Here is a 55,968-nt window from a genome sequence, read left to right as displayed (position 1 = left end):
ACGGAGGCGACGCAGTGCGAGCAGGTCATGCCCGTGACGGAGAGCTCCACGGTGCGATCGATGGCCATGATGTGTGTCCTTCTGTGGGGAGATGGTGGGTGGGACGACGGGGAGGACGTCAGGACTTCACCAGCCGGGCGATGGCGTGAGTGGCCTCCTGGACCTTCTCGCGCCCCTCCTCGTCGGAGCGTTTCGCCGCGTCGACGACGCAGTGGTTGATGTGGTCCTCGAGCAGGCAGAGCGCCACGGAGTCCAGCGCGCTCTGGATCGCCGAGATCTGGGTGAGGACGTCGATGCAGTAGGTGTCCTCGGAGATCATGCGCTGGACGCCGCGGACCTGCCCCTCGATGCGGCGGAGCCGCGTGAGGTACTGATCGGTGGATCCGTGGTATCCCGCCATTGACCGCCTCCTGGTCGGTGTCGAAGACCGGGGCGGCGCCCCGGTCAGGACCACCACGAATATACCCATGGGGGGTATTCGAGTCAAACGCTGGGCCAGAGGGCACCAGGGCTCGGGCCCGATCGCCTGGACCCGCCCCCTGTCGTGGGCCGGGCGGCGCGCGGATACGCTGGGAGGCGTCGGCGCAGCGGGCCCGAGCACGGGGAGGAGGACCATGACACGCTCCTGGTACTACGGCCCCCGTCGCGTCCCCCAGGCCTTCCCCCCTCCTATGTCCGGCTGCGCGTCCTGCCGCTGGTGCCGCCGATGCTCGCCAACGCCGCGATGACGCTGATCGCCGAGGCGCCTGTCCTGCCCGAGGACCTGCGGGAGCAAGCCCGGAGGCGCTCCGAGTCCGCCGGCGCTCGGATCCTGGAGGACTCCCAGCGCCTCTTCTTCGACGAGCCGGGCCTGGACACGCTGCTCATCCGCTCGGTGTCCTCGTTGTCCCGGCGCGTCACGCAGGCGGGCCGGGCCTATCTGGGGGCCCGCGTCGGCCTGGGCCTCGATCGGGACGGCCGTGCGGCGGCCATGCTCCGCCTGGTGCCGACGCGCGGATACGACGCGCTGATGACCTCGGCGCTGGCCATCGGCACCGCGCTGGGGCATTTCCGGGGCGGCGCGGTGCACGCGCAGGCCTTCTTCGACTCGATCGCCGCCGGGGGCCCGGCGTCGGCGGCTCCCGGCCCGAACCTGCCGTTGCCCGCGGGGCATCCCGTGCCCGCGGTGCGTCGCTTCGGGGCGCCGCGCTCGCTGGGCGACATGGCCGCCGATATCGACGACCTCTACTTCGCGATGGCTTACGGACAGGCGGTCAAGGTGACGCGCGTGGGCCCCTCGGGCCGCGACGCCCCCCGGGCCGGACGAGGGCGGCGCTGGCTGGTCTCGATCACCGGCACGGACCACTGGGACCTGGACTCCACGCCGAACCCCTCTGACCTCGAGTCGAACATCCGCGAGGTTCTCAACGCGCCCTCGGCCGCGAGGGTCGGCGTCGTGCGCGCCCTCCACGAGGCGATGCGCGCCGACGGCGTGCCCGCCGACCAGTGGTCGGCCGAACCGGTCCTGGCCGTCGGACACTCGCAGGGCGGAATGGTGGCGACAGCGCTTGCGGCGGCGGATCCCTCGGACGCCGGGGTCAAGATGGTCGGCGTGCTCACGATGGGCACGCCGAGCCGCCGGCTGCGCATCCGCGACGACGTCGCGATGCTGGCGGTCGCCCACGACCAGGACGTGGTCCCCGCGATCGACGGGACGCCGGCGCGCGCCCCCGACCGCCGTGTCATGGTGGGGCGCCGGCTCGTCAGGCCGCGTCAGGGGCCGCTGTACTACGCGCACTCCTCGGCGACCTACACGGAGACGGTCCGCCACATCGAACGCCGCTCGCAGGTGGCGCCGTGGGGCCGGGTCGACCGGACGGTGGAGGAGCTCCGCTCCCATCTGCCCCGCGGCGATGAGCCGACGCGCGTCCTGCTCTTCGACGTATGGCAGGATCTGCTCGAGCCGCGCCGCGGCAGCACCTGGCGGACCTACGTCGAACTGGATCGGCCCGAGTGGCAGCCGGCGGAGTTCGCGGAGGACTGGTCGCCGAATCCACTGGTGCCCAGGCCTCTGCCGAGGGTCCCCTCCGTCATCGAGGAGCTCCACGGGGCCGTGACCGGGGCCGTCGGGGCGGTCGCCGGGGTCTCCCAGCGCGTCCCGTCGCGCGGGGAAGGCGCCGGGAGCGGGGGCGAGGGCGCCGCGGCGGACGGGACGGCGCCCGACGGGCGCGACGACGGCCATGACGACCAGGGGCGGGGCGCGGACGCCCTGCTCGGTGAGGAGCGATGATGGCGGCACACGGTGGGAGGGGGCGCTCCGGCGCCTCGGGCGAGGGAATCCGCTCGATCCTGCGGGCGATGAGGTCGTCCATGCCGGTGAACAAGGGAGCCGCTGGAGCGCCGGTCGGGCGGCGCCTCCCGCAGATCGACAACCCGGTGATCGTCGGCGCCGTCGGCCTGGGATTGCTCGGGGCGGGGGCGGCTGTGCGGACGCTGCGGCCCCGGGGCCGGCGCGGGCGCGAGGAGAGGTTCCGCCAGCGCATCGCCGAGGCTCTGGCTCGCGGGCGGGGCGTCCCGGAGGGCGGCGGAGACGCGGGCGGGCCCGGCGCGGAGCTTGGCCTCTCCCCGGAGGACCTGGAGGTCCGGGTCGAGGAGTCCTTCGGCAAGCCGACGCTGGTCAGCGTCGATGTGCGGGTGGACCGCGAGAGGCTCGCCCGGGCGGCAGACGGCAGCGCGGCTACCCCGGCGGACGCCATTCTGCTCGACCTGCTGGATCGGATCGCGCGCGCCGCCTGGGACAATCCGGAGGTCGCACCCGTCGCGGTGCGCGGGCGGATCACGCTGAACGTCGCGGGCGAGGGCGAGGGCGATGCGGTCGTGGCGCCGGGCGCGGACGGACCGTCGGCGCCGGGCGCGCCCGCCGGGGGAGGCCCCCGCGTCCTGGCCGACATGACGGCGCTGGGCTTCCCCGATGAGATCGCCCGGCCCGGCGACCTCTACGATCGCTACGGCGCTCCCGCCTCCGACCCGGCCTGGAGGCCCTGACTCCTCCGACCGCGCGCCCCCCATCCCCGGCCATCTTCTTGACGCCTTAGTTTGTCCGTGATTAGATCGATGTAATAGACGGTATAACTACGCGGCTCCGTCTCCCGTCCGGATGACGTCGGCAACGGCTGAACCTGGGGGGCGTTCGACGGCGCGCGCGGAAGGGGATCGACAGCAGTGACAGGAACACCGCCGGATCAGGAGTGGTGGCAGGACTCCGTCGTCTACCAGGTCTATCTGCGGTCATTCAGAGATGGGTCCGGCGACGGGATCGGCGACCTGCGCGGCCTCCGACAGGGACTCTCCGCCATCGCGGATCTCGGGTGCGACGCGATCTGGCTCAATCCGTGCTACGTCTCCCCTCAGAGGGACCACGGCTATGACATCGCGGACTACCGCTCCATCGATCCCGTGTACGGGACGTCGGAGGAATTCGACGCCCTGGTCAGCGACGCCCACCGCCTGGGACTGCGCGTCGTGATGGACATGGTCGCGAACCACTGCTCGGCCGACCACCCCTGGTTCCGCGAGGCGCTCGCAGCTGGGCCCGGGAGCCCGCAGAGACGGCGCTTCCTCTTCCGCGACGGACGCGGGAACGACGGCGAGGAGCCTCCGAACAACTGGGAGAGCGTCTTCGGGGGCTCCGCATGGACGCGGGTGAACGAACGAGGAGGGCGGCCTGGCCAGTGGTACCTGCACTCCTTCGATCCCTCGCAGCCGGACCTCAACTGGCGAGACCCGTCGGTCGTCGACGACTTCGACGACATCCTGAGGTTCTGGTTCGACCGGGGCGTCGACGGATTCAGAGTCGACGTCGCCCATGGGATGGTCAAGGAGCAGGGGCTTCCCGACTTCCCCCGATCACCGGACACCGGGAGGTACGACACCTCCGCGATGTGGGACCAGCCCGAGGTGCACGACATCTACCGGCGCTGGCGGTCGATCGGGGACTCCTACGCCCCCAGACGGTATTTCGTGGGCGAGGTGTGGGTCTCGTCGGACTCCGGTCTGGAGGAGTACCTGCGTCCTGACGAACTCCATCAGGCCTTCGTCTTCGACCTGCTCGTCCAGCCGTGGGACGGGAGGCGGCTGAGGGAGGCCATCGACGCCGGGCTGAGCCGCCCGCCCGCCGGGGGGACCCCGGCCTGGACCCTGGAGAACCATGACGTCCACCGGGCGGTCACGCGATACGGCCAGGAACAGGCGCACGAGCGACCCGACCCGTCGGACATGATCGCGGCCGCGCGGCGCGAGGGACCGGTCGATCTGCGGCTCGGCACCCGTCGGGCGCGAGCGGCCGCGGGCCTCCTTCTCGCGCTGCCCGGGGCCGTCTACCTGTACCAGGGAGAGGAACTGGGGCTGCCGGAAGTGCTCGACCTGCCCGATGAGTGCAGGACAGATCCGATCTGGCGGCGGTCGGGCGGTGCGCAACGGGGACGCGACGGCTGCCGGGTGCCTCTGCCGTGGACGGGGGAACCGGGCGCCTACGGGTTCAGCACCGGGCCCGGCGTCGAGGCGTGGCTTCCCCAGCCCGCGGCGTTCGCCCCGCTGGCGCGGGCGCGCCAGGAGGACGACCCGCGTTCGATGCTCGCCCTCCATCGGCAGCTGTCCAGGCTCCGGTCGGAGTGGCTCGCGGGAGCGCCGTGGCGGGGCTGGGCGACGGAGGCAGGGGGTCTGGTCGCGTTCCGTCGCGGGCCGATCATCTGCGCGGTGAACACGAGCGACTCCGCGGCCGTCATCCCCTCGTCCTGGGACATCCGCGCCTGCCTCGTCAACACGGCGGACGCTCCCGACACGCAGACGATCGCCCCCGACAGCACGAGCTGGCTGGTCCCCGGCGACACGGACATCACGGCCTGCGGGGGATCACCCCGCCGCAGGCCCCATCGAAACACAGACACAGAGGAACACCACCAAGGAGGGAAACCATGAGCAACATGCGCACAAGGATGACGGCGGCGGCGTCGCTGTCCATCGTGGCGGGCCTGGGCCTGGCCGGGTGCGGCGGAACGGGCGCCTCGGAGTCGGGCTCCCAGTCGGATGCGGCCCCGGACGGAGGGACGACGGAGATCACCGTCATGCACTACTGGGACGGCGCCAACGCCGACACCTTCGATGCGATGGTCGACGAGTACAACGCCTCCCATCCAGAGGTCAGGGTGACGACGTCGAACGTCCCCAACGCCGACTTCATGACGAAGCTGCGCGCCTCGGCGACATCCGACTCGCTGCCGGACGTCGCCATCGGGGACCTCGTGTGGGTCCCCCAGATCGCCCAGATGGGGTCCCTGGCCGATCTCTCGGGCAGGCTGCCGGCCGCGACGCTCTCCGACATCAATCCCGCTCTCCGGGACTACGGGAGCATCGATGGCCGGCAGGTGTCGGTGCCGGTGTCGGCGAACAACCTCGCCTACATGTACAACCGGACCCTGTTCCAGGAGGCGGGACTCGACCCCGACGACCCGCCGCAGACTTGGGACGACCTGCTCGCAGACGGCAAGACGATCCTGGAGAGGACGGGAAAGCCGGGTTATGACCTCTACACGGAAGCAGGGGACACGGGCGAGGGGCTGACCTGGAACTTCCAGGTGAACCTGTGGCAGGCCGGAGGCGAGTTCCTCACCCCCGACAACTCGGCCGCGGCCTTCAACACCGACGAGGGACGGAAGGCGCTTCAGTTCTGGGTGGACCTCATCCAGTCGGGCGTGAGCCCCTACGCGAGTTGGGGCGAGTTCGAGAAGGGCTCCGGCGGGTCGGCGATGGAGGGCTCGTGGATGGTGGGCATCTGGGCGGCCGATCCTCCGTTCGACTTCGACGTGGCGACCCTGCCCCGCCCGGCCGACGGCGTCCAGGCGACCAACCTCGGAGGCGAGCAGGCGATGGTCTTCGAGAACTCGGACGAGAAGGTCGCGGCGGCCGCGGACTTCCTCTCCTGGCTCCTCGAACCCGAACAGGTCGTCAGCTGGAGCGAGACGGTCGGGATGCTCCCGGTCCTCGACTCGGTCGCCGACTCCGACGAGTACCGGAGCTGGGTGGAGGACAGCGAGCCGCGCCTGCTGCCCTACGTCGAGCAGATGGCGTTCGCGCGCACCAGGCCCAACACGCCCCTGTACCCGAAGATCTCGCTGGCGTTCGCCCAGCAGATCGAGAAGGCCTTCTCCGGGGAGGCGTCCGTGGAGGACGCCCTGGCCTCGGCGGAGACGGCCGTCAACGACGTGATCGAGAACGGATGATGAAGGAAACGGGAACACGGAGGCCGACGCCTGGGGCGGAGACCGACTGTGTCCGCCGCCGGGGAGGAGGGGGCGACCGGGAGCAGACGCTCACGGCCGCGGCGTTCCTCCTCCCCGCCGTGGCGGTCATCGGCGTCTTCGTCATCTACCCGATCCTCTCGGCCGGCTACACCAGCCTCACCTCGTGGGACGGGTTCTCCCCGGACAAGCAATTCGTCGGGCTCGGCAACTACATCCGGCTGGCCGGCGATCCCGAGTTCCACAACAGCCTGGTGGTCACGCTCCTGTACTCCTTCGGGGTGTGCGTCCTCAGCGTCGCCTCGGGACTCGGCGTCGCGCTCCTGCTGGACGCCCCGATCCGGGGCCGCGGGATCTACCGGACGATCTACTTCCTCCCGGTCGTCACCTCCTCGGTCGCGGTCGCCATCGTCTGGAAGTACATGCTCGACCCGGCGGGGCTGCTCAACGGCGCTCTGTCGCGGATCGGCGTCGAGGGGCCCGACTGGCTCCAGAACCGGTGGCTCGCCCTGATCGCCCTCACCCTGATGACGGTGTGGAAGAACGTCGGGTTCAACGCGATCCTCTATCTCACGGCGATGCAGGCCCTTCCGGACAGCGTCTACGAGGCCGCGCAGCTGGACGGAGCCGGTTCGTGGCAGCGCATCCGGCACATCACAGTGCCCCTGCTGTCCCCCATGACCTTCTTCGTCGTCGTCCAGGCCCTGATCAACAGCTTCCAGGCGTTCGACCTCGTCTATGTGCTCACAGAGGGCGGGCCGAGAGGCGGGACGGACGTGCTGGGCATGTTCATGTACCGCCAGACCTTCCGCCTGGGCGACTTCGGCTACGGCACGGCGATCGCCTTCGTCGCGCTGGTCCTGGTCCTGGGCGTCACCGCGGTCCAGTGGAGGGCTAGCGGGTCCGAGGAGAGGCCATGAGCAGGACGTTCCCCGCCAGGATGGCTCGTCATGCCGTCCTCATCATCGGCGCCGCGACGATCGTGGTCCCGTTCCTGTGGATGTTCACGACATCCCTCCAGACGCGGGCCGAGACCTACACGAACGTCTCCATCTGGCCCACCTCATGGCACTGGGAGAACTACGCGCGGGCATGGGAGTCCGCCCCCTTCGCGCAGTACTACCTGAACTCGGCCCTGATGTCCGTCGGGATCGTGGCGGGGCACCTGGTGTTCGACTCGCTCGCCGCCTATGCGTTCGCCCGGCTGGAGTTCCCCCTCAAGCGGCCGCTGTTCGCGATCCTGATGGCCACGATGATGGTCCCGACCTTCGTCACGATCATCCCGACCTACTCGATCGTGGCGGGCCTGGGCTGGATCGACACGCTGGCGGCGCTGGTCGTCCCCCGCCTCGCCGACGTCTTCGGCATCATCCTGCTCCGCCAGTACTTCCTGTCGATCCCGGTGGAGCTCGAGGAGGCCGCGCGCATCGACGGGTGCAGCCGCGCCGGCACGTTCTTCCGGATCGTCCTCCCGCTGTCGGGACCGTCCCTGGCGACCCTGGCCCTGTTCAGCTTCCTCTTCGCGTGGAACGACTTCCTCTGGCCGCTCCTGGTGACCAACGCGGACGCCCACCGGACGATCCAAATCGGGCTGCAGGCATTCGTGGGACGCTACGGGACATCATGGAATTACCTGATGGCGGGGACGCTCAGCGCCACGATCCCCAGCGTCATCGTGTTCGCGGTCTTCCAGAAGGCCCTGGTCAGGGGCATGGCGACAACAGGTTTGAAGGACTGAGCGATGAGCGCACCGGACTGGATGGCAGACGCTGTCTTCTACCAGGTCTTCCCCGATAGATTCGCCAACGGAGACCCGGGGAACGACCCTCCGGGCGTCAAGCCGTGGGGGAGCGAACCGACCAGGGACGACTTCATGGGCGGCGACATCCAGGGCATCATCGACCACCTCGGCCACATCTCGGACCTGGGCGCCAACGCCCTGTACCTCACCCCCGTCTTCGAGGCCGGGACGAACCACCGGTACGACGCCACGGACTACTTCGCCATCGACCACCGGCTCGGCGACTCGGACGACTTCCGGCGCCTCATCGCCGAGGCCCACGGCCGCGGGATCCGGGTGGTGCTCGACGGCGTCTTCAACCACTGCGGGAGCCAGCATCCCTTCTTCCAGGACGTGGTCGCCCGCGGGGAGGAGTCGGAGTTCGTCGACTGGTTCTCGATCCAGGAGTTCCCGGTCGTCTCGGACCCGCGACGCCAGCCGAACTACCTCACATGCTCGGGATGCTGGTACCTGCCGAAATGGAACGCCTTCAACCCGGCGGTGCGCGCCCACCACCTGGCCGTGGCGAGGCACTGGATCGACCGCGGCATCGACGGGTGGCGGCTCGACGTCCCTTACTTCGTCAACAAGAGGTTCTGGAGGGAGTTCCGCCGGGCGGTCAAGGAGCGGGGGGAGGACCTCGTCCTCGTCGCCGAGGAGTGGGGCAGCCCCGAGGAATGGCTCCAGGGCGACATCGCCGACGGGACGATGAACTACACGGTGCGCGACGTCATCCTCGGATTCACGGCCGACCGCTCGCTGGAGGCCTCGGAGGCGGCGGCGCGGCTGACAGGGCTCCAGGCGCGGATCCCGGCCGGATACCACCACGGCATGCTCAACCTGCTGGGAAGCCACGACACGGAGCGCGTCCTCACCCGCCACCACGGCGACGTCGAGGCGGAGAAGTGCGCGTACACCCTGATGTACGCGCTCGAGGGCGCCCCGATGATCTACTACGGCGACGAGGTCGGCATGCGGGGGGAGAACGATCCCGGGTGCCGGGGGGCCATGCCGTGGGACAAGGGGGAATGGGACGCCGGGCTCCTCGGCCACATCCGCGGGCTGGGTCGCCTCAGGTCGGGCCTTCCCGCCCTGAGGCGGGGGACGCAGAGCGTGCGGGCGCTGGACCCGGACACCCTCCTGGTCGCCCGCGGCCATCCGGACGGCCCCGCCGTCGTCGTCGTCCACCGGGGGGCGGGCGTGACCGTCGACCCCCGCGCACTCGGGGCGGGGCGCCCTGGCGACAGGTGGACCGATCATCTGGGCCACCGCCGCATGCGGGGGTCTTTTACGATCGAGGGACCGGGGAGCCTCATCCTCACCCCAGACGGAGGGAACGGCCAGTGAGAGCACATCGCGTGACGATGCAGGACGTCGCGGATCTGGCGAAGGTCTCGAAGTCGACGGTGTCCCTGGCGTTCCGGGACTCGAAGAGGCTCTCGGAGGACACCGTCCGCTCGGTGATGGACGCGGCGCGGGAGCTCGGGTACTCGCAGGATCCGGCGGCGCGCATGCTCAGGACCCGGCGGACGGACAGCCTGGGGATGCTCCTGCCCCAGCAACTCGACAAGGTGCTCGAGAACCCGTACTACACGATGTTCCTCCAGGGGGTCGGCCAGGTCTGCCAGCGGGAGGGCTACACCCTGCTGCTGGTCCCGCCGCTTCGGGGCTCCATCATCAAGGCGATCCCCTACGCCGCCGTCGACGGCTTCATCGTCAGCGGGCTGGAGGCGGACCGAGGCGAGGTCACCGCGCTGAAGCAGCGCGGGATCCCCTTCGTGCTGGTGGACAGCGATCCGATCGCAGGCGTCTCAAGCATCGACCTCGAGGAGCGGGACAGCGTCAAGGACCTCGTCGCCCGGCTGCTCGACCTCGGGCACACCCGGATCGCCTTCGTCGCCATCGAGACGGGCGCCGACAACGGATACCGGTCGTGGCGCGGACCGGTCCACCGCCGGATGGAGGGCGCCCTCGACGCGCTGGCCGCTCGCGGGCTGGACCTGGAGTCCGAGGGAGTCTCGCTCGTCGAGGTCCCGTGCACCCGGGCCGGTGGCGCGCAGGCCTTCCGCAGCCTCTGGGCCGACGGCCCCCGCCCCACCGCGATGGTCGCCTTCAGCGACATCATCGCCCTGGGGATCCTCGACGCCGCGCGCGAGGCCGGGGTGAGCGTCCCCGGAGAGCTGTCGGTGACGGGGTTCGACGACCTCAGCGAGGCGGTGTGGGCGGGACCGAGCCTGACCACGATCCGTCAGCCGATCGTCACCAAGGGGCGTCTGGCCGCGGAGTTCCTGGTCGAGGCCATCAACGCCGACGACGCCCCGCCGAAACAGGAGCGTCTGGCCACCGTCACCCTGCTCAGGGGCTCCATCGGTCCCGCTCCGGCCGTGTGAGGCCGGAGCCCTACACCCACCCCGCGATCCGCTCGGACAGGCCGATGTACGTCGACGGGGTCAGCGCGAGCAGCCGCGCCTCGACGTCGGCGGGCAGGCCGAGCCCCGCAATGAAGGAGCGCATATCCCCCGCCGTGACCGTGTGCCCGCGGGTGAGCTCCTTGAGACGCTCGTAGGGATTCGCCATCCCGGTGGCACCGGCCAGGGACGCCGCGCGCATGGCCTGCTGGACGGCCTCGCCCAGGACCGCCCAATTGGCCTCCAGATCGTCGGCGAGCCGGGCCTGGTCGACGTCCAGGCCGGCCAGCCCGCCGCGGAGGTTGTCCAGGGCCAGCAGCGAATGCCCGAGCGCCACTCCGAGATTGCGCTGGGTCGTGGAGTCCGTGAGGTCGCGCTGCATCCGCGACGTCACGAGCGTGGAGGCCAGCGAGTCCAGCAGCGCGCAGGAGATCTCGAGGTTCGCCTCCGCGTTCTCGAAGCGGATGGGGTTGACCTTGTGGGGCATCGTCGAGGACCCGGTGGTGCCCTGGGCGGACAGGTTCTGGTGGAAGTACCCCATCGAGATGTACGTCCAGCAGTCGGTCGCCAGGTTGTGCGCGATGCGGTTGAAGCGGGCGAGGTCGGAGTCCAGCTCCGCCTGCCAGTCGTGCGACTCGATCTGGGTCGTCACGGGGTTCCACGTGAGCCCGAGCGACTCGACGAAGTCCCGGGTGATCGCCGGCCAGTCCGCCCCGGGCACGGCGACGACATGGGCCGCCCAGGTCCCCGTCGCGCCGTTGACCTTGCCCAGGTACTCAGCGTCCCCGATGCGGGCCAGCTGTCGGGAGAGCCTGTGGACGAACACCGCCAGTTCCTTGCCCATCGTCACCGGGGTCGCCGGCTGCCCGTGGGTGTGCGCCAGCATCGGGACGCCGGCCGACGCGTGGGCCATGTCGGTGAGCTGGGCGACCAGGGCGCGCGCCGCGGGCAGCCACACGCGCCGCACCGCCGTCTTGATCGTGAGGGCGTAGGCGAGGTTGTTGACGTCCTCCGACGTGCAGAAGATGTGGACGGCCTCGTGCAGGTGGGGCAGGACGGTCGAGGGCCCCGGGGCGGGCGCGCCGTCCGGGCCGGGCGCTGCCGTGGGCGCGGCGTCCAGATGCTCCTGGAGGAGGTACTCGACGGCCTTGACGTCGTGGCGCGTGCGGGCCTCGATGACGGCCAGCCGGTCGATGTCCCCGCGATCGAAGTCGACGGGCAGGCGGCGAAGGTAGGCGCGGTCGGCGCCGGTGAGCGCGGGCGCTCCCGGAAGCACGCGGTGGTCCAGGAGGTGGATGAGCCACTCGACCTCCACGTGGACGCGCGCCCGGTTGAGGGCGGCCTCCGACAGATCGTTGGCCAGAGGGGCCGTGGCGGACCGGTAGCGGCCGTCCAGGGGGGACAGCGGCGCCACCTCGACGCCCTCCCGGGCGAGGTCCGCGTAGCCGGCGGCCGGGTCGAAGAGCCGGTCCCAGTCGGGGGTCGGGGAGGGGGATCCGGTGGTGTTCTCGGGCGCGCTCATGGGGCCATTCTCCCATCGGCGCGACGGCCGCCGCCCGGATGCCCACCGGGCGCCAGCGACGGAGCGCGTCCCCGGCGGGCCCGGCCGAACGGCCTCAGAGCCACCGCCGGGCGATCGCCAGCGTGTCGGGCACGTAGCCGCGCCCGAAGAGCTGGCAGTGGACCATGAGCATGTGCAGCTGGTGGAGCCCAATGCGCTCCCGCCACCCCTCGGCCAGCGGCGAGGCCTCGTCGTAGGCGGCCCAGATGCGTTCCAGGTGCGGGCACCCGAAGACCGCGAGGGCCGCCAGGTCCTCCTCGGCGTGCCCGCCCTGGGCCGCCGGGTCGATGAGGGTGACGCCCGACGGGGTCCACAGGATGTTCCCGCTCCACAGGTCGCCGTGGGTTCGGGACGCCGGCTGTCCGGAGCGCCTCACCAGCTCCGGTTGGCCGTGGTCGTAGACGCCGCCGGCGAGCTTGTCGCACAGCCGGGCGAGCAGGGCGCGCTCGTCCTCCGTGAACGCGGGCGCGTCCAGGTAGGGGCCGATGCGGTCGCGCGCATAGAAGGCGCCCCACGAGGCCGTGGACTCGGCGGGCGTGGGGGGCAGCGGCAGGCGCGCCAGTCCCATCCATCCGCCGCCGGCGGGCGTCCCGGGGGGAGGCGCCCCCAGGTGGGAGGCCCCGGCGGCGTGCGTGCGGGCCAGGGCCCGCCCGAAGTCCTCGGCGGCTCGGGCGTCCGGGTGGGTCTCGGGGAGCCTGGGCTCCTCCAACCAGCCGGCGCCGCCCTCGTCCCCATAGCGCAGGACCGGGACGACGGGCGCGGCTCCGCGCGGCGCGTCGGCCAGCCAGTCGAGCCCCGCCACCTCGTAGGCGATGCGCCCGGGCCGGGGATCGGACTTGCGGAAGGTCTCCATGGGCCCACCGTACGCGGGCGTCCGCCGCCCGTGCGATCCGCGTCCCAGGCGCCTCCACATCCGCGCCGGCGCGCCCGGGCCCGTCCACAGCCTCGCCCGTGGCCGCTTGGCTGCGCCGGCCCGCTCCCGTAGCGTCGCAACCATCGACGAGGGCGGCGCCGGACAGGAGGATGGGTGATGACGAGGAGCGGCGACCCGGGCCCCACCGGCTGGTGGTGTCCGCCGAGGGCCGGCGCGGACCTCCACGGGTACGCGGGCGCATGGCTGAGCGCGGAGCAGATGCTCCCGTTGTCCGCCGCGGCCCCAGCCGAGCACCTGAGCGGGGCGCTCGCGGTGCTCGCCGAGGTGGCGGCCGGGCTGGCATCGGTGGACCTGGGGGAGTGGGAGGGGTCCGCGGCCCGCGCCGCGCGCGGGCGCCTGTCGGACGACCTGCTGCGCGTCGGCGGCCTCGAGTCCCGTCTGCTCGAGGCCCAGACGGCCCTGGATCAGCAGGAGCGGGCGATCCGCCAGGCTCTGCTCGCAGCCGCGGGGGCCTGCTGATGGGCGTCGACCCGCGCTTCGTCGACCACGTGGTGGTGACGTCCTCGACGACTCGGATCGACACGGACCGCCTGGTCTGCGCCGCGGTCCAGATGCGCGGCGCGGCGGAGGGGGCGCGGGCCGTGGGGCTGCGCCTCCATGGCGCCGGCTCGGCGGCTCTGGAAGGCTCGGCGATGGCGCCGCTGGAGACGGCGTGGGCCCACGGCGCGCTGACCGGCGCGGAGACGGCGGCCGTCGAACTGGCCGGGGAGCTGGACGGGCTGGCCGACGCGCTGGGATTCGCCGCGCTGGTCTATCTGGCGGCCGAGGGCGGCGCCGCCTCCTTCGAGAAGGCATGGCGGCTGCTGAGACCCGGCTCGGCCGCCGGATGGGACGCCGGATGGGGGACGTTGCACACGCGTGAGAGGATCCGGGACGCCTTCCCCTCGCCCCTTCGCCCGTATGTCCCGGAGGGGCTGCTCGACGTCCTAGCGGCGCCGTTCCTGCCGGCGACCGTCGGGGGAGTCCGCGCCGGCCTCTGGCACCTCGACTCCTTCCGGGAGGGCAGGATGAGCGACGGCGCGGACATGATGCGCGTCCAGCTCGACATCGAGGCGCTGTCCGCCCTGGTCGCCGATCACACGATGGAGATCCCGGTGGGCGCGGGGTCCTCGCAGATGGGGACGCGGCGGCGTGGTGGGGCGCCCGGAATGCGAAGACGGCTCAGGCGGCGTCGATCGCGGCGGGGTGGATGTCCGGCATCGGGCGGTGGCGGCACGGCGCGACGGGCGGGGTCCGGGTGTCCATGGCTGTCCCCGCGGACACTCTGGACCCGCGCACGGGCCGCCCCGTCGGATACCGCCGGTCCTCCACGGTGCGCGCCTCGGACCAGCCGATGCCGAAGGCGGCGCTGACCCTCATGCCGGGCAGCCTCGGCGTGTTCTCAGCCGTCTCCGTCGGCGGCTCCCACGCGGCGTGGGCGCGCGCCCCGATGCGGCCGAGCTACGACGCCCCGGCGGGCGCGCCGCGCTCGCCCACCGCCGTGGGGACGCCGGCGGCCCCCTCGGAGCTGCTGGAGCGCATCTCGGGCCTGGGGACGTCGCAGGAGCATGGCCAGTTCGAGATCCTCGAGCACCGCACCCCGGATCCGGACGGCGGGGTCCGGCGCTCGTGGAGCGTCGTCATCCGCGGCACGCAGGGCGGGGGGTTCGGCCAGAGCAATCCGCAGGACATGCTGACGAATCTGCAGGGGGTCGCGGGCGAGTCCTCCGATCAGCAGCGCGCCATCCTGGAGGCGATGGGCCGCGCGGGGATCTCCCCGGACGAGCCCGTCGAGCTGACCGGCCACTCCCAGGGGGCCATCATGGCGGCGCAGCTCGCCGCCGACCCGCTGGTCGCCTCGCGTTTTGACGTGGTGTCGGTGCTGACGGCAGGTGGCCCGACCGCGGGCTCCGCGCCCACCGGGGACGCGCGCCTGCTGGCGCTGGAGAACACCCGCGACGCGGTCCCCGCCCTGGACGGGGCGGCGAACCGGGATCCGGCAGGCTCGGCGACCGTCTACTTCGACGGCGGGCTGGTGGACAATCCGCGCGCCGACCTGACCGCGATCGGGCCCCACGACCTCGGCGTCTACTCCGAGGCGATGTCGTGGCTCGAATCGGGGCGCGGGGGAGACGCGACGGCCGAGGTCGCCGATTGGATCACCGCCCGCCGGCAGGCGATGGGGTTCACCGAGGAGACACGCACCACGTCGATCCTCGTCGAGACCCGGCGGGTGGGACGGCCTTAGGCGGGCGGCTGGGGCCGTCGTCGTGCGGGGCCGGCCTCCTCACTTGTCGCCGAGGACGGCCACCACCACCGCGGAGATCACCGCGGTGATGGTCCCGCCCAGCAGCGCCGCCCAGAAGCCGTCCACGGTGAGGGGCAGGCCCAGCGAGCCCGCCAGCCATCCCGTGAGGAGGAAGACAAGCGCGTTCGTCACCAGCGCGAACAGACCGAAGGTGACGATGTACAGGGGGAAGGCGAGCGTGGAGATCACCGGGCGCGCGATCGTGTTGACCAAGGTGAACACGAGCGCGATGGCGCCCAGCACCAGGATCGTCTCTCCGGTGGAGGTCCCGCTCACGATGACGATGCCCGAGACCAGCAGGCTCGCCACCCAGATCCCCAGCATGTTGCCCAGCAGACGCACGACGAATCTCATGGTCACATTGTCCAGGAGCCGCGCCCGCGGCGCCATGGGTCGCCGTCCTCGGCGGATCCATATGGGCGGATCTCGGGTCCGGCAGCGTTGACGGCGGGGTTCAGAGCGATCCGAGGGCGCCTGGGCACCGATCTCGGCATCGAACCCCGCACCGGGAGCCATCAATGACGGACGTCGGGGACCTGGCGCGCGGGCGTGCCGAGGCGCGAACCGCCGCCCGCCCGCGCTCCCGACTGGGGTAGGAATGGACCATGACCGCTTCAGACGACGCCGACCTCCCCCAGTCCGCGCCTCGCGCCATGCGGGTGCGCCTCCGGCCGGAGGTGCTCGCGCTTCCCAGATACGTGGCCGGGAAGTCCCAGCCGGGAGCGGCGAAGCTCTCCTCCAACGAGAACCCCGAGCCTCCCACGCCGGCCGTCATCGAGGCGGCGGGCCGGGCGCTCGAGGACGCCAACCGCTACCCGGACATGGGCGCCATCCTCCTGCGCTCGGCCATCGCCGATCACCTCGGGGTGGAGCCCGATCAGATCTGCGTGGGAACCGGCTCCTCGGGCGTGCTCGTCGCGGCGCTGAGCGCGGTGTGCGCGCCCGGCGGCGAGGTCGTCCACCCGTGGCGCAGTTTCGAGTCCTACCCGATCGCCATCCCGACGGCCGGCGGCGTGCCCGTCCCGGTCGCCCTGGATGCGCATGATGCCATCGACTTGGGGGCCATGGCGCGAACGGTGGGGCCCCGGACGGCCGCGGTCATCCTCTGCTCGCCGAACAATCCGACAGGGCCGGCGCTGAGGCTGGAGGACGTCCGCGCCTTCCTCCGCCAGACGCCGCAGGAGGTCCTCGTCATCCTGGACGAGGCCTACATCGAGATGGCCACCGCCCCGGGCGTGGGATCGGCGGTCCCCCTCCTGGGGGAGTTCCCCAACTTGCTGATCCTGCGGACCTTCTCCAAGGTCTACGCGCTGGCCGGTCTGCGAGTCGGCTACGGGGTCGCCCATCGCGACCTGACGGCCGCCGTGACGGCCGTGTCGCTTCCCTTCGGCGTGTCCTCCGTGGCCCAGGCCGCCGCCCTCGCCGCCCTGGCGGACCAGGGCGCCGTGGCGCGTTCCGTGAGGCTCATCGTGGCCGAGCGCGAGCGGATGCTCGCGGACCTGCGGGAGTGCGGCTACCGGGTGCCCGACTCGCAGGCCAACTTCGTCTGGCTCCCGGCCGACCAGTCCGGGCCCGCCTTCGTCCGGGCCTGCTCCGACGCGAACCTGGTCGTGCGCCCCTTCCCCGAGGGGGTGCGCGTGTCGGTGGGCCGACCGGAGGACGACGACCGGTTCCTGGAGGTCGCCCGCGCCTTCCGCGGCGCCTGAGCGCGACGCCCGCCGCGTCAGCTGAGCGGGCGGAAGGCGGTGACCAGCACCGAGACGGTGACGGAATCGGGCAGGAGCTCGGGTGCCAGGGACTCCCTGCCGAGGTGCCGGGCGCTCGGCGTCATCCCGACCAGGTCGACGGCCTCAGCCGGGGAGACCGGCACGCGCTGCTCGACCAGGCGCGTCATGGCCTCGCCGACTTCGAAGAACGGGGCGAGCGCGGCGCGGAGGCGGTGTTCCTTGTCGGCGTCGACGCCGACCATGCCGGGGACGCGCGCTCTCAGCTCGGCGAGGTGGCGGTCCGTGGGGCGGGCGACGACCAGGCGCCCGGCCGGGCGCAGCAGACGGCGGAACTCCGCGGGGTTGTGCGGCGCGAAGACATTGAGGACGACGTCCGCCACCCCCGTCGCGACGGGAAGGCGGGGCGCGAACAGGTCGCAGGCGACAGCGGCGATGCGAGGGCCGGCGCGCCCGGCCGCCCTGAGGGCGCGCGCCGAGGCGTCGAGTCCCAGCCCGCGGGCCGGATGCGCGTCCGGGGACGCGGGGGCGGCGAGCACCCCGGCAAGGTAGTACCCCGTGCCGCACCCGGCGTCGACGACGGTCGGAGCGGCATCGGGCTCGCCCGGTCGGCGGCCGCTCCGCTGCGCAGGCTCCCACGCCATCGCGGAGACGGCGTCCCGGATGGGGCCGTAGCGCCCGGACTCCAGGAAACGCCGGCGGGCGCCCACCATCTCGGCCGAATCGCCGCTGATCGGGGAGGACCCGGCGAGGAGACTGACATGCCCGTCGCGGGCGATGTCGAAGGAGTGCCCCTGCCCGCAGCGCAGGGCCGCCCCCTGGCGCCGCAGGCGGCGCGCGCACAGCGGGCAGCGCAGCACGTCGAGGAGCAGATCGAGCCCCGCGCCGCGAGGGTTGGCCGACGGGGCCAGGGGGAAGGGGGCCATGCCCGCAGCGTAGATGAGGCGCGCCGGGCGGCCGGGCGGGCCCGGTTCCTGTGGTGGAACGCACAGGCCGTAGGCTGTCCCCCGGGGAAGGAGGTCCCGGCATGATGCAGCGCTATCTGCCGCGCTCGGACGTGGCCGACGGCGTGCTGGTCCCGGCCCTGGACCGCATCCGCACAGAGCTGGGGGTCCCCCCGGCATTCCCGCCCGAGGTCCGCCGGCAGGCGCTGCACGCGGTGCGCCAGTGGCGCCGGTACGTCGCCGCCACCCGGATCCCGGACCCGGTCCCCAGCCTCGACATGGATCTGGACGAGGGCGACATCCAGACGCTCTACCCCTTCCGGAGGCCGTCGCCCCGTCCCGCCCACGTCGACGGGCCCGGCTGGGACGGCCTGTGGGAACCGGCCCTGCCCTGGCTCGACGGCACGCACATCCCCTTCGTCACCATCGATCCCCCGGGATCGCGGGACCTGGATCAGGCGATGCATCTGCTCCGGCTGCCGCCTGGCGAGCCGGACGGCGCCGCCTACCTGGTCACCTATGCCATCGCCTCGCTGGCCACCTTCGTCCCCCCGGACAGCCCGCTGGACCTCGAGGTCCGCTCCCGCGGCCTGACGACGTACTTCCCCGACGAGCCGACGCCCCTGCACCCGCCGGTCCTCTCCGAGGGCGCCGCCTCGCTCCTCCCCGGGCAGAAGAGCCCGGCGTGCGTGTGGCATATCCGGCTGGGCGCGGACGGCCGCCGGATCTCGTGGAGCGTGCGCCGCGCGATCGTCGTCTCGCGCGCCCAGCTCACCTACGAGGAGGTCCAGGAGGCGCTCTCGGCCATCGACGAGGGCGGCGCTCCCGCGCTGCCGTTCCGCGTGCCCGGCGACCTCCCGGTGCTCCTGCGCGAGATCGGCCAGTTGAGGCTGGCGCGTGAGGAACGCCGCGGCGGGGTGTCCGCCCGCATCCCCGAGCAGGAGATCGCGCGCATCGACGGGGACCTCCCGGGGCGCCGCCACCGGCGTTTCCGTCTGGTGTACCGGTCGAACCTGCCCTCCGAGGAGTGGAACGCGCAGATCAGCCTCCTCACCGGCATGTGCGCGGCATCGGTCATGCGAGAGGCCGGCGTGGGGATCCTGAGGACGGTCCCGCCGGTGCCGTCCTCGTCCCTGGAGCGCCTGCGGATGGTCGCCCGCGCGCTGGACGTCGACTGGCCCCAGGGCGAGTCCTACCCGGACCTGGTGCGCAGCCTCGATCCGGGGACGGCGCGGCACGCGGCCTTCCTGCTGGAGGCGACGACCCTGTTCCGCGGGGCCGGGTACGCGGTGTACGGCGTCGACGGCCGGCCGCCCTTCCCCCCGGTCGGCGCGTCCGAGACCAGGCACGAGGCCATCGCCGCCGAATACGCCCACGCCACGGCGCCGCTGCGGCGCCTGGCCGACCGATGGGCGCTGGAGATCTGCCTGGCCGCATGCGCCGGGGAGCCCGTGCCGGGCTGGGTGCGGGAGTCGCTTCCGGAGGTGCCCTCCCTCATGGGGCACGCCACCCAGCGGGTGGGGGCCGCCGAACGGGAGTCGCTGGCCGCGATCGAGGCGCTGCTGCTGGCCGACCAGGTCGGGGCGCGGTTCTCCGGCGCAGTGGTCGACGTCGAGCGACGCCGGAACGGGGACACGGCCCGCGGGACCGTCATGATCGCCGATCCCGCGGTCATGGCCCCCGTCTACCCGGCCCGCCCGGAGGGCGCGGCGCCCGAGGGGGAGGCGGAGGCGCCGTCCGCCCCGCCCCGTGAGCTCCCCCTGGGCGAGGTCGTCGAGGTGAGGCTCGCGTCGGCGGATGTCGAGAGGCGGAGGATCCGTTTCGAGTGGCCGGCGTGACCCGGGCCGCCTGCCCCCGCCCGCGTGGCCGCGGCCCTGGCCGCGGGGACGCCGCCTGCTGGACCTGTTTGACGGCACGGGTGGGACCTGTGAGACAGTAGGCGGGTGCTTCCAGGGTCCTGCGATGTGCACCGCGCTGGCGTCTTCGGCCCAGCAGATCCGAGCGCACCCGCCGCCGACGGCGCCATCGACCCTCTGGCGGACGACCATCCCCGAGACCACTGCGGCGTGTTCGGCGTGTGGGCGCCCGGCGAGGACGTCTCTCGCCTCACCTACTTCGGCCTGTACGCCCTCCAGCATCGCGGCCAGCAGTCCGCGGGCATCGCCACCTCGGACGGCCAGCGCATCCGCGTGTACAAGGACCAGGGCCTGGTCAACCAGGTCTTCACCGACCAGATCCTCCAGGGGCTCCGCGGGCACATCGCGCTGGGACATGTGCGCTACGCGACCACCGGGGCCGACACCTGGCGGAACGCGCAGCCGACCCTCGGCCCCACGCCCGACGGCACCATCGCGCTGGGGCACAACGGCAACCTCACCAACACCGCCGAGCTGCGGCGTCTCGCCCACTCGCTGGCCGATGGCGGCGACGACGTCGAGCACGGCGCCTCCACCGACACCGCCATCGTCACCGCGCTCATGGGACTGGCCGACAGGATCCCCGGCCCCGCCCCCTTCGTCGGCGCCTCCCGGTCGGTCGGCGCCGGGACGTCCTCACCCGAGGCGGAGGAGGCGCCCGCGCCGCTCGTGCCCGCCGCCCTGACCGTCCTGCCCCGGCTGAGAGGCGCGTTCTCCCTGGTGTGGATGGACGAGCACACGCTCTACGGGGCGCGCGACCCTCATGGGTACCGCCCGCTGGTGCTGGGGCGGCTCGGCGAGGGATCCGGGCGCCCCGGGTGGGTGCTGGCCTCGGAGACCTCCGCCCTGGACCTGGTCGGCGCCGCCTTCATCCGGGAGATCGAGCCGGGGGAACTGGTGTCGATCGACGCGTCGGGCGTGCGCTCCCGTCATTTCGCGGTGACGAGGGCGAGCACGTGCGTCTTCGAGTACGTCTATCTGGCGCGGCCCGACACCGTCATCGGCGGCCGCCAGATCGTGGCCACCCGGCGTGAGATGGGCGCCACGCTCGCCCGGGAGCACCCGGTCGAGGCGGACGTGGTGGTCCCCGTCCCGGAGTCGGGCACGCCGGCCGCTATCGGATACGCCCACGAGTCCGGCATCCCCTTCGCGCAGGGGCTCGTGAAGAACTCCTATGTCGGGCGCACCTTCATCCAGCCCACGCAGTCGCTGCGCCAGCTAGGGATCCGACTCAAGCTCAACCCGCTGCGCGAGGTCATCGAGGGGCGGCGGCTGGTCGTCGTCGACGACTCGATCGTGCGGGGGAACACCCAGCGGGCCCTGGTGCGGATGCTGCGCGAGGCCGGGGCCGCGGAGGTCCACGTGCGGATCTCGTCCCCGCCCGTGAACTGGCCGTGCTTCTTCGGCATCGACTTCCCCACCCGCGCGGAGCTGATCGCCGCCTCGATGGACATCGAGTCCATCCGCACCTCGATCGGGGCGGACTCGCTGGGCTACCTGTCGCTGCGCGGGATGGTCCAGGCGACCGGACAGGGGACGTCCCTGTGCCTGGGCTGCTTCACCGGCGACTACCCCGAGCCCATCGCCAAGGGCACGCCGATCCCCGGCACCCCGGGGGCGACCACATGAGCGGGCGGGGCGTGCGGGCGGACAGCCGCCCGCGGCCGTCGGCTGGACCAGGAGGATCCGATGACTGAACGCGAACCCCTCGACTACGCCGCAGCCGGCGTCGACACCCGCGCCGGGGACCTGGCCGTCGACCTGATGAAGGGCGCCGTCGCCCGGACCCACGACGAGACGGTGCTGGGCGCGACGGGGGGATTCGCAGGCCTGGTCGACGCCACGGCCCTGACGGGGATGCGCCGCCCCCTGCTGGCCACCTCCACCGACGGCGTGGGCACGAAGATCGCGATCGCGCGGGCGCTGGACATCCACGGCACGATCGGCCAGGACTTGGTCGGCATGGTGGTCGATGACATCGTCGTGGTCGGTGCGCGCCCGCTGCTCATGACCGACTACATCGCCTGCGGGCACGTGATCCCCCGGCGGATCGCGGAGATCGTCACGGGCGTCGCCCGTGCGTGCGAGTCCGTGGGCTGCCCGCTGGTGGGCGGGGAGACGGCCGAGCATCCCGGTCTCATGGCCCCCGACGACTACGACATCGCGGGCGCCGCCACGGGCGTGGTGGACGCCGACGCGGTCCTCGGACCGGAGCGGGTGCGGTCCGGCGACGTGCTGGTCGCGATGGCCTCCTCTGGCCTGCACTCGAACGGGTACTCCCTGGTGCGCCGCGTCGTGGAGCGGGCGGGCGTCCCGCTGGAGGCCGAGGTCCCCGCCTTCGGGCGGACGCTCGGCGAGGAGCTGCTGGAACCGACGCGCCTGTACACGCGCCTGTGCCTGGACCTGCTCGACCGGCTCGGCACGGGGGAGGGCACGGGCCTGCACGCCCTCGCTCATGTCACGGGCGGGGGGCTGGCCGCCAACCTGGCGCGTGTGCTGCCCCTCGGAGCGGTCGGCCGCGTCGACCGCTCGTCGTGGAGGGTCCCGGCCGTCTTCGACTGGGTGCGCGTGGGCGGCGGCGTCTCCTGGGGGGCGTTGGAGGACTCGCTCAACCTGGGCGTCGGCATGGTCGCCGTGGTGGCGCCCGACGCCGTCGACGCCGCCCTGGCCGCCATCGGATCCAGCGGGGTTCCGGCGTGGGTGCTGGGCGACGTCCGCCTGGACCCGGGCGAGGGGGCCCCCCGCGCCGAGGGCGCCTTCGGCGCATCGGAGGCGGCGGGCGGAGCAGGGCCGTCCTCGTCAGACGGTCGCGTGCGCGCGATCACCGGGACGAAGGGGGCGCGCGGCGGCGTGGTCCTCCTCAGCGGCGACTACCGAGCGGCCTGAGGGAGGGGCCGTCGGCCGGCCGTGGGGGTCAGTGCTCGCTGGAGGCGGGGGACCAGTAGTCGTGTTGGTCCCCCTCTGAATCCTCGTCGCCGTCGAAGTCGTCGGCCGGGGACTGGTCGCCCAGGTCGGCGTATTTCGCGTACAGGTCGTCGTCCGAGTCTCCGCGCCCAGAGGCCAGCTCTCGCTGAAGGGCATCAAGATCGGTATCAGGGCTGAAGTACTTCAGCTTGCGTGCGACTTTCGTCTGCTTGGCCTTCTGACGGCCGCGCCCCATGGCGTCGACCCCCTCCACCTTGTGCGGGTCCGCCGAAGCGGTTCCCTGATCTGATCAAAATCTGTCGTGGGCCCATCATAGCGTGGCGCCCTCGGATGCTCACATCCCGGACTGCGACGGACCGGCACGATCGCCGCGATCCTCGCAGTTCTTCGGCGCATCTGCTGCCTGTCCGCGCACGGCGAACAGGAGACGCGTCACCCTCGCCGCCCTGCCGCGCCAGCGGCATGGCGGCGGCGCGGAACGGTCAGGCCCGGTGGCGGCGGACGGCGCGCAGGATCGTGAGGCCCACGACGGCGGCGGCCCCGGCGGCGACGTACCCCACACGCCGCAGCGCGTCCGGATCGCCCTGGCGGGCGCGGACGATGACGGCCTTGGCCTCCTCGAGGAGGCCAAGGACCTTGTCCTGGGCAGCCTCCTTGGTCTTCTCGGCGATGCGGGCGGGCTGGAGCTCGGCGACCAGCTGATCGACGGTGCGGCTCATCTCCCGGCGGGTGGCCTCCAGCTCGGCCTGGATCTCCTCGGGCGTGCGAGTGTCGGAGGAGGTGTTCTGGTCGCTCACTTGCCCAGTCCCTTCTTGAAGGCGTCGACGTCCTGCCGGATCCCCTCCTGGGGATTCGGCGTGTGCTCCTGCCCCTTCTGGATCAGCTTGATCCCCACGAAGGCCAGGAGGGCGACGAGGGCGAGGAGGAGGGCCAGGACGATCAGCGAGGCCGCCCATTCGGGCAGCGCCACCGCGAGGGCGACCTCGACGGTGTGGAACAGCCAGCCGAGCATGTAGAGGGCCAGGACGGCGGCGACCGCCAAAAGCGCGCCGCCGGCGCCGACCTTCTTGAGGAAAGCGGCGGCCTTGGTCTTCGTCAGTTCGATCTCGCCCTGGACCAGGGAGGAAATCTGCTCCGAGAGCCTGGCGAACAGCTCCCCGACCGTCGCGGGACGCTCCGAGGAGGGGGGCTCTCCGATGTCGGGGGCGGACGATGCCTGATCTGTCGCCATGGCGCGAACTCTCCTTCATCGCGGGTGTCCCCGCCCGGCTCGGCGACGCCGTCGGGGGGCGGCGCTGGACGAGGGGCGGAGAGGGGACGGTTGACGGTGGCGCGGCCCGGGGGCTGGCGCTTGGTCACCAGTGTGGCACGTCGCGGCGCCGGGCGGGGGCGCGACCACCGCCCCCTCGGGCGCGGATCGGGTGGCGCTCAGTCCTGCGGCATGATCGGTCCGGGCAGGTCTCCGAGGATGCGTTGGGCCTGGTCGACGACGCGGGCGGAGTCCTCGGGCAGGTCCTTGGTCGGTGAGAGCCGGTTGAGGGAGGCCTGGACGGCCTCGGCGCCGAGCTCCTCGCGCAGCGCGTCATGGGCGGCGGCCGACCGGGCGGCCGCCTGGTCGATGGCCCGGACCTGCTCGACCGCCAGGAGGGCGATCTCCTGGGTGCGCGGATCCTCCTCCGGGAGACGGATCCCGGGCGCCGCGACCGGCGCGGCCCCCGGGGTGCCGTCCCCGTCGCCCGCGACGGGCAGCTTCGGGATCAGGCTGGAGCGGGAGGCGGCGCCGGGCGGCGGCTCGGTGGCGCGGCGCGCGGGCTGCGGAATCTGCCAGGTCCGTTGCGGGGCGCCGCCGCCTTCGCCCTCGGCAGGGGGCTGCGCGCCGCCGGCGGGCGAGTCGTCGCGCGAGGCGAGGACGGCGAGCACGTCCCCGGCGGACGGCGACATGAGGGTCCCCAGGGCCCGGCCGCCGGAGAGGATGACGACTCGGTCGGCCCGGGCGGCGACCGCCGGGTCCCGGGTGGCGATGACGATCGCGCACCCCAGGTCGGAGGCTGCGGTCCGCAGGAGGGCGAGGAGTTCCCCGGCGGGCTCGTCGGCCAGGAGGGCCGCGGGCGCGGCGGCCAGGGCGCGCGCGACCGCGACGCGGCTCCTGAGGCCGGCGCTCAGCTCGGAGGGGCCGAGGTCGAGGACGTCTCCGAGCCCGGCTGTGGCGATGACGGACTCCAGGCGTTCCCGCGTCACGGGGACTCCGGCGATGGAGGCGGCCAGCAGGATGTTCTGCCGGACCGTGAGCGCGGGCACCAAGCCGGGGTCCTCGAAGACCAGGCCGATGCGGGCGCGCCTCGGGTGCGGGCGCTCGGCGTCATCCGGGGCCGGCGTCACGACGTCCTCGCCCTCGAGCAAGACCGTTCCGCCCGCGGCCGGCTCCAGGCCGGCGAGCACCCGCAGGAGCGCCGGCGCATCGGAGCCCGCAGTGCCAATGAGGGCCGTGACGGTGCCGCGCGTGACATCGAGGTCGAGGCCCCCGGCCGCACCCGTGTCCGCGATCTCGCCGGCCGGGGGCAGGCGAAGCCCGCGCGCGGCCAGGACGGTGCCCTCGGGGAGCCGGGGGAGGGCCGGGACGGGCGCGGGGGCCACCGCCTGCTGATCGCGCTCACGGCGGCTCCAGGGCCACAGTCTCCGGCGACGGGGCTTGGTGTGGGACGACGTCATGGCTCCCATTGTCCCCTCGCGGGTCGCGCTCGGGGGCGTGGGGATCGGCGTGGGAGAGTTTCGGGGGAGTCCGGCCCCGATGCGGGCCGCCTGCCGGCGGACAGACAAGGACCCCGGGACTCCAACGGAATCCCGGGGTCTCAGTGGCTCCGACCGGCGTCGATCCGGTGACCTCCCGATTTTCAGTCGGACGCTCTACCAACTGAGCTACAGAGCCAAGACCAGGTCTTGCGATCAAGGTCGGCGACCCCGACGGGACTCGAACCCGCGACCTCCGCCGTGACAGGGCGGCGCGCTAACCAGCTGCGCTACGGGGCCTCAGACGGGCTGACCCGTCCGGGCCGCCCTCCTGCGGCTCCGACCGAGGTTCTCCGAGGAGTACCCCCAACGGGATTCGAACCCGTGTCGTCGCCGTGAAAGGGCGATGTCCTGGGCCACTAGACGATGGGGGCCCGGTGGCCACCCGGACCGTGCTCCGAAGAACGCGACCCGAGGACGAGGAAGATCATACGCAGGTCTCGACGCCCAAGGCAAAACACGGACCTGTGAGGACGCTCACCGCGCCTCAGCGGAGTCTCAGCACGTGCTCCTACGCTGGAGCCATGCTGTCCACGATCCTGACGACCCTGCCGCAGGCGGCGTCGCTGCCCGCGGCCCCGCTGTCCGCGGTCGGGCTCCCCGCGGTCCTGCGTCCTCTGGCGGAGGGGGAGGACGCGGTCACCGGCGCCCTCAACGCCGGGCGCCTGCTGCTGGCGATCGCGATCGGCGTGGTCGCCGGGGCCGCCCTCGCCTTCCTCATGTCGATGCTGCTCAAGGCCGCCTTCGCCCGCTCGAAGATGCTCTCGGCGATGCTCGGGCGCATGCGGGGGCCGGCGTACTGGGCGCTGATGGCGTGGGGGGCGTGGGCCGGCCAGTCCGTCCTCCTGTCCGACACGGATCTGTCCCAGCTGGCCAACGGGGCGCTGGTCGCCGTCCTCAAGAAGGTCCTCCTCGTGCTCGCCATCTCGGCGACGACCTGGGTGGTCTTCGCCGCCACTTGGATCGTCGAGGACGCGGCCCGGCTGCGCCACACCGCCGACCTCGGCCGCTCGCGCCGCTATGAGACGCAGGCGCAGGTGCTGCGCCGCGTCCTTCAGGCGATCGTCGTCATCCTGGGGGTCGGCTGGGCGGTGTTCACCACCTTCCCCGAGGCCAAGCAGGTCCTGTCCGCCGTGCTGGCCTCCGCCGGCGTGCTCTCCGTGGTCGCCGGCCTGGCGGCCCAGTCGACCCTCGGGAACGTCTTCGCGGGGATCCAGTTGGCCTTCACCGACGCCATCCGCGTGGGCGACGTCGTGGTCGCCGGCCCCGACGGGGACTCCGGGGCGATCGAGGAGATCACGCTCACCTATGTCGTCGTGCGGGTGTGGGACGAGCGCCGCCTCATCATGCCCTCGACGTACTTCACCAGCCAGCCCTTCCAGAACTGGACCCGCCGGGCCGCCAAGCAGCTGGGCACGGTCGAGCTGACCCTGGACTGGGGGGCGCCCATGGCCCAGATCCGGGCTCGCGTCGAGCAGCTCCTCCTGGCCACCGACCTGTGGGACGGGCGCACGTGGAATGTGCAGATGACGGACTCGGACCGCGACTCCGTCACCGTGCGCGTCCTCGTGTCGGCGAAGGACTCCGGAGACCTGTGGGATCTGCGCTGCTACCTGCGCGAGAATCTGGTCTCCTGGCTGGCCGACGAGGAGGCCTGGACCCGTCCCGTCACCCGCGTCCAGCAGCAGCAGACTGTCACGGTCGAGCACGACGAGTCCCATGAGCTCGTCGCCCGCCTGGCGGCCGAGCTCTCCGGCATCGCGGGCAGCGCCGCCGACACGGGCGCGCCCGGTGCGGACGCCTCCCCCGGGCCGTCTGGGCCGGCCTCCGCGGATCCGGCCCCTGTCGGCCGGATCGAGACTCCGCTGGACGCTTTCCACGCCGCACGCCTCCAGGCCGCCCGGCGGCGCGCGAAGCGGGCGCGCCGCCGGGCCATGGCTGAGCGCCAGCGCGCCAGCGCCGAGGGCAGGGCGGCCGGCGGGGCCCCGGCCGGGTCGGCCGGCGGAGACGCCCCGACGCCGTCCGTCTCGGAGGTCCTCCCCGCCTCCGGCGGTGTGGACGACGACCGCACCCGGCTGTTCACCCAGACCGAGTTGCTCGCCATCGCCCAGAGGTACGCGGCGAAAGGGGAGCAGCAGGGGGACCGGGCGCCGGTCCGTGAGCCGGCGCCCTCTCCGCAGGCCGACCCGGCGCCGGCCGCCATGACGGTGACGACGACGGGCGGGCGGGGCGAGCGCCTCTACTCCGGCTCGCCCGACGCGGAGGAGCGGCGGTCCGTGTTCGCCGGGCCCGGCGAGGACGCGCTGGCCGAGCGCGAGGAGGCGGCCAGGCTGCGCGCGGCGCAGAAGGGCCCGGTTCCCGATGCCGCGGCGAAGGAAGGCGGCTCCGCGGACCCGCGCGAGCCCGGAGAGGGCCGCCAGGACGGCGGCGTCCGCGGGGAGGGGGGCCACGACGACGGCGAGGGCGCGCCGGACCGCACGCGCCTGCTCCCGGCCGTCCAGCCGGGATCCGCGGACGAGGACGATCCCCGGGGACCGTCACGACCGTCCAGGGGCTGACCGCGGTGGCGCCGGCCGGCGCTCGCACGGGGCCGGCCGTCCACCCGTGGCGCGTCCGCCCAGCCGCGCGGACAATGGCCCCATGGCCCAGATCCTGAACGACGGCCCGGCACGGCGCAGCGAGATCGAGTGGCGCCGCGTGCTGGATCCGATGGAGTACCACGTCCTGCGCGAGGCCGGCACGGAGCGCCCCTGGACGGGCGCTCTGCTCGACGAGCACCGCGAAGGCATCTACCGCTGCCGCGCCTGCGGGGCGGAGCTGTTCCGCTCGACGACGAAGTTCGACTCCCACTGCGGCTGGCCCAGCTTCTACGATCCGCAGGAGGCCGCGGTGACGACCTCGGTCGACACCTCGCACGGCATGGTGCGCACCGAGGTGCGCTGCGCGCGCTGCGGCTCGCACCTGGGGCATGTCTTCGACGATGCGCCCGACCAGCCGACCGGCCAGCGCTACTGCATGAACTCCGTCTCACTGACCTTCGAGCCTGGAGCCGCGGGCGCGCCCGGCACGGAGGGGGCGGCCGCCGGGTAGCGCGCGGACGTCCTCGTCCCTCCCCTGCCGCTCGGGATGTGACAGACGTCCAGCCGCCGGCGGGTGGCGGATCGACCCGGCGGGGAGTGGCACGCTTGGGGCGTGGCATCCCCCTCCTCCCCGGGCGGCGCGCGCGCCGTGGTGAATCGCGTTCCGGCTCCGTTCTTCATCGTCGGGTCCGGGCTGGTCCAGTACATCGGCGCCGCCGTCGCGGTGTGGCTGTTCACGGTGATGGAGCCGGCCTCGGTGGCCTGGTGGAGGCTCGCGGTGGGGGCCGTCGTGCTGCTCGCGTGGCGCCGGCCGTGGCGCGACGGCCTGACCCGGCGCGACCTGTGGGCCTCGGCCGTGTTCGGATTGGCCCTGGCGGCCATGAACACCGCCTTCTACGAGGCGATCAGCCGACTTCCGCTGGGGGTGGCCGTGTCGCTGGAGTTCCTCGGGCCGGTCGCGGTGGCCGTCTGGCGCGGGCGGGGGGCGGGTCCGCGCGTGGCGGCCGCACTCGCCCTGGCGGGCGTCATGGCGATCGGCGGTCTGGGGCTGGACCTCGGCGCGCCCGGCGTGGGCGTCGGAATCGCCTGGGTGCTGGGCGCCGCAGCGATGTGGGCCGCCTACATCGTGCTGGGGCAGCGGATCGCGCAGGAGCGGTCGGGGATCACGAACCTGGCGCTCGGATGCACGACCGGATCGCTGGTCCTGGCCCCGTTGCTGGCGCCCGGGGGCGCCCCGGCCCTGCACTCCTGGCAGGTGGCCCTGGCGGTGGCCGCGGTCGGCGTCCTGTCCACGGTGCTCCCGCTGTCGTTGGAGGCCCTGGCGCTCAGCCGCCTGAGCGCCTCGACGTTCGCGCTGCTCACAGCCTTGCTTCCCGCGACTTCGGCGGTGATCGGCGCCCTCATGCTCCACCAGCTCCCCGGCGCGTGGGAACTGGTGGGGCTGGCGCTCGTGTCGGTGGCGGTATGGCTGGCGTCGCGCTCGGGGGAGGACGCCGCGTCAGCCGGAGAAGGCGGCTGACGGATCGAGGTCCGAGGAGGCCCCTGCGCGCGCCAGTGGGGAAGGGGGACCTGAGGACCTTGTCCCGCCCCGGCGCCGGTCCCTAGCGTGGGAGTGACGCCGGGCCGGGGGACGGGCAATCGGACGCCCGCAGGCCCGCGCGCGCAGGCGCGCAGGCCTCCCCGACCGCTCGGCGTCCGGACAGAGGAGCAGACATGACCGTCCATCGCATGATCTGGAACCAGACCGCCTACTTCGGAGCCGGAGCCATCGGCGTGATCCCCGACGAGGTCGCCTCCCGCGGATTCACCAAGGCGTTCGTCGTCACCGACCAGGTCCTGGTCGACACGGGCGTGGCGGCTCGCGTCACCGATCTGTTGGAGGGCGCGGGCCTTCCCTTCACCATGTTCACCGATGTCAGGCCGAACCCGCCGGTCGAGAACGTCCTGGCCGGCCTGGCCGCTTTCCGGGAGTTCGGCGCCGACGTGCTGATCTCGATCGGCGGCGGCTCGCCGCAGGACACCTGCAAGGCCATCGGCATCATCGCCGCGAACCCGGAGTTCTCCGACGTCGTCTCCCTGGAGGGGGCGGCGTCGACGAGGAACCCGTCCGTCCCGATCGTCGCGATCCCCACGACGGCGGGCACGGCCTCGGAGACGACCATCAACTATGTCATCACGGACACCGCGAACCGCCGGAAGTTCGTGTGCGTGGACCCGCACGACATCCCGGTCCTGGCGATCGTCGACCCGGAGATGATGGCCACGGCCCCCCGCTCCCTCAAGGTGGCCACGGGGCTGGACGCCCTCACCCACGCCATCGAGGGCTTCGTGACGCCGGGAGCGTTCGAGCTGTCCGACATGTTCCACCTCACCGCCATCCGGATGATCGCCGGATCGCTTCCGGCGGCGGCCGACGGGGACGCCGAGGCCATGGACCGGATGGCGATGGCGCAGTACATCGCCGGCATGGGCTATTCGAACGTCGGCCTGGGCCTGGTCCACGGCATGGCGCACCCGCTGGGCGCGTTCTTCGGTGCGCCCCACGGCGTGGCCAACGGCATCCTGCTGCCGACCGTCCTGGAGTACAACGCGCCCTTCACCGGGGAGAAGTACCGCGACATCGCGGCCGCGTTCGGCGTCGAGGGCGCCGCCACCCGGCCCATCGAGGAGGTCCGGGCGGAGGCGGTCGCCACGATCCGCGACCTGGCGGTCTCCCTGGGCAACCCGACGCGGATCTCGGAGGTCGGCGCCACCGAGGCGGACGTCGAGCCGCTGGCCCGGGCGGCCTTCGAGGACGTGTGCACCGGGGGCAACCCGAGGACCCCGACCGTCGAGGAGATCGCGCAGCTGTACCGGTCCCTCCTGTGAGGGACGCGCCGCCTGCCGGCCCGGCGGAGTCAGGCCGGCAGGCGGCCGCCCTCGTGCCCGGAGGCGCGGCGCGCGAGGAACTGGAAGGATCCCCACGCCCCCGCCACGCCGACGACCATGACGACCACCATCGGGACGGCGGTGCTGCCGCCTCCCATCGTCGCTAGCGGCGCGGAGACGGCGGAGGCGGTGGACTGGACGAGGCCCTGGATCGCGGAGGCGGCGCCGGCGTTGCCGCGCGCCAGCCCCAGGCCGACGGCGGAGGAGTTGCCGAAGATGAAGGCCTGAGCGGCCATCAGCCCCGCGAACCCGAGGCACAGAGGGACGAGGGCCGTGCCCCACACCGTCACGGTCACCACCAGCAGCACCACGGAGGAGCCGGAGATCGTGAGACCCATGCGGATGAGGGCTTCCGGAGAGCGCCATCCGATCAGCCGGGCGTTGGCCAGCGTGCACATGATGTTGAGGAGCGCGTTCGCGGCGAAGACCATCGAGAAGGCCAGCGGGGTGAGGCCCTTCTGCTCCTGGAGGACGTAGGAGGCGTTCGCGATGTAGCCGAACATGCAGAAGCCGGAGAAGGCGCTGGTCAGCATGAACCCGTTGAACGCCCGGATGCGCAGGACCTGGCCGATGCCCCGGACGATCTGCGTGGCGCCGCCGGAATGGCGCGATCCCACGGGCAGCGACTCCGGCACGTACCTCCAGGCCAGGCCGGACATCGCCACGCCGAACGCGGAGAGCGCCCAGAACACGGCCTGCCACGGCCAGCGTGTGACCATGACGCCGCCCACCACGGGCGCGATCATGGGGGCCAGCCCTCCCAGGGCCTGCAGGAGGGACATCGTGCGCGCCAGGACGTTGCCGTGGGCCAGATCGACGAGGACGGCGCGTCCGACCGCTGCGGCCACTCCGCCGCCGAGGCCCTGGAGCAGCCGCCCGGCGATGAGGACCCAGATGCCGGGCGCCAGCGCGCAGATGACCGCCCCCGCGGTGCAGACCAGGCCGCCGATGATGAGAGGCCGGCGGCGGCCGAGCTGGTCGGAGACGACGCCTCCCAGGATCTGGCCCAGCCCCATGCCGATGAAGAAGGCCGTCAGGGTGAGGCCCACGAGGGAGGCCGTGGTCCCCAGGTCCTCGGTGACGTGGGGGAAGGCCGGGGAGTACATGTCCGTGCTGAACGGGGGCACCGCGTTCTGCACGGCCAGTGTCACCAGGAGGGCGACGCTGAGAGCCCCGCCGCGTCCGGGCGTGGCGGGGGAGCGGTCGCCGCGGTCATCGGGCGGGGTGCGATCAGTCATCGGCTGTGGTCGCTGCCAGTCGTTGGTTCGGGACTCCCGGGGAGGCGGGGGACTCCTCGGGACGGGGGAGGCGAGCCCGGGGGGCCGTCTCGACGCGGATCCGCGGGCCGCCGAAAGGGAGGTCGAAACGGGCGGTCAGCCGGATGTGCGCGGACAGCCAGAACAGTCCGGCCGAGGCCGCCACGACCGCGGCCAGCGCTCCCAGCAGCACGGAGGAGCGCGGGCCCAGCGCATTGGCCACCCATCCCATGACGGGGGCGCCGACCGGCGTGCCGCCGGCGAGAACCGCCATGTAGACCGCCATGACGCGCCCGCGCATGTAGGGCGCCGTGGACATCTGGACGTAGCCGTTCGCCGAGGTCGTCATCATCTGCATGGCGAGGCCGCTCAGGGGCAGGATCAGCGCGAACAGCAGTGAGGTTGGCATGGCGGCCGTGACCGACAGGACCACGCCGAGCATCAGGCACGAGTAGATGACGACGTGGATCTGCGGTCGCTCGCGGCGGGCGGCCAGCAGCGCGCCGGCCACGGATCCGATGGCCAGAGCGGAGTTGAACAGGCCGAACTCGCCGGAGCCGAGGTGGAAGACGGAGGTGCACATCGCCGCGATGTAGACGGCGAAGTTCAGCGTGAACGTCGAGGCGATGAAGATCGCCACCATCACGCCGACGAGGTCGGGCCGGTTGCGGATGTAACGGAAGCCCTGGGCCAGCTGTCCCTTGCCGCGCTTCGCCCGGGCGGCGACGTGGAGCTCGGAGGGGCGGATGAAGAAGATCGAGACGAACACCGCGGCGAAGCTCGCCGCGTTGATGACGAACGCCCATCCGGCTCCCAGGGCCGCGATGAGCAGTCCGGCCGCGGCGGGGCCGATCATCCGCGCGATGTTGAAGGACGCCGAGTTCAGCGACACCGCGTTGCCCAGGTACGTCTCGCCGACCAGCTGGGAGACGAAGGTCTGGCGCGGTGGGGAGTCGAAGGCCGCGGCGATCCCCAGCATGAGGGCGAAGCCGTACACGTGCCACAGCGTCGCATGGCCGGTCAGGACGGTGATCCCCAGGCCCGCGGCGATCAGCGCCTGGGCGCCCTGGGTGAGGATGAGGAGCCGGCGGGTGTCGAAGTGGTCGGCCGCGAAGCCGACGATCGGGATGAACAGGAGCTGCGGGCCGAATTGGAGGGCCATGACGACGCCGACGGCGAAGGCGTCGTTGTCCGTGAGGTCATGGATGACCAGCCAGTCCTGGGCCGTGCGTTGCAGCCAGGTGCCGATGTTCGACACGAGGGCGCCGACGAACCAGATCCGGTAGTTGCTGATCGCGAAGGAGCGGAAGGCGGCGGTCACGCGCGGTCACCGGTCTCTGCGAGCCGTCGGAGCAGGGGCGCGGCATGGGCGAGGACCTCGCGATCCGAGGCCGACAGCTTGCTCAGCGCGGTGGACAGCCATTGCGAGCGCGCCCTCCGGACGTCGAGCACGAGGTCGGTGCCGGCCGGGGTCGGTCCGAGGACCGATACGCGGGCGTCGTGGGCGTCGCGGGTGCGCTCGGCCAGGCCGACGCCCTCCAGGTGGTCGGCGACGCGGGTGATCGAGGTCGGCGTGACCCGCGTGTCGGCCGCCAGGCGCGTGAAGGACAGGGGGCCGTGCCGCACGACGTGGGCCAGGACGGAGTACTGCAGCTCGTTGAGGTCGTCGGCCGAGCGCTCCGAGCGGATGCGGCGCCACAGGGCGCCGACTGCGATGCGCAGCTGGTCGCTGAGGTCCAGGGGAGGGCACTGCGAGGGGTCGTGGTCCGTGACCCGGGTCATAAGAATTCACTTTCCGTAAGTAAGTAGTTTTCCCATGGTATTCCCGGTGTCAAGGAACGTGGGGCGCCGCGTGACGCTCAGCCTGGACGGCGTCGCTCTCAGAGTCAGAGCGAGCCGACGGCCTTCACCCGCGGCTCGACCACCGAGAGCACCCGATGGAAGGCGGAGGCGAGGGCGATGATCGCCGCGTCGATGACGAGGAGACTCGCCGCGAGGCCCCATCGCAGAGGGGCTGGCTCCCGTAGCCCGGCCCGCCGGGCCATATCGAAGGAGATCAGGTTGTTCGGGCCGGGCGTGAGCGCCAGCACGACGGCGCACACCCCCGACATCGGGTGAGCCCAGGGGGACTCGAACCCCCAACCCGCGGATTAAAAGTCCGCTGCTCTACCATTGAGCTATAGGCCCGCAGCCATTGTAATGGCAACGCGGGACCGGGAACCGCCGTGACCGCGCGGCTGGGGGACCACACTCGCAGCCGTCCGGTCGCCCGAGGGAAGGACGACGCCATGTCCGACGCGCAGCACCGCACGCCCCGCAGACCCGCCACGCTGAGCGCGGACCGGGCCGAGTACATCGTGGGCGACGAGGATCCGGAACGCGGTTCGGAGGCCGCCCACACCTCCGCGTGGGCGCTCATGGGCGTCGGCGACGAGGACCTGGGCCCGGAGGCCATCGCGAGCCTGCGGCACACGGTGCGAACCGAGGGGATCGACCTCGTGGCGAGCATGTGGTCGCGCAGCCCGGAGTTCACCCTGCCCGGCGCCCTGTGGCGCCTGTACCTCCTGTGGGAGTGGTACCGGCGCGATCCCGAGGCCGTGCGCAGCCGGTACGAGGAGGGCAGATCCGCCCGCGTCATCCCGGGGCTGGAGCACCCGGTCGACGTCCCCGACCTGGACCGGGTGATGGGCGAGGTCCACGCGCTGCTCACCGGGGAGCGCACCGACGACGACCTCGCCCCCGTCATCGGAGACGCGGCGCGCGTCATGCGGGTGCTGGCGGCGGGCGACACCCTGGGCGCGACATGGATCCGGGACGAGGATGACCCCCTGGCCCACCCGGTCACGCTGCGGGCCCGGGCCCTCCTGCGCACCGCCGACGAACTGGGCGAGGCCGAGCGGCACGCCGAGGTCGGGACGCTCAATTGACACCGGGCGGACACGCGGCCGACACCCGGGCGTGCCACGCTGGTCGCCAGGCGGCAGCGCCGGGACCGGCCGTCCGGCCGGCCCTCCCCGGCGGCGACGTCCGCCCGCGCGCCCGCGGCCACGCGGGCCATCCAGGAAGGTGCCCATGACCGACGATCCGCACCCCGACGACCCGCCGGCCTTCAGCGCCCCCGACGAGTCCTGGCCCGGGCCGGGGCCGGACATGGAGGACGCGGACCGCGACACCCCCGCCGCGGGGCCCGGCGAGGGCGCCGGACGCGGTCCGGGACACGGGATGGAGCCGGCCCGGGCCGATGAGCTCTTCGTCCCGGCCGACGACGCCCAGCTCGTCGGCGTGGAGCACGAGGACGCGGAGTACGACGCCGACTCGCGGGCCGGCCAGCCCGACGTCGCGCCCTCCCCGGACGTGGCCGTCGACACCTCCGGTCCGCTGGGAGAGGACGCCCCGCTGCCGAAGGGCCGTTTCGCAGACCGCGAGCTGTCGTGGATGGCGTTCGACGAGCGCGTGCTGGAGCAGTCGGAGGACCTGGACCTCCCTCTGCTGGAGCGCGCATGGTTCAGCGCGATCTTCAGCTCGAACCTCGACGAGTTCTACATGGTGCGCGTCGCGGGCCTCAAACGCCGGATCGCGGCGGGGATCGCGCGGCCCTCCGCGTCGGGGCTCGAGCCGCGCCAGGTGCTGGAGGGCGTCCAGGCGCGCACCCGCGAGCTCTCCGCGCGCCAGGCCCGCGACTTCCAGGAGCAGATCCTGCCCTCGCTGGAGGCGTCGGGCATCCACCTGCGGCGCTGGGAGGAACTGGCCGAGGACCAGCGCGAGCGGATGACCGCCTACTTCCGGCGCCAGATCTTCCCCGTCCTCACGCCGCTGGCCGTCGACCCCTCGCACCCCTTCCCCTACATCTAGGGGCTGTCGCTCAACCTCGCGGTCGTGGTGCGCAACCCGGTGACCGGCAAGCTGCATTTCGCCAGGGTCAAGGTCCCCCAGTCCCTGCCCCGGCTCATCAACGTGGACACGGCCGGACGCGAGGGCGCCGCGGAGGACTTCGCCCTCCAGCCCGGGGGAGCCACCTTCATCACCCTCGAGGACGTCGTCCGCGCCCATCTGGACCATCTCTTCCCCGGAGTCGAGATCGTCGAGGCGCACGGCTTCCGCGTCACCCGCAACGAGGATCTGGAGGTCGAGGAGGACGACGCCGAAAACCTGCTGGCCGCGATGGAGGAGGAGCTCCTGCGCCGCAAGTTCGGGCCCGTGGTCCGTCTGGAGGTCGAGGACACGATCTCCCGGTTCGTGCGGGACTTCCTCGTCGAGAAGCTCGAGATCGCCGGCGCCGACGTCATCAGCGTGCCTGCCCCGCTGGACCTCACGCTGTGCAACGAGCTCCACGACCTCGATCTCAGCCACCTCAAGTACCCGCGTTTCGTGCCCGTCACGGCGGCTGGTCTGGCCGAGGTCGAGTCCGCCCACGCGGGCGACGTCTTCGCCTCGGTCCGCAGCCACGACGTTCTGCTCCACCACCCCTACGACTCCTTCGCGACCTCCGTGCAGGCGTTCATCAGCCAGGCGGCGCGCGACCCGCAGGTTCTGGCCATGAAACAAACGCTGTACCGGACCTCGGGGGACTCCCCGATCGTGTCCGCTCTGATCGAGGCCGCCCAGTCCGGCAAACAGGTCGTGGCGATCGTGGAGATCAAGGCCCGTTTCGACGAGGAGGCGAACATCGGGTGGGCGCGCAAGCTGGAACGCGCCGGCGTCCACGTGGTCTACGGCATGATCGGCCTGAAGACCCACTGCAAGCTGTCGTTGGTGGTCCGCCAGGAGTCCGAGGGCCTGCGGCGCTACTGCCACATCGGCACCGGGAACTACCATCCGAAGACGGCTCGCGGATACGAGGACCTGGGCCTGCTCACCTGCGACCGCGATGTCGCCCAGGACATGACGCGCCTGTTCAACCAGTTGTCGGGCTACGCCCCGCGCTCCACGTTCCACCGCCTGCTGGTGGCGCCCCTGTCGATCCGCCCTGGCCTGATCGAGCGCATCAACGCCCAGGCGGCGCGGGCCCGGGCGGGGCTGGACGCGTGGATCGGGATCAAGGTCAACTCGGTGGTCGACGAGGCCGTCATCGACGCCCTGTACCGCGCCTCGCAGGCGGGGGTGCGCGTCGACGTGCTGGTGCGCGGCATCTGCGCCATCCGCGCGGGCGTGCCGGGCCTCAGCGAGAACATCCGGGTGCGCTCGATCCTGGGCCGCTACCTCGAGCATTCGCGGATCTACGCCTTCGGCCCGCGCGGCGAGGAGGAGGTCTGGATCGGCTCGGCGGACCTCATGCACCGCAATCTCGACCGGAGGGTCGAGGCGCTGGTGCGCATCGGGGATCCCGCTCAGGTGGCCTATCTGGCGGACCTGGTCCGCCGCGGCGTGGCGCCGACGACGTCCTCGTGGGCGCTGCGCCGGAACGGGACGTGGCGGCGGCGCGCCCGCGACAAGCAGGGGCGCGCGCTGGAGGACCTCCAGGAGACGCTCATGGCCGAGGCCTCCGCCCGCGTCATCGGGCGGTGACCCGGAGGCGGCTGTACCGTTGCCGGAGCAACAAATGGCCGCCGTCCGGCGCCGCCCGCCGGCCCCGAGGCGACGGGCGCGCCCCGTCCCCGAGAAAGGACCCGTCATGACCATGTTCACCGTCCTGGGCGGAACCGGATACGCCGGCTCCCGCATCGTCGCCGAGGCGGCCCGCCGCGGGCTCGGCGTCACCTCATGGTCGCGCACGCCGCCCGAACGGCGGACGCCCGGCGCCGTCTTCCGCACCGGGGACCTCCAGGACCGCGCTGTCCTGGACCGCGCGGTCGAGGGGGCGGACGTCGTCATCGGCGCGCTGTCCCCGCGCGGTGCCCTCGACGGAAGGCTCCGCGGCGTCTACGCGGACCTCGCCGGGATCGCGGAGTCCCGCGGGACGCGCTTGGGGATCGTCGGCGGCGCGGGCTCGCTCCTGATCCGCGAGGGCGGCCCCGTCCTGATGGACACCCCCGGCTTCCCGAAGGAGCTCGCCGCCGAGCCCCGCCAGCTCGCCGAGGTCCTCGGGGACCTGCGCGCCCATGAAGGGCCCCTGGACTGGTTCTTCGTCTCCCCGGCCGGCGGCTTCGGCGCGCACGACCCCGGCGAGGCGCTGGGCCGCTACCGCGTCGGCGGCGACGTTCTGCTGACCGACGACCAGGGGGCGTCCTTCATCTCCGGCGCCGACTTCGCGAAGGCCCTCATCGACGAGGTCGCCGCCCCCGTCCACCACCGGGAGCGCTTCACCGTCGCCTACTGATGGCCCGCCCCGGCCGGCGGCGGCCAGTCCCGCCCCGTGGCGGGGGAGAGGGCGGCCCGGGCGGAGCGGACGGGAGCGACTACCCTTGTCACGTGTCGAAGTCCAGTCCGTCCCCCGTCCCGTCGCGCCTCGTACGCGCGGGCGGCGCCGTCACCTGGAGATTGCGGACCGGGGTCCGTGCGCTTCCGGGGCAGTCGCTGGACCCCGCCGACCTGGAGGTTCTCCTGGTCCACCGGCCCCGCTACGGCGATTGGTCCTGGCCCAAGGGGAAGGCCGAGCTCAACGAGCCCCTGCCCGTCACCGCCGTGCGCGAGGTCGAGGAGGAGACCGGACAGGTCGTCGCCCTCGGTGCGCCGCTGACGACGCAGCGCTACAGGCTGGGCTCCGGCCAGACCAAGGAGGTCCGCTACTGGGTCGGCACCCCCCTCGAAGAGGGGGCGGCGCTGCGCACCCGCCGGCCCGTCGAGGGCGCCTCCCACCGGGAGATCGACGCGCGGCGCTGGGCGTCGCCCTCCCGAGCGCGCGCCCTGCTGACACGCCGGGGGGACCGGCGCCTGCTCACCGAGGTCGTCGCCCGCGCCGAGTCCGGCACGCTCATCACCTCCGTCGTCGCCCTGCTGCGCCACGCGAAGGCGGTGTCCCGCTCCTCATGGGAGGGGGACGAGGCCGAGCGCCCGCTGACCCGGCTGGGGGTCCAGCAGGCGATCGACCTGATCGACATGCTCTCCGCCTTCGGGGTGGAGCAGATCGTGAGCTCCCCGTGGCTGCGGTGCGCCTCCACGGTGGGCCCCTACGCCACGGCGGCCGGGCTGGACGTGGACGCGCGCCCGGAGCTCACCGAGGACGCGGCCGCCTCCGACCCCCTCCCGGCCTCCCGCGTGATGGAGGAGCTGGCGTCGGACGCGCCCGCGCCCGTCGTCGTGTGCGCGCACCGTCCCACCCTGCCGGTGCTCATGGAGCCCCTCGCCGCCTGCGCGCCGACCCGGGTGCAGGCGGATCTGCCCCGGGAGTCGCCGTGGCTGTCCACGGCCGAGATGCTCGTCGCCCACGTGGCCCGCTCCTCGCGCGAGGCCGCGTCCGCCGGGGACGGCGCCGCGGTGACCGCCGTCGAGCGCCACGCCACCTACACGAAACTCGTCCTGCCCGACTGACGCCCTCCGCGGGCTCCGCGCCCGGTGGAGGACGGGGCGCAGAGGACACGCAGTGTTCACGCCGTGTTCACCGAGGCCCGGCCTGGGCGTCATCTGCGTTCCCTAGCGTGGCCGTCGCGGCCGGGGAAACCGGCCTTGGCACTGCGCCGCCTGGTGGCGGCAGAACGGAAGATCCTCAATGTCCCACCGTCTCATCCGCTCCGGCGCCCTGAGGTCCAGCGCGATCCTGGGCGCCAGCGTGCTGGTGATGTCCCTGGCAGCCTGCGGCTCCAATGATTCCGCCTCGAGCGACTCATCCAGCTCCGCATCCGGCACCGAGTCCGCCAGCGCGGAGAGCACCGCCGAGCAGCTCTCCGGTTCCCTCGCGGGCGCCGGCGCGACCTCCCAGGAGGCCGCGATGGAGGCATGGAAGGCCGGCTACGCCGCGCTTCAGCCCGACGTCACCCTGTCCTACGACGCCGTCGGTTCCGGCGCCGGCATCAAGCAGTTCACCGACGGCCAGGTCGTCTGGGCCGGCTCGGACGCGCCCCTCGAGGATGACGACATCGCCGCGGCGGAGTCCCGCTGCGGGGCTTCCGCCTGGGATCTGCCGGTGTACATCTCCCCGGTCGCCGTGATCTTCAACCTCGACGGGGTCGCCTCGCTCAATCTGGACGCGAAGACGATCGCCGGCATCTTCAACGGCACGATCACGAAGTGGAACGACGCCGCGATCGCCGCGACCAACCCCGACGCCACGCTGCCGGACCTGGCCATCACGCCCGTCCACCGCTCCGATGACTCGGGCACCACGGAGAACTTCACCGACTACCTGCACCAGGCCGCCCCGGACGTGTGGGCCGACGAGGCCGCGAAGGCCTGGCCGATCTCCGGCGGAGAGTCGGCGAACGGCACCTCCGGCGTGGTCCAGGCCGTCACGGCCGGCCAGGGCGCGATCGGCTACGCGGACGCCTCCCAGGCGGGCTCCCTGGGCACCGCGGCGCTGGAGACCTCCGGCGGGGACTTCGTGTCCTTCTCCAATGAGACGGCCGCGAACGCCGCCGACTCGGCGACCACGATCGAGGGCCGCGACGCCAACGACATCGCGCTGGCCGTCAACCGCGTGCCCGACGACGCGGACTCCTACCCGCTGGTGCTGATCTCCTACTCGATCGTCTGCTCGACCTACGAGGACGCGAACGAGGCGGAGCTGGTCAAGTCCTTCGTCGGCTACCAGGTCTCCGAGGAGGGGCAGGAGCAGGCCTCCCAGGCCGCCGGTTCGGCCCCGCTCAGCGACACGCTGCGCGAGAAGGTGCAGACCGCGCTGGACGCCATCAAGTGATCGCATCCGAGGAGCCGGCGGCGGGCGCGCGGAAGCGCCCCGTCGCCGGCCCACCGGCGTCAGGAGGCAGTGCGATGCCATCAGCAGGGACGCCCTCGTCGATCGCGGGGGAGGGGGAGGCCGTCCGCCCCGTGGAGGCCCGGACGGACCGCGCGGACACGGCCCCGCGCACATGGACGGGGGAGTCGCGGGGGACCGGGAAGACCGGCAACATCATCTTCGGCTCTCTGTCCACCGCGGCCGCGGTCCTCATCCTGTGCACGCTCGCCGCCGTCGCGATCTTCCTCGTCATCGAGGCGTGGCCGGCCCTGTCCGACACCACGCAGGTCTTCAACACGGCGGGATCCTCCGACGCGGTCTCAATCTGGCGGTTCACGGCGCCGCAGGTGTTCGGCACCGTCCTCGGGGCGGCGCTGGCCATGGTGATCGCCGTGCCGGTCTCCATCGGGATCGCGCTGTTCATCAGCCACTACGCGCCACGGCGCCTGGCGCAGGGGCTCGGATACCTGGTCGACCTGCTGGCCGCGATCCCCTCGGTCGTCTACGGGCTGTGGGGCGCGATCTGGCTGGTGCCCAAGCTCGTGCCGGTCTACACGTGGCTCGGCGCCCACTTGGGATGGTTCCCCCTCTTCGGCGGCACCGCCTCGCCGACGGGGCGGGTCATGGCCTCGGTCGCCCTGATCCTGGCCGTCATGATCCTGCCGATCATCACGTCCGTCTCCCGCGAGGTCTTCCTGCAGACGCCGCCCCTCCACGAGGAGGCCGCGCTGGCGCTGGGCGCGACGCGCTGGGAGATGGTGCGCATGGCCGTGCTGCCCTTCGGGCGCTCGGGGATCATCTCCGCCTCGATGCTCGGCCTCGGCCGCGCCCTGGGGGAGACGATGGCCGTCGTCATGGTGCTGTCGGTCGGCTCCACGTACTCCTGGCACGTCCTCGAGGCCGGCCGCCACTCGACGATCGCGGCGAACATCGCCCTGCAGTTCCCCGAGTCGACGGGAATCAACACGTCGGCCCTCATCGCCACGGGCCTGGCCCTCTTCGCCATCACGATGATCGTCAACTCGATCGCGCGGTGGATCGTCTCGCGCCACGCCGAATTCTCAGGAGCGAACTGATGAGCGCACCGAGCGCACCGGGCACCGCGGCCGCGCCGGGGGCGCGGACCTTCCTCCAGCCGGCGGACCCGGGATGGGAACGGCGGCGTGCGGTGACGGACTGGGCCGCCAGGATCGCCGTGTACGCCGCGTTCGCCCTCGCCATGATCCCGCTGGCGTCACTGGTGTGGACGGTCCTCTCGAACGGGTACCGGCGCCTCACCTGGAGCTTCCTGACCTCGGACATGGTGGGCCTGTTCGGCGGGATGGCCGGAGGGGGCATCGCCCACGCCATCACGGGGACGCTGCTCATCACCCTGTGGGCGACGCTGATCTCGGCGCCGATCGGCCTGTTCACCGCCATCTACCTGGTCGAGTACGGACAAGGGCGGATGCTGGCACGTGCCACGACCTTCTTCGTCGACGTCATGACGGGCATCCCCTCCATCGTCGCCGGACTGTTCTCCGCCGCGGTCTTCACGCTCGCGGTCGGCTCGGGCTACCGCGCCGGCATCATGGGCGCCGTCGCGCTGTCGGTCCTCATGGTCCCCACGGTGGTGCGCTCCTCGGAGGAGATGCTGCGCCTAGTGCCCAACGAGCTGCGCGAGGCGGCCTACGCGCTGGGCGTGCCCAAGTGGCGCGTCGTGGTGCGGGTGGTGCTGCGCACCTCGGCGGCGGGGATCACGACCTCGATCATGCTGGCCATCGCCCGCGTCATCGGGGAGACGGCGCCGCTGCTCATGACGGTCGGCTTCATCGAGAAGATGAACGCCGACGTCTTCGACGGGCGCATGACGACGCTGCCCGTCTACGTCTACCGGCAGTACTCGCAAGGCCTGGCCACCTGCCGCGCAGGCGTCGAGGGCTGTGTGACGACGATCAACTATGAACGCGCCTGGGCCGCGGCCCTGGTGCTCATCCTGCTGGTCATGCTGCTGAACCTCATCGCCCGGCTCATCGCCCGGGCGTTCGCCCCGAAGGGCAGATAGGACCCCGTCATGACGACCCACACGTCGAACCGCCTGGAGATCCGCAACGAGTCCATCTACTACGGCGATTTCCTCGCCGTCGAAGATGTCTCCGTCTCCATCCCCTCCCACGCGATCACCGCGCTGATCGGGCCCTCGGGCTGCGGGAAGTCGACGTTCCTGCGCACGCTGAACCGGATGCACGAGGCGATCCCGGGCGCGCGCGTGGAGGGCACGGTCCTGCTGGACGGCACCGACATCTACGGCGCGGGCATCGACCCCGTCCAGGTGCGCCGCCACGTCGGCATGGTGTTCCAGCGCCCCAACCCGTTCCCGACGATGTCGATCCGCGACAACGTCCTGGCCGGCGTCAAGCTCAACTCCCGGCGCATGTCGAGGTCCGCGGAGGATGAGCTGGTGGAGGAGTCCCTGCGCGGCGCCAACCTGTGGAACGAGGTCAAGGACCGCCTGGGACGGCCCGGATCCTCCCTGTCCGGGGGGCAGCAGCAGCGGCTGTGCATCGCGCGAGCCATCGCGGTGGCCCCGGAGGTCCTGCTCATGGACGAACCCTGCTCGGCCCTGGACCCCATCTCGACGCTCGCCATCGAGGACCTCATGAACGAGCTGAAGGAGGACTACACGATCGTCATCGTCACCCACAACATGCAGCAGGCGGCCCGCGTGTCCGACCGGACGGGTTTCTTCAACCTGGAGGCCACGGGCAAGCCGGGCCGCCTGGTCGAGTTCGACGACACGACGACGATCTTCTCCCACCCCTCCCAGCAGGCGACCGAGGACTACATCTCCGGCCGCTTCGGGTGAGCCGCGGGGCAGGGCCGGCTCGGGCGTAAGGTCGACGCCGTGGACGTGATCTCCCAGTATTTCGCGGCCGGCGCGACCCGCGTCGAGGTCCCCGGCCGTTCCCGCGCCAGCGCCGACACGGCGGTGACGCCCCGGCACGACAGGGCCATCCCCGACCAGGGCTTCTGCATCCACTACGAGAGCGCGGGGATCGTCGTCGACCACGCGGACGACGCGGGGCTGGCGGCGGCCCTGGACGTCGTGGAGCTGCTGAACGAGGACGCCTCCTTCGAGACGGCCCTCGAGGTGCGCGACGCGCCGGTGTTCCCCACGCGGGCCTATCTCATGGACATGTCGGGCGACCGGATCCTCTCCTGGGACGGGTTCGTCCGCATCGTCGAGACGCTGGAGACCCTGCGGTTCAACCAGCTCGAACTGAGGGTGGGCCACGCCTTCGCCTACCGCGACCAGGACGTCGTGTGGGAGGGGGCGTCCCCGCTGACGCCCGCCCAGCTGCACCGCATCGAGGCGCTGTGCCAGAGCCACGGCATCCGCCTGGTGCTGGCCATCGAGCCGCTGACCCACTGGGAGCGCTGGCTGTCTCATGCCGAGTACGCCTGGCGCGCCGAACTGCCGCAGGGGCGCCTGTCCGGGGATGGGACGCGCCGCCGGATCCCGCCCTCGGAGCTGGCCGCGACGCCCGACAACGCGCATTTCGTCGCGGGACTGGTCGAGCAGCTGACCGCCACCCTGTCCGGGCGGCGCATCAACATCGGCGGGCACTCGACCCGGGAGCTCGGGCGGGGGCGCTCCCGCCGCCTCGTCGAGCGGCGCGGCCTGGAGGCGGTGGCGCTGGACTTCATCGCCCACGCCACTGTCGCCCTGGAGCGCCACGGCACCGTCGGCGAGATGTGGGCGGACCTCGTCAGCGGGGATCCCGCGCTGCTCGCGCAGGTCCCCGTCCAGGTCACGCCCGTCGTGCGATGCTCGGGTCCCGAGAGGTTCGCCGAGGCCGGAGGCGTGCTGGCCCGGTCGCGCCGCTCGTTCTGGGTCGCCCCGGGGACCGGATCGTGGAACACGCTGTGCGGGCGCAGCCGCCAGGCCGTGGACAACGTCGACGACGCCGTCACATGGGGCGTGGCCTCAGGGGCCTCGGGTCTGCTGCTGACCTCCTGGGCGGGGCGCGGGCATTGGGCGCCGGAGGCGCTCAACCTGCCCGCGATGGTCGAGGCCGCGGTGAGGGCTTGGCGCGGGGACGGCCCGGGGGAGGATCTCGGCCCGCTGCTGGGCGCCCTGGTCCCCGAGGACGTGGCGGCCGCCCTGCTGCGCCTGGGAGACGTGCCCGAGGCGGCGCCGCTGCCGCCGACCGTGCGCAACACGGACCTGACGTGGGAGGCGCTGCGCACGGGCGGGCATCTGCCGCCGGAGTGGGGCGTCGGCGCCGAGCGGGTCGACGCGGCCCAGCAAGTGGTCCGCGATGTCCGGCGCATCCTCGATTCCGGCCCCGGAGGAGCGGGACCCGGCGGGACGGGCGCGCTTCCGCGCGCGCAGGTGCGGCTGTGCGCCGACCTGTGCGACTTCGGGCTGACCCTGGTCGACGTCGCGCAGGAGCGCTCGCGGGCGGCCGAGGCCGATCTGCGCGGCCGCTGGGACCTGCTGGTCGCCCGGCAGCGCGAGCTGTGGCTGGCCACCGCCCGCGAGGGCGGCCTGGATCACTCCCTGTCCCTGCTGGACCCCCTCGGCGCCGCCGGGGAGGCCGCGGCGCGGGCGCGCTGACGGCGGCCGCCGTGCCCGAGCCCACAGCGGCGCGTGTTGGCCCGTCCGGCGCCATCGCGTAGACTCGGAGGCGCCAAAGACCGTCGGCCATCCGTTTCGGGATCCAAGCGCGAGAGCGACCGGCGCAGGTGAGTGACCATCGACCCCGTCGCGCGGACACGCCGGCGGGTGGGGTGGGAACGGACTTCCGAGCCCGGCACGAACCTGCGTGCCGGGCTCTTCTGTTTGTCCCGGATCGGATGCGGCGGTCCTCACATCGGAAGGAGGACCATGGCGAGGTCTGACAAGGTGGCTGCCGTTGCCGCGCTCACGGAGCAGTTCCGTGGGTCCAGCGCGGTGCTGCTCACTGAGTATCGCGGCCTGACCGTCAAGCAGCTCAAGAAGCTGCGTCGCGGCCTGGGCGAAGACGCGAGCTACGCCGTGGTGAAGAACACGCTGGCCACGCTGGCGGCCAAGGAGGTCGGTCTCGACTTCCTGGAATCGGACCTCAACGGTCCGACCGCCATCGCCTTCGTCACGGGCGAGCCCGTCGAGGCCGCCAAGACGCTGCGTGATTTCGCCAAGGAGAATCCGGCGCTGGTGCTGAAGTCAGGTGCCATGGACGGCGCGCCGCTGTCCGCAGATGCCGTGAGGAAACTGGCTGATCTGGAGTCCCGCGAGGTGCTGCTGGCCAAGGCCGCCGGCGTCCTCAAGGCCAAGATCTCCCAGGCTGCGTACGCGTTCACCGCGCTCCCGTCGAAGACGGTGCGCACTATCGACGCTCTTCGCGACAAGCAGGAGCAGGCGGCCTGACACGACAGGCCCTGCTGCGCGCCCTCCGGGCCGCGCGGCGGATCGAATCACCACTCTGCTCGTGTAGCAGGCCCAACAAGGAAGGATGCCAATCATGGCCAAGCTCTCCACTGACGAGCTTCTGGATGCTTTCAAGGAAATGACCCTCATCGAGCTGTCTGACTTCGTCAAGGCGTTCGAGGAGACCTTCGACGTCACCGCCGCGGCTCCGGCCGCCGTGGCCGTCGCCGCCGCCCCCGCCGCTGGCGATGCCGAGGCCGAGGAGGAGAAGACCGAGTTCGAGGTCGTCCTGGAGTCGGCCGGCGACAAGAAGGTCGCCGTCATCAAGGCCGTCAAGGCCCTCACCGGCCTCGGCCTCAAGGAGGCCAAGGAGCTCGTCGACGGCGCGCCCTCGACCGTCCTTGAGAACGCCAAGAAGGACGACGCCGAGAAGGCCAAGGCTGAGATCGAGGAGGCCGGCGGCACCGTCACCCTCAAGTGACACCGCCGCCTGAGCCCGCGCGCGCCTGACGGCGCGGGCGAGGCTCGGCGCTTCCGACGCGAACCCCCGCGGACCCTGTGGTCCCCGGGGGTTCCGTCTTTTTCTCCCCGGGTGCCGCGCAGCGCAGGATGCGCCGGCATCCCGGGCCACCGGCCCCGCGGCTCAGTCCGCCCGCGCGTCCTCACGGGCCGGGGAGGGGACAGCCAGCAGGACGGCGGTTCCGGCGACGATGAGGGCGACGCCGGCGTCGAAGTCCTGATCCCCGTCGGCGTCCGGCCCCCGGGCGGAGGCGGCGGCCTCCGCGATCACTCCCGCCTGGCGGGCGGCGGCGCGCTGCTGCTCGTGGAACGTCGCGCCGATGGCGAAGTGGCCCAGGGTGGCGGCGACGGTGGCGATGATGTGCGGGGAGGCGCCAGCGGAGGCGAGCGCGGGCGTGATCCAGTCGGTCAGGGGCAGACGGACGAGGCCGAGCGCCAGGGAGCTCGAGACCACCTCGGCGCCATCGCGGTGGGCGAGCAGGCGGTCGCGCAGAACTCCTGCGGCCCGGCGGAGCGCATCCTCCCATCCTCCGGAGGAGGGCCGCCGAGCGGCCGCGGGTTCGGACGCCACCAGATCGCCGGAGCCGCGGAGGATCTCCCGCGACAGGGCGGCCAGCAGCGTCTGCTTGTCGGCGACATGCCAGTAGAGCGCGGACGGCTGGACGCCGAGGTCCCGGGCGAGGCGGCGCATCGTCAGCCCCTCCAGCCCGTGGTGGTCGAGCAGGCGCATGGCGGCGGCCAGGACGTCCCCGCGCGAGTGGCGGATGGGGGAGGCCGGCGCCGGTCGGGTGGAGCGCTGGACGTCGGACACGGGTCCACTATAGTGAACGGTGTTCACCTGAACGGTGTTCAAGAGAGTGTCGGCCGCCGTATGCGACCCGGCCGGGGGAAGGAGATCGGATGTCAGAGGCGACGACGGGCGCTGCCCTGCCGGGGACGTGCTCGGCAGGCGGACGGGGACTCTCAGCGGGCGCGCGGCCGGCGGGCCGGCTCCGCGCCGCCCCGCGGGTGCTGGCGGACGCGGTGGCGGGAACGCCCATCCGGGAGGCGGCGCTCCTGGTCTCGGCGACCGCTCTGCTGGCGGTGGCCGCCCGCATCGCGATCCCCCTGCCCTTCACCCCGGTGCCGCTGTCACTGGCCACGCTGGCCATCCTGGTCTCGGGGGCGGCGCTCGGTCCCAGGAGGGCCGTGGCGGTGACGGGACTGTACGCGCTGCTCGGGGTGGCCGGCGTGCCGGTGTTCGCCGGAGGACAGACCGGATGGGCCTTCGCGTCCTTCGGGTACGTCCTCGGCTACGCCGCCGCCTCGATGCTGGTCGGCTGGCTGGCGGCGCGCGGAGCGGACCGGCGGATGTGGTCGGCCGCGCTGATGGGCGTCGCCGGATCGGCGGTGGTCTACGCGGCGGGCCTGGTCTGGATGGTGCCGTGGCTCGGGCTGTCGCTGGGGGAGGGGCTCGCCGCCGGCGTGCTGCCGTTCCTCCCCGGCGACGCCCTCAAGATCGCCGTCGTCGCCGCCCTCATGCCGGCGGCGTGGGGATGGCGGGCCAGGCGCGGCTGAGGGCAGGCCCGTCAGGACAGGCCGGCATCCGGGTGATCGGGGATGCGCGGGACGACGCCCGGATTGTGGCTGTGGGCGGTCAGCGGATTCGTGGGGATCTCGAAGGCGTCGGACAGGAACGGGCGGATGAGCCCCGCCAGGTCCTCCGGCTGGCCGTCGGAGACGAAGACGACGCGGGGATGCAGCTTCTCCGATTCGACCAGATCGAGGATCGGTCGGGAGTCGCCCCACTCCGACTCGACCCAGTAGACGATCCAGTCCGGCCCCAGGGGGCCGCGCGCGCTCACGACCAGCCGGCGCACCCGGCATCCCGGCGGCAGGGCGGTGACGACGTCCTCGTCCAGGTCGATCATCACGCCGGGGCCGCCGACGGCCGTGAGCGCGTCGGGCGCGACGTCGCGGGGATCCGCCGCGTCGATGCGGCCGACGCCGTCCTCGCCGACATCGGCGTGCCACACGGGGGACGCCCGCCCGACGCGCGAGATCCGGTCCAGGACGCGCCACGACATCAGCTCGGGGCGGACCTCGAGAGACTCCGGGTAGGCGTGGCGGAACTTCAGGACGGCGAGGAACCACTCCAGATCGTCGACGGGATTGAGCAGCAGTCCCTCACGCAGGTACAGGGCGCGCATCATGATGCGGTCGCGCACCGGGTCCCGGGCCAGGCGGCGCGCCTTGCCCAGCCGCCGGTGGAAGCGCCTCTGCGCGGCGGCGTAGTCGTCGCCGGAGTCCCACTGGTCTCCCGGCCAGTTGTGCAGGCGGACCACCTCCTCGCGCAGTGAGAAGCGCTCGCCGACATGACCGCGCTGCTCCAGGATCTCGTCCCACTGCTGGACCATCTCCAGCGCGCGGACGAACTCGGCGGGGACCTCGAGCCCCGGGACCACCGCGAGGTCGGGGCCAGCCGCCAGAGCCTCCTGCCAGGCCCGGAACTGCCCGAGGGACACCGGTGTCCCCTCGACCTTCCTCCATGCCGGATCCCCCCGGCGATCCTCCATGGCCCGGTACCACGCGTCGATCGCCCGCGCGAGGCGCCGCCGAGGGGCCGTGCGCGCGGTGCCCGGCGCACGCGCCGCCCGGGACCGCGGCGGAGGCAGGGGCCGTGCCCGGAACGCGTCCGCCCGCCGGTCGAGCCTCTCCGCCTCGAAGGCGTTCTCCAGGAAGACGACGGCCCGGTCCAGCAGGCCTCGCTCGGGCAGGGTCGGCGTGCGGCGGCGGGCCATCAGCAGCGGGTTGTGGAACTGCTGGATCATCCATCCGACATCGGGGGACCGGGCGGCGCGCGCGACATCGGCCGCCGCGAGCCCGGCGGGCGCGTTGATGCGGGCGACGGCGAGGACCGACGCCCGCTCCGCCTTGGTGAGCTTGCGGCCGTCGGGGGCGCGACGCTCCTGGCCGCGCAATGCGATCTCCGCCAGCGACGACCGCGATCGCCTCAGACGCTGCGACGCGCCGGCCGCCGCGTCCTTCGTGTCGCTCGCCCGGGCCATGGCCCCATTGTCGCCCCGATGGCCGACCTCAGGACGGAACCGGCCTCGCCGGGGATGGCGGGCGCGGCCGGGTAGCATGGCGGCGTGAGCATGCCAGCCTCGAGTTCCGCCCCAGACACCGCGTCCTCCCTTCCCCCAGCGTCCTCCCCGGTCCCCGGTTCCGGCGCCCGCCCGGTTCTGGTCGTCGACTTCGGCGCCCAGTACGCGCAGCTGATCGCCCGGAGGGTGCGGGAGGCCTCCGTCTACTCAGAGATCGTCCCCCACTCCATGTCCGCCGAGCAGATTCTCGCCAAGGAGCCTGCGGCGATCATCCTATCGGGAGGGCCGTCCTCCGTGTACGCCGAGGGCGCCCCCAGTTTCGACCCCGCCGTGCTGGACGCCGGCGTGCCGGTGCTCGGCATCTGCTACGGGTTCCAACTGATGGCCCAGGCGCTGGGCGGCAGCGTCGGGCGCACCGGCACCCGGGAGTACGGGCGCACCCGGATGAGCCAGGCCACCGGCCGCGGTCCCGGCGGCGGCGAGGTCGGCACGGCAGAGGCGGCATCGCGCCTGCTCAGCGGCACTCCCGCCGCCCAGACCGTGTGGATGAGCCACGGGGACGCCGTCGAACGGGCCCCGGAGGGCTTCACCGTCACGGCCTCGACCGACCAGACCCCCGTGGCGGCCTTCGAGGACGACGCACGCCGCCTCTACGGCATCCAGTGGCACCCCGAGGTCGTCCACTCCGAGTACGGCCAGCGCCTCATCGAGACCTTCCTCCACGACTGCGCGGGAATCGGGCGGGACTGGACCCCCGGCTCCATCATCGACGACCAGGTCGCCCGCATCCGCGCCCAGGTCGGCGGCGCCCGGGTGATCTGCGGGCTGAGCGGCGGCGTCGACTCCTCGGTCGCCGCGGCCCTCGTGCACCGCGCCATCGGGGACCAGCTGACCTGCATCTTCGTCGACCATGGCCTGCTGCGGGCCGGCGAGCGCGAGCAGGTCGAACGCGACTACGCGCAATCCATGGGCATCCGGGTGGTCACCGTCGACGAGTCCGAGCGGTTCCTCGACGCGCTCGCGGGCGTCACCGATCCCGAGGCGAAGCGCAAGATCATCGGCCGCGAGTTCATCCGCAGCTTCGAGGCCGCCCAGCGCGCCCTCGTCGCCGAGGCGGGGGAGCAGGGCGCGGAGATCCGCTTCTTGGTCCAGGGCACCCTCTACCCCGACGTCGTCGAATCCGGCGGCGGGGACGGGGCGGCCAACATCAAGAGCCATCACAACGTCGGCGGCCTGCCCGAGGACCTGGACTTCACGCTCATCGAGCCGCTGCGCACGCTGTTCAAGGATGAGGTCCGCGCGATCGGCCTCGAGCTGGGCGTCCCGGAGCACATCGTGTGGCGCCAGCCCTTCCCCGGCCCTGGCCTGGGGATCCGCGTCATCGGGGAGGTCACCCGCGAGCGGCTCGACGTGCTGCGCGCCGCCGACGCGATCGCCCGCGAGGAGCTCACGGCCGCGGGCCTGGACCGCGAGATCTGGCAGTGCCCCGTGGTGCTGCTCGCCGACGTCCACTCCGTGGGCGTCCAGGGGGACGGGCGCTCCTACGGGAGCCCGGTGGTCCTGCGGCCGGTGACCTCCGAGGACGCGATGACGGCCGACTGGTCGCGCGTGCCCTTCGACGTGCTCGCCCGGATCTCGACGCGGATCACGAACTCCGTGCCCGAGGTGACCCGCGTGGTCCTGGACGTCACGTCCAAGCCGCCGGCCACGATCGAGTGGGAGTGAACGGCGGGTCCCCGAGGCCCCGGGACACCGGGACGCGGGCTTCCGCCGGGTGGATCGGAGGACACCGGATGGAATACGTCTGCACATGGTGCGGGGAGCGCAGCCCCGTGACGACCCGGCGCGCGCGGTGCGAGTGCGGGGGGCTGTGGGAGCTGGACGCGCCCCCGCCGCCGTTCACCCCGGAGGGCGTCGACCGCGGCGAGTGGAGCATCTTCCGCTACCGCAGGTACATGGCGATCGAGGACGACTCCTGGCGGCGTGTCACCCTGGGCGAGGGGATGACGCCCGTCATCGGCCTGGACGAGGGCGTCCTGCTCAAGATGGACTATTACATGCCCACGCTCTCCTTCAAGGACCGCGGGGCGGCCGCCCTGATCGCCCACTGCGTCTCCATCGGGGTCGATCGCGTCATGCAGGACAGCAGCGGCAACGCCGGGAACAGTGTGGCCGCCTACTGCGCGAGGGCCGGCATCCGCTGCGAGATCCTCGTCCCCGAGGGGACGTCGCCCCATAAGATCGCGATGATCCGCGCGCACGGGGCCGTCTGCACGGTCGTGCCCGGCGACCGGGACCACTGCGCCGACGTGTGCCGCCGCCGGGTCGAGGACGAGGGTGCCTTCTACGCCAACCATGTGTACAACCCGTTCTTCTACGAGGGGACGAAAACCTACGTCTACGAGGTCTTCGAGCAGCTGGGCCGCATCCCCTCCACCGTCCTTGTCCCGGTGGGGAACGGGACGCTCCTCCTCGGCGTGCTGCGAGCCCTCGAGCATCTGCTGGCCAGCGGCGCCATCGACTCGATGCCCCGGGTGCTGGCCGTGCAGTCCGAGAACTGCGACCCGCTGTGGCGGGCGGCGCGGCAGGGGGCGGAGGCTCCCGTTCCGGTCGCGCCGGCGCCGACCCTGGCCGAGGGCATCGCGATCGGGCGGCCGATGCGCGGCACCGAGATCCTCGCGCTGGCGCGCAGGCACGGCGTCAGGTTCATCCACGCCCCGGAGGGCGACATCCTGCGAGCGCGGGCGCGGCTGGCCGAGAGGGGCATCTACTGCGAGCACACGACCGCCGCGAACTACGCGGCCTTCCTGCGCGAGCGCGAGGTCCACGGGGTGGGCGGCGACTGCCTGATCCCGATGTGCGGCGCGGGCCTGAAGTCGGACCACTGAGCGGAGGGACATGAGCAGGCACAAGCCGAGGCCCTGGCCGCAGACCCCCGAGCCGCTGGCCGTCCCCGTCATGGACGACCACACGCATCTCGCCCTGCGGGAGGGCGACATCCCCCGTGCAGAGGGCGTGCGGATGGCCCTGGACGAGCAGCTCTCCCGCGCCGCCCAGGTCGGCGTCACCCGGGCGGTGACCTCCGCCTGCGAGCTCCCGGACCTGGATCCGGCCCTGGAACTGGCCCGGGCGGCCACCGGCGGCGGGGTCCGCGTGCGCGTCGCGCTGGCGATCCACCCCAACGAGGCGGCTCTGCACGCGGGGTTCGCCGATCCGTCCCCGGACGGGCTGACCCCCGCGCGCTCCGGGCATCACCTCGTCCCGCTGGTCGAGGCGCTGGAGGAGGTCGCCCGCCGCCTCGATGACCCGATGGTGGCGGCCGTGGGGGAGAGCGGGCTCGACTACCATCGCACGGCGGAGCCCGGGCGCGAGGCGCAGAAGGAGTCGCTGCGCGCCCACATCGAGATGGCGCGGCGCCATGACCTGCCGCTGCAGATCCATGACCGCGACGCCCACGCCGACTGCCTGGACGTCATCGCCCAGTCCGCGACCCACGGGCAGAGGATCGTCTTCCACTGCTTCTCCGGCGACCAGGCGATGGCCCGCGAGCTGTCCGAGCGGGGCTGGTACGCCTCCTTCGCCGGGCCCCTCACCTACCCGGCGAACGAGGACCTGCGCCGGGCGCTGGTGGAGATGCCTCGCGAACTCGTGCTCGTCGAGACCGATGCCCCTTATCTCACACCGGTGCCGTGGAGGGGCAGCCCGAACGCCTCCTACGTCATGGCGCACACCGTCCGCGCGATCGCCGAGTTGTGGCAGGTCAGCGAGGAGGATGCCTGCCAGCGGCTGTCCGCGAACGCGACGCGCGTATACGGGGACTGGTGAGGGGGGCGCCGCGGCGGGGCGTGTCGCCTCACTCACACGGGGTCGCGCACATTGTCACGGTTCGGTTACGGTAGCGCAGTCAGTCCGTCCGTGGCCGTTCCCGCCGCATCCCGCCCCGTTCCTCCCGGAGGGGGCCGGGCCCGCGCCGGGGCCGTCCCCCGGGGAAGCGCCGGGGACGAGGGCGTCACACGGATCCGAACGAAGCAAGGAGCCTCGTGGTCTCTTTCACCCCGACTCGCCGTCAGATCCTCGGCGCCTCCTCGGCGCTCTCCCTGGGCATCGTCGCGATCGCCGGCGTCGCCGTCGCGGCCTCGCACCGCTCCGTCGTCCTGGAGGTCGATGGCGTCTCGACGCCGGTCTCCGGCTTCGAGCGCACGGTCGGCGACGTGCTCGCTGCGCAGGACGTCTCCATCTCCGCGCACGACCTGGTGGCCCCCGCGGCCGACCAGCCCGTGGCGGACGGGCAGACGATCGTGGTGCGCACCGCCTCCCAGTACAAGGTCACGGTCGACGGGGAGCCGGTCCAGGCCTGGTCGACCGGTGACTCGATCGACGCGGTCCTCGACGAGGTCGCAGGCGGCGGCGCCGTGGTCATGGCGGCGGACCGCTCGACCCAGCGTGAGGCGCTGCCCGTCGTGACGGCCTCGGGCACACTGCCGGTCGTGGCCGACGGATCCTCCCACGAGGTCGAGGCCGGCCCCGGCGACGATGTCACGGGTCTGCTGGCAAAGGCCGGCGTCACGGTCGGTCCCATCGACCGAGTGGCCTTCTCCCAGCAGGACGGCCGCACGGCGCTCACCGTCACGCGCGTGACGCGCGGCGAGCGCACCGACACGCAGGCGGTCCCCTTCCCGACCGAGGAGCGCGACGACGACACCCTGGCGCAGGGCACCCAGCAGGTCCTCCAGGAGGGTCGCGACGGGCAGGTCTCGACGACCTACTACGAGGAGACCGTCGGCGGGCGGACCACGGTGTCCGTCAAAGTGGGCGAGTCCTCCACCGATCCGGTGAGCCGGATCCTCGTCAACGGCACGAAGGAGCCGCAGCCGGCCTCCTCCTCCGCGTCGAGCGGATCGTCCTCGGCCGGCTCCGCCGTCGGCGGTGACGTCTGGGCCGCGTTGGCGAACTGCGAGTCCGGGGGGAACCCCGCCACCAACACGGGCAACGGCTTCTACGGCATGTACCAGTTCACGCTGGGCACGTGGCAGGCGATGGGCGGCACGGGGCTGCCGTCGGAGGCCTCGGCCGCCACGCAGACCGCCATGGCCCAGAGGCTCCAGGCTTCCGCCGGCTGGGGCCAGTGGCCCGCCTGCGCGGCGTCGCTGGGACTGCGGTGAACGCGCGCGCCGTGAGGATGTGAGGCGGGGCCGCCGGTCCTCCGCTGCCGGGGCCTTGGGCCTTCCCCATCCAGTCACGATTCGGTTACGATCGTGAGGTGCCGCATCTCTCCCTCACGTCTTCGGGCCGGACGCGGGTTGCCGCGTCGGCCCTTGCGGCGTCCCTGGGCGTCCTCGGCATCGCGGGCTTTGGCGTCGTCTCCTCGCGCGCTGAGGTCGTCCTCGAGGTCGACGGGGTCTCCCGTCCGGTGGTCGCCTGGGGCGGCACCGTCTCCACGGTCCTCGCGCAGGCCGGCGTCGAGCCCGGAGCACACGACCTCGTCTCCCCCGACGTCGACGAGCCGGTCCGCGACGGCGCCACCGTGGTCGTGCGGACCGCCCACCCCTTCGACGTGACGGTCGACGGCGTGCAGCGCAGGATCTGGTCCACCTCGGCGTCGGCCGACGCGGTGCTGGCCGATGCCGGCGTCGACGGCGGGCAGGTCATCATGGCCGCGGACCGTTCCAGCCAGCGCCCCTCGCTGACCCCGCTGGTGTCGCGCACCCGCGCGATCACCGTGGATGTGGCCGGGAGGCTGTCGCAGGTGACGGTGCGTCCCGGCGAGGACGCGCGAACGGCGCTGGCCGCCTCCGGCGTGGAGGTCTCGCCCAACGACCGCGTGAGCCTCACCCAGAAGGACGGCGACCTGGCCATCCAGGTGGTGCCGGTGACCCGGGGGGTGACCACGACTGAGCTCG

General features: G+C 72.7%; 51 protein-coding genes, 4 tRNA genes and 1 pseudogene (2 of these 56 only partly in view). 36 read left to right on the top strand and 20 right to left on the bottom strand.

Going from position 1 to position 55,968, the window contains the following annotated elements; all coding sequences use genetic code 11:
* Positions 1–68: the beginning of a heavy-metal-associated domain-containing protein gene (locus ACFQWG_RS09245; protein ID WP_291495563.1), read on the bottom strand. Its footprint begins 172 nt before the window's first position; only the first 68 of its 240 coding nucleotides appear in the window; it begins with the start codon at positions 66–68; its stop codon lies beyond the left edge, outside the window.
* 50 nt (positions 69–118) lie between these two features.
* Positions 119–400 (bottom strand): metal-sensitive transcriptional regulator, encoded by a 282-nt coding sequence (locus ACFQWG_RS09240; protein WP_291495561.1) that lies wholly within the window; start codon positions 398–400, stop codon positions 119–121.
* A 306-nt stretch (positions 401–706) separates the two neighbouring features.
* On the opposite strand from ACFQWG_RS09240, the gene ACFQWG_RS09235 reads away from it, so the two are divergent.
* From ACFQWG_RS09235 to ACFQWG_RS09200, 8 genes are all read left to right on the top strand, one after another.
* Positions 707–2,269 carry an alpha/beta hydrolase gene (locus ACFQWG_RS09235; RefSeq protein WP_380974641.1) on the top strand — a complete coding sequence of 521 codons (1,563 nt, stop codon included), beginning with the start codon at positions 707–709 and terminating at the stop codon, positions 2,267–2,269.
* A complete protein-coding gene (locus ACFQWG_RS09230) occupies positions 2,266–3,024 on the top strand; it encodes a pyridine nucleotide-disulfide oxidoreductase (protein WP_380974640.1) in 759 nt (252 codons plus the stop codon). The genes ACFQWG_RS09235 and ACFQWG_RS09230 overlap by 4 nt, the downstream gene beginning before the upstream one ends.
* A gap of 177 nt (positions 3,025–3,201) precedes the next feature.
* A complete protein-coding gene (locus ACFQWG_RS09225; protein ID WP_380974638.1) occupies positions 3,202–4,956 on the top strand; it encodes a glycoside hydrolase family 13 protein in 1,755 nt (584 codons plus the stop codon).
* A complete protein-coding gene (locus tag ACFQWG_RS09220) occupies positions 4,953–6,257 on the top strand; it encodes an ABC transporter substrate-binding protein (protein WP_380974636.1) in 1,305 nt (434 codons plus the stop codon). Before ACFQWG_RS09225 ends, ACFQWG_RS09220 begins: the two co-directional genes overlap by 4 nt.
* Entirely contained in the window at positions 6,254–7,195 is a 942-nt protein-coding gene (locus ACFQWG_RS09215) for a carbohydrate ABC transporter permease (protein WP_380974635.1), read from the top strand. The genes ACFQWG_RS09220 and ACFQWG_RS09215 overlap by 4 nt, the downstream gene beginning before the upstream one ends.
* Entirely contained in the window at positions 7,192–8,013 is an 822-nt protein-coding gene (locus ACFQWG_RS09210) for a carbohydrate ABC transporter permease (protein ID WP_380974633.1), read from the top strand. The genes ACFQWG_RS09215 and ACFQWG_RS09210 overlap by 4 nt, the downstream gene beginning before the upstream one ends.
* A 3-nt stretch (positions 8,014–8,016) precedes the next feature.
* Entirely contained in the window at positions 8,017–9,402 is a 1,386-nt protein-coding gene (locus ACFQWG_RS09205) for a glycoside hydrolase family 13 protein (RefSeq protein ID WP_380974631.1), read from the top strand.
* Positions 9,399–10,445: a LacI family DNA-binding transcriptional regulator gene (locus tag ACFQWG_RS09200; protein WP_380974629.1), complete on the top strand. Its 1,047-nt coding sequence runs from the start codon at positions 9,399–9,401 to the stop codon at positions 10,443–10,445. The genes ACFQWG_RS09205 and ACFQWG_RS09200 overlap by 4 nt, the downstream gene beginning before the upstream one ends.
* A 10-nt stretch (positions 10,446–10,455) precedes the next feature.
* Here ACFQWG_RS09200 and purB read toward each other — a convergent pair whose 3' ends face one another.
* Entirely contained in the window at positions 10,456–11,985 is a 1,530-nt protein-coding gene (purB, locus tag ACFQWG_RS09195; protein WP_380974627.1) for an adenylosuccinate lyase, read from the bottom strand.
* Between the two features lie 94 nt (positions 11,986–12,079).
* Positions 12,080–12,877, bottom strand: coding sequence for a fructosamine kinase family protein (locus ACFQWG_RS09190; protein ID WP_380974625.1), 798 nt, complete (start codon positions 12,875–12,877; stop codon positions 12,080–12,082).
* A gap of 177 nt (positions 12,878–13,054) precedes the next feature.
* Between ACFQWG_RS09190 and ACFQWG_RS09185 the strand changes: the two genes are divergently transcribed.
* Genes ACFQWG_RS09185 through ACFQWG_RS09175 form a run of 3 tightly spaced genes read left to right on the top strand, consistent with a single transcriptional unit; the run spans position 13,055 to position 15,185 of the window.
* The gene (locus ACFQWG_RS09185; RefSeq protein ID WP_380974623.1) at positions 13,055–13,417 is read left to right on the top strand and encodes a hypothetical protein; all 363 of its coding nucleotides are present in this window, start codon (positions 13,055–13,057) and stop codon (positions 13,415–13,417) included.
* Positions 13,417–14,310, top strand: a complete 894-nt coding sequence (locus ACFQWG_RS09180) for a hypothetical protein (RefSeq protein WP_380974621.1) — start codon at positions 13,417–13,419, stop codon at positions 14,308–14,310. Before ACFQWG_RS09185 ends, ACFQWG_RS09180 begins: the two co-directional genes overlap by 1 nt.
* Entirely contained in the window at positions 14,292–15,185 is an 894-nt protein-coding gene (locus ACFQWG_RS09175) for a hypothetical protein (protein WP_380974619.1), read from the top strand. Before ACFQWG_RS09180 ends, ACFQWG_RS09175 begins: the two co-directional genes overlap by 19 nt.
* A gap of 39 nt (positions 15,186–15,224) precedes the next feature.
* On the opposite strand, the gene ACFQWG_RS09170 is transcribed toward ACFQWG_RS09175, so the two are convergent.
* Entirely contained in the window at positions 15,225–15,599 is a 375-nt protein-coding gene (locus ACFQWG_RS09170; RefSeq protein ID WP_380974618.1) for a phage holin family protein, read from the bottom strand.
* Positions 15,600–15,850: 251 nt separating this feature from the next.
* Between ACFQWG_RS09170 and hisC the strand changes: the two genes are divergently transcribed.
* Positions 15,851–16,951, top strand: coding sequence for a histidinol-phosphate transaminase (hisC, locus tag ACFQWG_RS09165; RefSeq protein WP_380974616.1), 1,101 nt, complete (start codon positions 15,851–15,853; stop codon positions 16,949–16,951).
* Between the two features lie 17 nt (positions 16,952–16,968).
* On the opposite strand, the gene ACFQWG_RS09160 is transcribed toward hisC, so the two are convergent.
* Positions 16,969–17,895 carry a putative RNA methyltransferase gene (locus ACFQWG_RS09160; RefSeq protein ID WP_380974614.1) on the bottom strand — a complete coding sequence of 309 codons (927 nt, stop codon included), beginning with the start codon at positions 17,893–17,895 and terminating at the stop codon, positions 16,969–16,971.
* Between the two features lie 101 nt (positions 17,896–17,996).
* Between ACFQWG_RS09160 and ACFQWG_RS09155 the strand changes: the two genes are divergently transcribed.
* The 3 genes from ACFQWG_RS09155 to purM all read left to right on the top strand — a co-directional run bounded on the left by ACFQWG_RS09155 (position 17,997) and on the right by purM (position 22,715).
* Positions 17,997–19,751 carry an RNB domain-containing ribonuclease gene (locus ACFQWG_RS09155; protein WP_380974612.1) on the top strand — a complete coding sequence of 585 codons (1,755 nt, stop codon included), beginning with the start codon at positions 17,997–17,999 and terminating at the stop codon, positions 19,749–19,751.
* Between the two features lie 186 nt (positions 19,752–19,937).
* The gene (gene purF / locus ACFQWG_RS09150; RefSeq protein ID WP_291495609.1) at positions 19,938–21,458 is read left to right on the top strand and encodes an amidophosphoribosyltransferase; all 1,521 of its coding nucleotides are present in this window, start codon (positions 19,938–19,940) and stop codon (positions 21,456–21,458) included.
* Positions 21,459–21,518: 60 nt separating this feature from the next.
* Complete coding sequence (gene purM, locus ACFQWG_RS09145) at positions 21,519–22,715, top strand: phosphoribosylformylglycinamidine cyclo-ligase (protein WP_380974610.1); 1,197 nt, start codon at positions 21,519–21,521, stop codon at positions 22,713–22,715.
* Positions 22,716–22,743: 28 nt separating this feature from the next.
* Here the strand turns inward: purM and ACFQWG_RS09140 are convergent, their stop codons facing one another.
* From ACFQWG_RS09140 to ACFQWG_RS09110, 7 genes are all read right to left on the bottom strand, one after another.
* Complete coding sequence (locus ACFQWG_RS09140) at positions 22,744–22,989, bottom strand: DUF3073 domain-containing protein (RefSeq protein ID WP_380974608.1); 246 nt, start codon at positions 22,987–22,989, stop codon at positions 22,744–22,746.
* Between the two features lie 247 nt (positions 22,990–23,236).
* Positions 23,237–23,551: a DUF3618 domain-containing protein gene (locus tag ACFQWG_RS09135; RefSeq protein WP_380974606.1), complete on the bottom strand. Its 315-nt coding sequence runs from the start codon at positions 23,549–23,551 to the stop codon at positions 23,237–23,239.
* Positions 23,548–23,985: a phage holin family protein gene (locus tag ACFQWG_RS09130; protein ID WP_380974604.1), complete on the bottom strand. Its 438-nt coding sequence runs from the start codon at positions 23,983–23,985 to the stop codon at positions 23,548–23,550. The genes ACFQWG_RS09135 and ACFQWG_RS09130 overlap by 4 nt, the downstream gene beginning before the upstream one ends.
* Positions 23,986–24,182: 197 nt before the next feature.
* Positions 24,183–25,463 (bottom strand): ATP-binding cassette domain-containing protein, encoded by a 1,281-nt coding sequence (locus ACFQWG_RS09125; RefSeq protein WP_380974602.1) that lies wholly within the window; start codon positions 25,461–25,463, stop codon positions 24,183–24,185.
* A 144-nt stretch (positions 25,464–25,607) separates the two neighbouring features.
* Positions 25,608–25,680, bottom strand: a tRNA-Phe gene (locus ACFQWG_RS09120).
* A 27-nt stretch (positions 25,681–25,707) separates the two neighbouring features.
* Positions 25,708–25,781, bottom strand: a tRNA-Asp gene (locus ACFQWG_RS09115).
* Positions 25,782–25,842: 61 nt separating this feature from the next.
* A tRNA-Glu gene (locus ACFQWG_RS09110) sits at positions 25,843–25,915 on the bottom strand.
* Between the two features lie 150 nt (positions 25,916–26,065).
* Here ACFQWG_RS09110 and ACFQWG_RS09105 point away from each other — a divergent pair.
* The 4 genes from ACFQWG_RS09105 to fucO all read left to right on the top strand — a co-directional run bounded on the left by ACFQWG_RS09105 (position 26,066) and on the right by fucO (position 30,988).
* Entirely contained in the window at positions 26,066–28,099 is a 2,034-nt protein-coding gene (locus ACFQWG_RS09105; protein ID WP_380974600.1) for a mechanosensitive ion channel domain-containing protein, read from the top strand.
* An 82-nt stretch (positions 28,100–28,181) separates the two neighbouring features.
* A complete protein-coding gene (gene msrB, locus ACFQWG_RS09100) occupies positions 28,182–28,631 on the top strand; it encodes a peptide-methionine (R)-S-oxide reductase MsrB (RefSeq protein ID WP_380974599.1) in 450 nt (149 codons plus the stop codon).
* Between the two features lie 102 nt (positions 28,632–28,733).
* Entirely contained in the window at positions 28,734–29,639 is a 906-nt protein-coding gene (locus tag ACFQWG_RS09095) for an EamA family transporter (protein WP_380974597.1), read from the top strand.
* Positions 29,640–29,833: 194 nt separating this feature from the next.
* Positions 29,834–30,988 carry a lactaldehyde reductase gene (fucO, locus tag ACFQWG_RS09090; RefSeq protein ID WP_380974595.1) on the top strand — a complete coding sequence of 385 codons (1,155 nt, stop codon included), beginning with the start codon at positions 29,834–29,836 and terminating at the stop codon, positions 30,986–30,988.
* 29 nt (positions 30,989–31,017) lie between these two features.
* On the opposite strand, the gene ACFQWG_RS09085 is transcribed toward fucO, so the two are convergent.
* The 5 genes from ACFQWG_RS09085 to ACFQWG_RS09065 form a co-directional block, all read right to left on the bottom strand.
* Positions 31,018–32,286: a multidrug effflux MFS transporter gene (locus ACFQWG_RS09085; RefSeq protein WP_380974593.1), complete on the bottom strand. Its 1,269-nt coding sequence runs from the start codon at positions 32,284–32,286 to the stop codon at positions 31,018–31,020.
* Complete coding sequence (locus ACFQWG_RS09080; RefSeq protein ID WP_380974591.1) at positions 32,279–33,625, bottom strand: MFS transporter; 1,347 nt, start codon at positions 33,623–33,625, stop codon at positions 32,279–32,281. The genes ACFQWG_RS09085 and ACFQWG_RS09080 overlap by 8 nt, the downstream gene beginning before the upstream one ends.
* Positions 33,622–34,086 carry a MarR family winged helix-turn-helix transcriptional regulator gene (locus ACFQWG_RS09075; RefSeq protein WP_380974590.1) on the bottom strand — a complete coding sequence of 155 codons (465 nt, stop codon included), beginning with the start codon at positions 34,084–34,086 and terminating at the stop codon, positions 33,622–33,624. The genes ACFQWG_RS09080 and ACFQWG_RS09075 overlap by 4 nt, the downstream gene beginning before the upstream one ends.
* Before the next feature lie 104 nt (positions 34,087–34,190).
* A complete protein-coding gene (locus ACFQWG_RS09070; protein WP_380974588.1) occupies positions 34,191–34,415 on the bottom strand; it encodes a hypothetical protein in 225 nt (74 codons plus the stop codon).
* A gap of 4 nt (positions 34,416–34,419) precedes the next feature.
* Positions 34,420–34,491 (bottom strand) — tRNA-Lys (locus ACFQWG_RS09065).
* A 101-nt stretch (positions 34,492–34,592) separates the two neighbouring features.
* Between ACFQWG_RS09065 and ACFQWG_RS09060 the strand changes: the two genes are divergently transcribed.
* The 11 genes and pseudogenes from ACFQWG_RS09060 to rplL all read left to right on the top strand — a co-directional run bounded on the left by ACFQWG_RS09060 (position 34,593) and on the right by rplL (position 46,944).
* Positions 34,593–35,231, top strand: coding sequence for a hypothetical protein (locus ACFQWG_RS09060; RefSeq protein WP_380974586.1), 639 nt, complete (start codon positions 34,593–34,595; stop codon positions 35,229–35,231).
* Positions 35,232–35,526: 295 nt separating this feature from the next.
* A pseudogene (locus ACFQWG_RS09055) lies at positions 35,527–37,809 on the top strand (RNA degradosome polyphosphate kinase).
* A gap of 106 nt (positions 37,810–37,915) precedes the next feature.
* Positions 37,916–38,560, top strand: a complete 645-nt coding sequence (locus ACFQWG_RS09050) for an NAD(P)-dependent oxidoreductase (RefSeq protein ID WP_380974585.1) — start codon at positions 37,916–37,918, stop codon at positions 38,558–38,560.
* 92 nt (positions 38,561–38,652) lie between these two features.
* Positions 38,653–39,711 (top strand): NUDIX hydrolase, encoded by a 1,059-nt coding sequence (locus ACFQWG_RS09045; protein ID WP_380974584.1) that lies wholly within the window; start codon positions 38,653–38,655, stop codon positions 39,709–39,711.
* Between the two features lie 178 nt (positions 39,712–39,889).
* A complete protein-coding gene (gene pstS / locus ACFQWG_RS09040) occupies positions 39,890–41,032 on the top strand; it encodes a phosphate ABC transporter substrate-binding protein PstS (protein ID WP_380974582.1) in 1,143 nt (380 codons plus the stop codon).
* A gap of 74 nt (positions 41,033–41,106) precedes the next feature.
* On the top strand, positions 41,107–42,147 hold the full coding sequence (gene pstC / locus ACFQWG_RS09035) for a phosphate ABC transporter permease subunit PstC (protein WP_380974580.1): 1,041 nt from the start codon (positions 41,107–41,109) through the stop codon (positions 42,145–42,147).
* Entirely contained in the window at positions 42,147–43,115 is a 969-nt protein-coding gene (pstA, locus tag ACFQWG_RS09030) for a phosphate ABC transporter permease PstA (RefSeq protein ID WP_380974578.1), read from the top strand. The genes pstC and pstA overlap by 1 nt, the downstream gene beginning before the upstream one ends.
* Positions 43,116–43,124: 9 nt before the next feature.
* Positions 43,125–43,916 (top strand): phosphate ABC transporter ATP-binding protein PstB, encoded by a 792-nt coding sequence (pstB, locus tag ACFQWG_RS09025; protein WP_380974577.1) that lies wholly within the window; start codon positions 43,125–43,127, stop codon positions 43,914–43,916.
* Positions 43,917–43,955: 39 nt separating this feature from the next.
* Positions 43,956–45,671, top strand: coding sequence for a hypothetical protein (locus ACFQWG_RS09020; RefSeq protein ID WP_380974575.1), 1,716 nt, complete (start codon positions 43,956–43,958; stop codon positions 45,669–45,671).
* Between the two features lie 270 nt (positions 45,672–45,941).
* Entirely contained in the window at positions 45,942–46,463 is a 522-nt protein-coding gene (gene rplJ, locus ACFQWG_RS09015; protein ID WP_291495482.1) for a 50S ribosomal protein L10, read from the top strand.
* 94 nt (positions 46,464–46,557) lie between these two features.
* Complete coding sequence (gene rplL, locus ACFQWG_RS09010; RefSeq protein ID WP_291495480.1) at positions 46,558–46,944, top strand: 50S ribosomal protein L7/L12; 387 nt, start codon at positions 46,558–46,560, stop codon at positions 46,942–46,944.
* Positions 46,945–47,106: 162 nt separating this feature from the next.
* Here rplL and ACFQWG_RS09005 read toward each other — a convergent pair whose 3' ends face one another.
* Positions 47,107–47,793, bottom strand: coding sequence for a TetR family transcriptional regulator (locus ACFQWG_RS09005; RefSeq protein ID WP_380974573.1), 687 nt, complete (start codon positions 47,791–47,793; stop codon positions 47,107–47,109).
* Positions 47,794–47,882: 89 nt separating this feature from the next.
* Here ACFQWG_RS09005 and ACFQWG_RS09000 point away from each other — a divergent pair, with 89 nt between their 5' ends.
* Positions 47,883–48,539 carry a biotin transporter BioY gene (locus tag ACFQWG_RS09000; protein ID WP_380974571.1) on the top strand — a complete coding sequence of 219 codons (657 nt, stop codon included), beginning with the start codon at positions 47,883–47,885 and terminating at the stop codon, positions 48,537–48,539.
* An 11-nt stretch (positions 48,540–48,550) separates the two neighbouring features.
* On the opposite strand, the gene ACFQWG_RS08995 is transcribed toward ACFQWG_RS09000, so the two are convergent.
* A complete protein-coding gene (locus tag ACFQWG_RS08995; protein ID WP_380974569.1) occupies positions 48,551–50,029 on the bottom strand; it encodes a hypothetical protein in 1,479 nt (492 codons plus the stop codon).
* 90 nt (positions 50,030–50,119) lie between these two features.
* Between ACFQWG_RS08995 and guaA the strand changes: the two genes are divergently transcribed.
* From guaA to ACFQWG_RS08970, 5 genes are all read left to right on the top strand, one after another.
* Positions 50,120–51,793 carry a glutamine-hydrolyzing GMP synthase gene (guaA, locus tag ACFQWG_RS08990; RefSeq protein WP_380976300.1) on the top strand — a complete coding sequence of 558 codons (1,674 nt, stop codon included), beginning with the start codon at positions 50,120–50,122 and terminating at the stop codon, positions 51,791–51,793.
* Between the two features lie 68 nt (positions 51,794–51,861).
* The gene (locus tag ACFQWG_RS08985; protein ID WP_380974567.1) at positions 51,862–52,956 is read left to right on the top strand and encodes a threonine synthase; all 1,095 of its coding nucleotides are present in this window, start codon (positions 51,862–51,864) and stop codon (positions 52,954–52,956) included.
* Positions 52,957–52,966: 10 nt separating this feature from the next.
* The gene (locus ACFQWG_RS08980) at positions 52,967–53,893 is read left to right on the top strand and encodes a TatD family hydrolase (RefSeq protein WP_380974566.1); all 927 of its coding nucleotides are present in this window, start codon (positions 52,967–52,969) and stop codon (positions 53,891–53,893) included.
* A 215-nt stretch (positions 53,894–54,108) separates the two neighbouring features.
* Positions 54,109–55,230 carry a transglycosylase family protein gene (locus tag ACFQWG_RS08975; protein WP_380974564.1) on the top strand — a complete coding sequence of 374 codons (1,122 nt, stop codon included), beginning with the start codon at positions 54,109–54,111 and terminating at the stop codon, positions 55,228–55,230.
* 98 nt (positions 55,231–55,328) lie between these two features.
* Positions 55,329–55,968 carry the start of an aggregation-promoting factor C-terminal-like domain-containing protein gene (locus tag ACFQWG_RS08970; RefSeq protein ID WP_380974562.1) on the top strand. 707 nt of this gene lie beyond the right edge of the window, so only the first 640 of its 1,347 coding nucleotides appear in the window; it begins with the start codon at positions 55,329–55,331; its stop codon lies off the right edge, out of view.

The sequence above is a fragment of the Schaalia naturae genome (genome assembly GCF_042665795.1).
Classification (GTDB): domain Bacteria; phylum Actinomycetota; class Actinomycetes; order Actinomycetales; family Actinomycetaceae; genus Pauljensenia; species Pauljensenia naturae.
Note: the sequence above shows the minus strand (reverse complement) of the source record. Positions and strands in the feature narration are given on the sequence as shown.

Bases quoted from the DNA above. Each gene is read 5' to 3' on its own strand.
- ACFQWG_RS09170 (WP_380974618.1), bottom strand. From the start codon at position 15,599: ATGAGATTCGTCGTGCGTCTGCTGGGCAACATGCTGGGGATCTGGGTG.
- ACFQWG_RS09075 (WP_380974590.1), bottom strand. From the start codon at position 34,086: ATGACCCGGGTCACGGACCACGACCCCTCGCAGTGCCCTCCCCTGGAC.
- ACFQWG_RS09140 (WP_380974608.1), bottom strand. From the start codon at position 22,989: ATGGGGCGCGGCCGTCAGAAGGCCAAGCAGACGAAAGTCGCACGCAAG.
- ACFQWG_RS09215 (WP_380974635.1), top strand. From the start codon at position 6,254: ATGATGAAGGAAACGGGAACACGGAGGCCGACGCCTGGGGCGGAGACC.
- pstC (WP_380974580.1), top strand. From the start codon at position 41,107: ATGCCATCAGCAGGGACGCCCTCGTCGATCGCGGGGGAGGGGGAGGCC.
- ACFQWG_RS09210 (WP_380974633.1), top strand. From the start codon at position 7,192: ATGAGCAGGACGTTCCCCGCCAGGATGGCTCGTCATGCCGTCCTCATC.
- ACFQWG_RS09060 (WP_380974586.1), top strand. From the start codon at position 34,593: ATGTCCGACGCGCAGCACCGCACGCCCCGCAGACCCGCCACGCTGAGC.
- ACFQWG_RS09155 (WP_380974612.1), top strand. From the start codon at position 17,997: ATGATGCAGCGCTATCTGCCGCGCTCGGACGTGGCCGACGGCGTGCTG.
- ACFQWG_RS09205 (WP_380974631.1), top strand. From the start codon at position 8,017: ATGAGCGCACCGGACTGGATGGCAGACGCTGTCTTCTACCAGGTCTTC.
- ACFQWG_RS08985 (WP_380974567.1), top strand. From the start codon at position 51,862: ATGGAATACGTCTGCACATGGTGCGGGGAGCGCAGCCCCGTGACGACC.
- ACFQWG_RS09175 (WP_380974619.1), top strand. From the start codon at position 14,292: ATGCCGAAGGCGGCGCTGACCCTCATGCCGGGCAGCCTCGGCGTGTTC.
- fucO (WP_380974595.1), top strand. From the start codon at position 29,834: ATGACCGTCCATCGCATGATCTGGAACCAGACCGCCTACTTCGGAGCC.
- ACFQWG_RS09070 (WP_380974588.1), bottom strand. From the start codon at position 34,415: ATGTCGGGGGTGTGCGCCGTCGTGCTGGCGCTCACGCCCGGCCCGAAC.
- msrB (WP_380974599.1), top strand. From the start codon at position 28,182: ATGGCCCAGATCCTGAACGACGGCCCGGCACGGCGCAGCGAGATCGAG.
- rplL (WP_291495480.1), top strand. From the start codon at position 46,558: ATGGCCAAGCTCTCCACTGACGAGCTTCTGGATGCTTTCAAGGAAATG.
- ACFQWG_RS09235 (WP_380974641.1), top strand. From the start codon at position 707: ATGCTCGCCAACGCCGCGATGACGCTGATCGCCGAGGCGCCTGTCCTG.
- rplJ (WP_291495482.1), top strand. From the start codon at position 45,942: ATGGCGAGGTCTGACAAGGTGGCTGCCGTTGCCGCGCTCACGGAGCAG.
- ACFQWG_RS09105 (WP_380974600.1), top strand. From the start codon at position 26,066: ATGCTGTCCACGATCCTGACGACCCTGCCGCAGGCGGCGTCGCTGCCC.
- ACFQWG_RS09085 (WP_380974593.1), bottom strand. From the start codon at position 32,286: ATGACTGATCGCACCCCGCCCGATGACCGCGGCGACCGCTCCCCCGCC.
- ACFQWG_RS09125 (WP_380974602.1), bottom strand. From the start codon at position 25,463: ATGACGTCGTCCCACACCAAGCCCCGTCGCCGGAGACTGTGGCCCTGG.
- pstA (WP_380974578.1), top strand. From the start codon at position 42,147: ATGAGCGCACCGAGCGCACCGGGCACCGCGGCCGCGCCGGGGGCGCGG.
- guaA (WP_380976300.1), top strand. From the start codon at position 50,120: ATGCCAGCCTCGAGTTCCGCCCCAGACACCGCGTCCTCCCTTCCCCCA.
- ACFQWG_RS09190 (WP_380974625.1), bottom strand. From the start codon at position 12,877: ATGGAGACCTTCCGCAAGTCCGATCCCCGGCCCGGGCGCATCGCCTAC.
- pstB (WP_380974577.1), top strand. From the start codon at position 43,125: ATGACGACCCACACGTCGAACCGCCTGGAGATCCGCAACGAGTCCATC.
- ACFQWG_RS09220 (WP_380974636.1), top strand. From the start codon at position 4,953: ATGAGCAACATGCGCACAAGGATGACGGCGGCGGCGTCGCTGTCCATC.
- hisC (WP_380974616.1), top strand. From the start codon at position 15,851: ATGACCGCTTCAGACGACGCCGACCTCCCCCAGTCCGCGCCTCGCGCC.
- ACFQWG_RS08995 (WP_380974569.1), bottom strand. From the start codon at position 50,029: ATGGCCCGGGCGAGCGACACGAAGGACGCGGCGGCCGGCGCGTCGCAG.
- ACFQWG_RS09240 (WP_291495561.1), bottom strand. From the start codon at position 400: ATGGCGGGATACCACGGATCCACCGATCAGTACCTCACGCGGCTCCGC.
- pstS (WP_380974582.1), top strand. From the start codon at position 39,890: ATGTCCCACCGTCTCATCCGCTCCGGCGCCCTGAGGTCCAGCGCGATC.
- ACFQWG_RS08980 (WP_380974566.1), top strand. From the start codon at position 52,967: ATGAGCAGGCACAAGCCGAGGCCCTGGCCGCAGACCCCCGAGCCGCTG.
- ACFQWG_RS09230 (WP_380974640.1), top strand. From the start codon at position 2,266: ATGATGGCGGCACACGGTGGGAGGGGGCGCTCCGGCGCCTCGGGCGAG.
- ACFQWG_RS09185 (WP_380974623.1), top strand. From the start codon at position 13,055: ATGACGAGGAGCGGCGACCCGGGCCCCACCGGCTGGTGGTGTCCGCCG.
- ACFQWG_RS09160 (WP_380974614.1), bottom strand. From the start codon at position 17,895: ATGGCCCCCTTCCCCCTGGCCCCGTCGGCCAACCCTCGCGGCGCGGGG.
- purM (WP_380974610.1), top strand. From the start codon at position 21,519: ATGACTGAACGCGAACCCCTCGACTACGCCGCAGCCGGCGTCGACACC.
- ACFQWG_RS09050 (WP_380974585.1), top strand. From the start codon at position 37,916: ATGACCATGTTCACCGTCCTGGGCGGAACCGGATACGCCGGCTCCCGC.
- ACFQWG_RS09180 (WP_380974621.1), top strand. From the start codon at position 13,417: ATGGGCGTCGACCCGCGCTTCGTCGACCACGTGGTGGTGACGTCCTCG.
- ACFQWG_RS09000 (WP_380974571.1), top strand. From the start codon at position 47,883: ATGTCAGAGGCGACGACGGGCGCTGCCCTGCCGGGGACGTGCTCGGCA.
- ACFQWG_RS09130 (WP_380974604.1), bottom strand. From the start codon at position 23,985: ATGGCGACAGATCAGGCATCGTCCGCCCCCGACATCGGAGAGCCCCCC.
- purB (WP_380974627.1), bottom strand. From the start codon at position 11,985: ATGAGCGCGCCCGAGAACACCACCGGATCCCCCTCCCCGACCCCCGAC.